The 57,671-nt window shown below is 56.6% G+C and carries 45 protein-coding genes and 1 tRNA gene (2 of these 46 only partly in view); 20 read left to right on the top strand and 26 right to left on the bottom strand.

Annotated elements, in window-relative coordinates:
- A protein-coding gene (locus EDB95_RS25890) for a hypothetical protein (RefSeq protein ID WP_133999547.1) crosses the window boundary here: on the bottom strand, positions 1-1,125 show its 5' end (the start). Its footprint begins 1,416 nt before the window's first position; 1,125 of the gene's 2,541 nt are visible here — the first part of the coding sequence; its start codon is at positions 1,123-1,125; its stop codon lies off the left edge, out of view.
- A 153-nt stretch (positions 1,126-1,278) separates the two neighbouring features.
- Between EDB95_RS25890 and EDB95_RS25885 the strand changes: the two genes are divergently transcribed.
- A complete protein-coding gene (locus EDB95_RS25885) occupies positions 1,279-1,494 on the top strand; it encodes a DUF1801 domain-containing protein (RefSeq protein ID WP_133999544.1) in 216 nt (71 codons plus the stop codon).
- Positions 1,495-1,574: 80 nt separating this feature from the next.
- Here the strand turns inward: EDB95_RS25885 and EDB95_RS25880 are convergent, their stop codons facing one another.
- A complete protein-coding gene (locus tag EDB95_RS25880; RefSeq protein ID WP_162852798.1) occupies positions 1,575-2,555 on the bottom strand; it encodes a TolB family protein in 981 nt (326 codons plus the stop codon).
- A gap of 87 nt (positions 2,556-2,642) precedes the next feature.
- Positions 2,643-4,064 (bottom strand): carboxylesterase/lipase family protein, encoded by a 1,422-nt coding sequence (locus EDB95_RS25875; RefSeq protein WP_162852797.1) that lies wholly within the window; start codon positions 4,062-4,064, stop codon positions 2,643-2,645.
- Between the two features lie 60 nt (positions 4,065-4,124).
- Here EDB95_RS25875 and EDB95_RS25870 point away from each other — a divergent pair, with 60 nt between their 5' ends.
- From EDB95_RS25870 to EDB95_RS25850, 5 genes are all read left to right on the top strand, one after another.
- On the top strand, positions 4,125-4,940 hold the full coding sequence (locus EDB95_RS25870) for a helix-turn-helix domain-containing protein (RefSeq protein WP_133999536.1): 816 nt from the start codon (positions 4,125-4,127) through the stop codon (positions 4,938-4,940).
- Between the two features lie 20 nt (positions 4,941-4,960).
- Complete coding sequence (locus tag EDB95_RS25865; protein WP_246073787.1) at positions 4,961-5,854, top strand: VOC family protein; 894 nt, start codon at positions 4,961-4,963, stop codon at positions 5,852-5,854.
- Positions 5,851-6,420 (top strand): dihydrofolate reductase family protein, encoded by a 570-nt coding sequence (locus EDB95_RS25860; RefSeq protein ID WP_133999533.1) that lies wholly within the window; start codon positions 5,851-5,853, stop codon positions 6,418-6,420. Before EDB95_RS25865 ends, EDB95_RS25860 begins: the two co-directional genes overlap by 4 nt.
- 9 nt (positions 6,421-6,429) lie before the next feature.
- The gene (locus EDB95_RS25855) at positions 6,430-7,116 is read left to right on the top strand and encodes a DUF1826 domain-containing protein (RefSeq protein WP_133999530.1); all 687 of its coding nucleotides are present in this window, start codon (positions 6,430-6,432) and stop codon (positions 7,114-7,116) included.
- An 82-nt stretch (positions 7,117-7,198) separates the two neighbouring features.
- Positions 7,199-8,149 (top strand): prenyltransferase/squalene oxidase repeat-containing protein, encoded by a 951-nt coding sequence (locus EDB95_RS25850; RefSeq protein WP_133999527.1) that lies wholly within the window; start codon positions 7,199-7,201, stop codon positions 8,147-8,149.
- A 16-nt stretch (positions 8,150-8,165) separates the two neighbouring features.
- On the opposite strand, the gene EDB95_RS25845 is transcribed toward EDB95_RS25850, so the two are convergent.
- Complete coding sequence (locus EDB95_RS25845) at positions 8,166-10,787, bottom strand: family 20 glycosylhydrolase (protein ID WP_133999524.1); 2,622 nt, start codon at positions 10,785-10,787, stop codon at positions 8,166-8,168.
- 76 nt (positions 10,788-10,863) lie between these two features.
- Between EDB95_RS25845 and EDB95_RS25840 the strand changes: the two genes are divergently transcribed.
- Entirely contained in the window at positions 10,864-13,203 is a 2,340-nt protein-coding gene (locus EDB95_RS25840) for a GH92 family glycosyl hydrolase (RefSeq protein ID WP_133999521.1), read from the top strand.
- 1 nt (position 13,204) lies between these two features.
- On the opposite strand, the gene EDB95_RS25835 is transcribed toward EDB95_RS25840, so the two are convergent.
- The 3 genes from EDB95_RS25835 to EDB95_RS25825 form a co-directional block, all read right to left on the bottom strand.
- Positions 13,205-15,568, bottom strand: a complete 2,364-nt coding sequence (locus EDB95_RS25835; RefSeq protein ID WP_133999518.1) for an ABC transporter permease — start codon at positions 15,566-15,568, stop codon at positions 13,205-13,207.
- Entirely contained in the window at positions 15,565-15,921 is a 357-nt protein-coding gene (locus EDB95_RS25830; RefSeq protein ID WP_133999515.1) for a hypothetical protein, read from the bottom strand. The genes EDB95_RS25835 and EDB95_RS25830 overlap by 4 nt, the downstream gene beginning before the upstream one ends.
- A gap of 137 nt (positions 15,922-16,058) precedes the next feature.
- Positions 16,059-16,889, bottom strand: a complete 831-nt coding sequence (locus EDB95_RS25825; protein WP_133999513.1) for a hypothetical protein — start codon at positions 16,887-16,889, stop codon at positions 16,059-16,061.
- Positions 16,890-17,007: 118 nt separating this feature from the next.
- Here EDB95_RS25825 and EDB95_RS25820 point away from each other — a divergent pair, with 118 nt between their 5' ends.
- Together EDB95_RS25820 and EDB95_RS25815 are read left to right on the top strand one after the other, a co-directional pair.
- On the top strand, positions 17,008-17,646 hold the full coding sequence (locus EDB95_RS25820; RefSeq protein WP_133999510.1) for a response regulator: 639 nt from the start codon (positions 17,008-17,010) through the stop codon (positions 17,644-17,646).
- A 53-nt stretch (positions 17,647-17,699) separates the two neighbouring features.
- A complete protein-coding gene (locus EDB95_RS25815) occupies positions 17,700-18,563 on the top strand; it encodes a hypothetical protein (RefSeq protein WP_133999507.1) in 864 nt (287 codons plus the stop codon).
- Here EDB95_RS25815 and EDB95_RS25810 read toward each other — a convergent pair.
- From EDB95_RS25810 to EDB95_RS25795, 4 genes are read right to left on the bottom strand one after another with little or no spacing between them, the layout of a single operon-like run.
- Positions 18,560-21,574 (bottom strand): sensor histidine kinase, encoded by a 3,015-nt coding sequence (locus EDB95_RS25810; protein ID WP_133999504.1) that lies wholly within the window; start codon positions 21,572-21,574, stop codon positions 18,560-18,562. The two genes, EDB95_RS25815 and EDB95_RS25810, sit on opposite strands and share 4 nt — an antisense overlap.
- A gap of 21 nt (positions 21,575-21,595) precedes the next feature.
- Positions 21,596-22,558 carry an aldo/keto reductase gene (locus EDB95_RS25805; RefSeq protein WP_133999501.1) on the bottom strand — a complete coding sequence of 321 codons (963 nt, stop codon included), beginning with the start codon at positions 22,556-22,558 and terminating at the stop codon, positions 21,596-21,598.
- Between the two features lie 9 nt (positions 22,559-22,567).
- A complete protein-coding gene (locus EDB95_RS25800; protein ID WP_162852796.1) occupies positions 22,568-24,031 on the bottom strand; it encodes a SusD/RagB family nutrient-binding outer membrane lipoprotein in 1,464 nt (487 codons plus the stop codon).
- Between the two features lie 23 nt (positions 24,032-24,054).
- Positions 24,055-27,624, bottom strand: coding sequence for a SusC/RagA family TonB-linked outer membrane protein (locus tag EDB95_RS25795; RefSeq protein WP_162852795.1), 3,570 nt, complete (start codon positions 27,622-27,624; stop codon positions 24,055-24,057).
- Positions 27,625-27,822: 198 nt separating this feature from the next.
- Here EDB95_RS25795 and EDB95_RS25790 point away from each other — a divergent pair, with 198 nt between their 5' ends.
- From EDB95_RS25790 to EDB95_RS25760, 7 genes are all read left to right on the top strand, one after another.
- Positions 27,823-29,472: a MiaB/RimO family radical SAM methylthiotransferase gene (locus EDB95_RS25790; protein ID WP_133999493.1), complete on the top strand. Its 1,650-nt coding sequence runs from the start codon at positions 27,823-27,825 to the stop codon at positions 29,470-29,472.
- Between the two features lie 3 nt (positions 29,473-29,475).
- Positions 29,476-30,714, top strand: a complete 1,239-nt coding sequence (locus tag EDB95_RS25785; RefSeq protein WP_133999491.1) for a sigma-54 interaction domain-containing protein — start codon at positions 29,476-29,478, stop codon at positions 30,712-30,714.
- A 10-nt stretch (positions 30,715-30,724) separates the two neighbouring features.
- Positions 30,725-31,240 (top strand): LPS assembly lipoprotein LptE, encoded by a 516-nt coding sequence (gene lptE / locus EDB95_RS25780; protein ID WP_162852794.1) that lies wholly within the window; start codon positions 30,725-30,727, stop codon positions 31,238-31,240.
- 21 nt (positions 31,241-31,261) lie between these two features.
- On the top strand, positions 31,262-32,842 hold the full coding sequence (locus tag EDB95_RS25775) for a hypothetical protein (protein ID WP_133999485.1): 1,581 nt from the start codon (positions 31,262-31,264) through the stop codon (positions 32,840-32,842).
- A gap of 1 nt (position 32,843) precedes the next feature.
- Complete coding sequence (gene secG, locus EDB95_RS25770) at positions 32,844-33,143, top strand: preprotein translocase subunit SecG (protein WP_133999482.1); 300 nt, start codon at positions 32,844-32,846, stop codon at positions 33,141-33,143.
- 94 nt (positions 33,144-33,237) lie between these two features.
- A complete protein-coding gene (gene mltG / locus EDB95_RS25765) occupies positions 33,238-34,257 on the top strand; it encodes an endolytic transglycosylase MltG (protein ID WP_162852793.1) in 1,020 nt (339 codons plus the stop codon).
- Positions 34,254-35,201, top strand: a complete 948-nt coding sequence (locus tag EDB95_RS25760; RefSeq protein WP_133999477.1) for a YihY/virulence factor BrkB family protein — start codon at positions 34,254-34,256, stop codon at positions 35,199-35,201. The genes mltG and EDB95_RS25760 overlap by 4 nt, the downstream gene beginning before the upstream one ends.
- Here the strand turns inward: EDB95_RS25760 and EDB95_RS25755 are convergent.
- From EDB95_RS25755 to EDB95_RS25745, 3 genes are all read right to left on the bottom strand, one after another.
- Positions 35,183-35,926 (bottom strand): hypothetical protein, encoded by a 744-nt coding sequence (locus EDB95_RS25755; RefSeq protein WP_133999474.1) that lies wholly within the window; start codon positions 35,924-35,926, stop codon positions 35,183-35,185. The genes EDB95_RS25760 and EDB95_RS25755 overlap by 19 nt on opposite strands.
- Positions 35,927-36,025: 99 nt before the next feature.
- On the bottom strand, positions 36,026-36,742 hold the full coding sequence (locus tag EDB95_RS25750; protein ID WP_133999471.1) for a LytR/AlgR family response regulator transcription factor: 717 nt from the start codon (positions 36,740-36,742) through the stop codon (positions 36,026-36,028).
- Positions 36,723-39,821, bottom strand: a complete 3,099-nt coding sequence (locus EDB95_RS25745) for a sensor histidine kinase (RefSeq protein WP_246073795.1) — start codon at positions 39,819-39,821, stop codon at positions 36,723-36,725. Before EDB95_RS25745 ends, EDB95_RS25750 begins: the two co-directional genes overlap by 20 nt.
- 156 nt (positions 39,822-39,977) lie before the next feature.
- Here EDB95_RS25745 and EDB95_RS27420 point away from each other — a divergent pair, with 156 nt between their 5' ends.
- Complete coding sequence (locus EDB95_RS27420) at positions 39,978-41,048, top strand: hypothetical protein (RefSeq protein ID WP_162852792.1); 1,071 nt, start codon at positions 39,978-39,980, stop codon at positions 41,046-41,048.
- Here EDB95_RS27420 and EDB95_RS25735 read toward each other — a convergent pair.
- From EDB95_RS25735 to EDB95_RS25710, 6 genes are all read right to left on the bottom strand, one after another.
- Positions 41,032-41,634 carry a TrmH family RNA methyltransferase gene (locus EDB95_RS25735; protein WP_133999465.1) on the bottom strand — a complete coding sequence of 201 codons (603 nt, stop codon included), beginning with the start codon at positions 41,632-41,634 and terminating at the stop codon, positions 41,032-41,034. The two genes, EDB95_RS27420 and EDB95_RS25735, sit on opposite strands and share 17 nt — an antisense overlap.
- Positions 41,615-42,916: a hypothetical protein gene (locus EDB95_RS25730; protein ID WP_133999462.1), complete on the bottom strand. Its 1,302-nt coding sequence runs from the start codon at positions 42,914-42,916 to the stop codon at positions 41,615-41,617. Before EDB95_RS25730 ends, EDB95_RS25735 begins: the two co-directional genes overlap by 20 nt.
- Before the next feature lie 24 nt (positions 42,917-42,940).
- Positions 42,941-45,775 carry a M16 family metallopeptidase gene (locus tag EDB95_RS25725; protein WP_133999460.1) on the bottom strand — a complete coding sequence of 945 codons (2,835 nt, stop codon included), beginning with the start codon at positions 45,773-45,775 and terminating at the stop codon, positions 42,941-42,943.
- Positions 45,776-45,902: 127 nt separating this feature from the next.
- Positions 45,903-45,978, bottom strand: a tRNA-Thr gene (locus EDB95_RS25720).
- Positions 45,979-46,055: 77 nt separating this feature from the next.
- Positions 46,056-47,123: a bZIP transcription factor gene (locus EDB95_RS25715; RefSeq protein ID WP_133999457.1), complete on the bottom strand. Its 1,068-nt coding sequence runs from the start codon at positions 47,121-47,123 to the stop codon at positions 46,056-46,058.
- A complete protein-coding gene (locus EDB95_RS25710) occupies positions 47,123-48,196 on the bottom strand; it encodes a hypothetical protein (RefSeq protein ID WP_133999454.1) in 1,074 nt (357 codons plus the stop codon). The genes EDB95_RS25715 and EDB95_RS25710 overlap by 1 nt, the downstream gene beginning before the upstream one ends.
- 121 nt (positions 48,197-48,317) lie before the next feature.
- Between EDB95_RS25710 and EDB95_RS25705 the strand changes: the two genes are divergently transcribed.
- Together EDB95_RS25705 and EDB95_RS25700 are read left to right on the top strand one after the other, a co-directional pair.
- Positions 48,318-49,457 (top strand): FIST signal transduction protein, encoded by a 1,140-nt coding sequence (locus tag EDB95_RS25705; RefSeq protein WP_133999451.1) that lies wholly within the window; start codon positions 48,318-48,320, stop codon positions 49,455-49,457.
- Positions 49,444-52,011 carry a PAS domain-containing hybrid sensor histidine kinase/response regulator gene (locus EDB95_RS25700; protein ID WP_133999448.1) on the top strand — a complete coding sequence of 856 codons (2,568 nt, stop codon included), beginning with the start codon at positions 49,444-49,446 and terminating at the stop codon, positions 52,009-52,011. The genes EDB95_RS25705 and EDB95_RS25700 overlap by 14 nt, the downstream gene beginning before the upstream one ends.
- A gap of 888 nt (positions 52,012-52,899) precedes the next feature.
- On the opposite strand, the gene EDB95_RS25695 is transcribed toward EDB95_RS25700, so the two are convergent.
- The 6 genes from EDB95_RS25695 to EDB95_RS25670 all read right to left on the bottom strand — a co-directional run bounded on the left by EDB95_RS25695 (position 52,900) and on the right by EDB95_RS25670 (position 57,463).
- Positions 52,900-53,400, bottom strand: coding sequence for an FUSC family protein (locus tag EDB95_RS25695; RefSeq protein WP_133999445.1), 501 nt, complete (start codon positions 53,398-53,400; stop codon positions 52,900-52,902).
- Positions 53,397-54,410: a glycoside hydrolase family 53 protein gene (locus EDB95_RS25690; RefSeq protein ID WP_133999442.1), complete on the bottom strand. Its 1,014-nt coding sequence runs from the start codon at positions 54,408-54,410 to the stop codon at positions 53,397-53,399. Before EDB95_RS25690 ends, EDB95_RS25695 begins: the two co-directional genes overlap by 4 nt.
- Positions 54,411-54,416: 6 nt before the next feature.
- Entirely contained in the window at positions 54,417-55,175 is a 759-nt protein-coding gene (locus EDB95_RS25685; RefSeq protein ID WP_133999439.1) for a tetratricopeptide repeat protein, read from the bottom strand.
- Positions 55,176-55,183: 8 nt separating this feature from the next.
- The gene (gene folB / locus EDB95_RS25680) at positions 55,184-55,534 is read right to left on the bottom strand and encodes a dihydroneopterin aldolase (protein WP_133999436.1); all 351 of its coding nucleotides are present in this window, start codon (positions 55,532-55,534) and stop codon (positions 55,184-55,186) included.
- Between the two features lie 36 nt (positions 55,535-55,570).
- Complete coding sequence (gene trxB / locus EDB95_RS25675) at positions 55,571-56,515, bottom strand: thioredoxin-disulfide reductase (protein ID WP_394346394.1); 945 nt, start codon at positions 56,513-56,515, stop codon at positions 55,571-55,573.
- Between the two features lie 90 nt (positions 56,516-56,605).
- Complete coding sequence (locus EDB95_RS25670) at positions 56,606-57,463, bottom strand: sigma-70 family RNA polymerase sigma factor (protein ID WP_133999430.1); 858 nt, start codon at positions 57,461-57,463, stop codon at positions 56,606-56,608.
- A gap of 193 nt (positions 57,464-57,656) precedes the next feature.
- Between EDB95_RS25670 and EDB95_RS25665 the strand changes: the two genes are divergently transcribed.
- Positions 57,657-57,671: the 5' portion of a threonine aldolase family protein gene (locus tag EDB95_RS25665; protein WP_133999427.1), read on the top strand. 1,002 nt of this gene lie beyond the right edge of the window; 15 of the gene's 1,017 nt are visible here — the first part of the coding sequence; its start codon is at positions 57,657-57,659; its stop codon lies off the right edge, out of view.

The following is a 57,671-nucleotide window of genomic DNA, read 5'->3' as shown; positions in this document are numbered from 1 at the left end:
AATGGCATACTGACGGTTCAGGGTGGAATTGGTATTGATGATGACGTGATGATTGCCGGCCAGGTAGAAGCCGCTCAGGTGATTGGCCGTAGACTGACACTGGTTGATGTTGCAGTTGTTGTTATCGGCGCCATCCGATATTTCCACGCCATGCCGGCCATTGCCGGTCGAATACACCAACGTAAGGTTGCCATTATCGGCAACGGTATTCACGCCGTTAAAAAAACTGGTCACGTGAAGACCGCTGCCGCTGAAATTGTTGATGATCAACCTTTGTACGTCATAAAACCCACGGGAAATGACCAACCCGTCGTTGGGCTGGACGCCCCAGGCGGCAATATTGTAGAGGCTCATATCATGGATAAGCGTCATACCGTTGATATCCCCCGCCAGCGCATAGGCCAGGGCCGTTACCGTATCCGTGGTGATTAACGCCGTGCCGCCATTGGCATTGGCGCCGCCTTGCGCATGTACGCCCCCAATACTCGTGCCCTGGTACAAATAGATCGTACTGTCTATATAATAGTTGCCGCTCGGGATTTGGATGATATGGTTGGCGTTTACACAACGCTGGAGCGCGATGGCATTGGCGTGGGCGCCCGTCGTATCCCCCGGAATATTGGGCGTCAACCCATACCACCACGGGTTCGATGACTGTTTGTCCCCCAGGTTGCGGATCCAGAAACCGGAACCGATACCCGTGGCCGGGAACACCTGGCCACTATCCGGCATACCGGCCGGAAACCAATTGAAGACGCCCCCTCTCAATGTATCAGAGACAATCACCGTATGGACGTTGGCATACCTCGAATAATTTTCGAGCTGCGCAATATTATCCACCGTATCGACCGGCGGCGCCGAACCCGTGGTGGTCAAAGTGTCCGCACCCACCAGATAGGTCGCAGTACTTACCTTTGTAAGGACCTTTTTGAAGACCGTCCTCCCGTTCCCTGTATTGTAGAGAAAGCCCTGTACCGCTTGGGTATGGTTCTTAATGATCAGCTCCGAGGAATCACAGCTTCCCCCTGTGAGCAAGACGCTATCCGCTTTAATGGAGTACACATACTGGGCGTGGGCGGGCAAAATCAAGGCAATGCCGCAGAGCAACAATAGAAGGTTCTTCATTATTGATATAGGATTTATGATGGATCTTTCAGGGGTGCTCTTGTAGTAAATATTCTGCCGCGTTGTAGGAATCCGCCTTGCTCGTGTTAAATGTCAGGAGTACAGCTATTTTGTGAATACGAATTTTCGTGATCGGCCAAAGGTAAAGAAAATATGAACGCATTAGAAAACTATTACGAACAACAGGAGGAGCCAGCGAGAAGTTGTTTGTTGGCCCTTCGCACCATTATCCTCCAACAGGACCACGAGATATCGGCAACATGGAAGTACGGAATGCCCTTCTTTTGCTATAAAGGAAAAATGTTTTGTTACCTATGGGTGCAGGCCTTTTGCAAAAGGCAATCAATTTGTATAAAACAGGGGTTGTGAAAATAAAGAAGCCTTAGCCTTTTTCGCACTCCTTTTTAAGCCCAGCCGTCTGGGGCTATTGTGTAGTGGGGTCATTTCGGTTAATGTCCTATCAAATGACCGATGGGGACATACCAGATATTGGAATTGCCATTATACCACCGGCTTTGTTCCAGCATCTTCCTGGAATTGTCCCGGTCATTGGGATAAGTAACCGGCGGGGCATAGCCGCTGGAAAAATACAAGGTCCGGAGGTCCGGGCTCAGCCTGGCTTCCACATTGTTCGCCGGCGGCCGGTTGATCGTATCGTTGAGCAGGACGGGTTCTCCCCATTTTCCGGCAACCCGGTAAACAATAAAAAGCTGGTTCTTGACGGCCGGCGGCCGGTTTGAGCTAAAGATGAGAAAGGATTCATCGGGAGCTACCGCGGGATCCACATCCCCAAAATTGCCTGGGGCGCTAAAGGGGACCAGTTCCGGCTTTTCGTATTGTCCATTACGCCATGCCGCCCGGTAAATATGGAACCTGCCGGTATCGCCGAGGGGGCGCATGAAGTAAAGGCTGCCATCGGCGGCGATGGCCGGGGAAAAGATCGATGAACCGCTATTGATCATATCCGGAAGCCGGTAAGGCTCTCCGAACTGACCATTTTTCCTGTCCACCCGCCAGAGGTTTCCACCACTTCTGGGGAAGGCCTGGCTTTGCCAGTATCCATCCAACGGCTTACCCCCCGGTACAGCCGGCCGGTTGGAGGAAAAGATCATATAGGATCCATCCGGGGACATAGCCGGCTCGATATCGGACCATTCCCCGGACCAGGGGGCAATTTCCGGTGTCGACCACCCGCCTTTTTGCAGGTGAGCGACAAGGATAGTCCCCTGGATGGACGGGCCGGCGCAATGGTAGTAAACCGTCTTGCCATCGGGGGTGAAAGCCGGCGCCGCCTCATGCAGGGGCCCGGAAATGATTCCGGGGGCAAAAATTTCAGGACGGCTGGCTTGGGACAGGCCGGCTATATGGCCGAACAATATTTGGACACAGATGAGCAACGGCGAAAAACGCAGACAGGCTTTTGTAATCATGGCGCTAAATAAAGGTCCCTTTGTGCCCGAAGAAAAACAATTCAACCGTTCACCCGGAATGATCAACAACCGTGTGGAGAAATACATTCACCTTGGATAAGGCTGAAAGAATCCAAAAGCGCGCATGGCCGGAAGGTCGATTGACTCCACGGTATCCCCCAACCGAATGACCTGGGTTTTTGAGGCGGAAAACGCGGGCCAGGGCGGAAGCCCTTTCTTGTTGGGATCCCCAGTAGAGGCAAAGTTGACCCAATAATCACTCATGAGGTTGCTGAGCGTGGTGTCCCAGGGCGTCCAGGGTCTGTTCTGGTACGCCAGCGTATGTAGCGCATAACAAACCTCCGCGGAATGGAAGGCGCCCAGCTTGGGTTCGCCGGGGGGAACCCGGTCGAAATAGTACATATAAGCCCTGGCCCCTTCCTCTTTTGCCCAGGTATAATGCTCCCAGCCAAAATGCAGGTCTCTACCAAGGGCTTGTTGAGACTGCTGCACACGTTCCACGGGATACAGGGTGAGGAAGTCGGCTGCCCGCGGTCCATAATTTCTTTGTGCAAAAGAGATAAATTGCGGCGCGCTCATTGTGTCCTCTATGAAATTATCCCCCTCGTTATAGCCTGTCATCAAATCAACTTTGTTGATGGTGCCTTTTTTGAAAAGCTCGTCAATGTGATCGGGTAAAAGATAGCCGTCCACGACGGGCAAACGCCTGTAATCACCTTTGAGCAAAGCCTCCGGGGATAAAGCGCGCATGGCTTCCAGGGTAAGGGCATTTTTTCCGCGCATGGTACGTACGCCATCTTCTTCCGCTTCCCGCAGCGACCTATTCCGTCCCGGTTTGAAAAAGGCCCCGCTTTCGGCGATGGCGCGCCGGAAAAGGCCCCGGGCGAGGGGCGACGCGATCAGGGTGTTTACACTACAGGAACCGGCGGACTCACCAGCGATCGTGACGTTTTCCGGATCGCCGCCAAAAGCAGTAATATTCCGTTTAACCCACTGAAGCGCGGCGATCTGGTCCAGTATCCCATAATTGCCCGAGCTATGATTCGGGGATTCCGAGGACAAGGCCGGATGAGCCAGAAAGCCCAATACGCCCACCCGATAATTAAACGTCACGAATACAACGCCCTTCCTGGCCATGGCTTCCCCGTCACACCAACTGCCGGAGCCGGATCCACCGGTAAATCCCCCTCCATAAATCCACACGATCACCGGCTTTTTCGCCGGCGGGTCTACCTTCGTGGTCCAAACATTCAGGTAAAGACAGTCCTCGCTGCATACCCCCCAGCCGTTCTCTTGTACAGGGTTGGGACCAAAGGCTATACAGCGCCGGACCCCTGTCCAGGGTGTAACGGACTGGGGTTCCCTCCACCTCAAGGGCCCTACGGGAGGGGCCGCAAACGGGATGCCCCTGAATATCCGGACAGCCCCGGCACTTGTGCCTGACACAAGACCGGCGTCCGTGGAAACGGTCAATGGTTGTGATTGACAAGCGACCAGTGTGCCCAGCAAAAGGAGAATTTTTACCCGCATCAACAAGTATACTATTATTTCTAAAAAACCGCAAGGCTTATGTTCGTATCTTGGACAACAACAGGAGCCAAAATGAAACATTGGTATCAAAGACCTGGTAAACTGCTGACAGAACTGGTGAGAACGGTTCTGATTATTGAAGGTTTCTCCGAACCGGATTCCGATAGCCTGCCCATTTTCACCAATGGAATACCGATACTTTTTTGTAAAACCGAGAAAACTCCGTCCGGCTATGAACATGTTGCACAATTGACGCTGCATGGAAATTTCATTGATCCCGGCCATTGGACAACCAATAACCATTCGACGATTATCGCGTACTTTTTTAAACCATTTGTACTTGCAGGTTTATTCAATATGCCCGCAAAAAAACTGTTAGGGACACCTGTTGACCTTTTTAATTGCAGCCCGCATAAATACAACGCACTTAGAACCCAATTGATTTATGCAGATTCAACGTCGCGGAAAGTAGAAGTGCTCGACCATCTAATCGTTCAACAATTGAATGAGAACCAAAAGATTTTGGACATTATTCAATACGCGACCGACCAGATTATGTGCAATTCCGGCACAGAAATTTTATCGGAAATACTTCAGGAATTGAAGCTTAACGAAAGGACATTTCAAAGAATTTTTAAGAAATATGTAGGCGTTACGGCCACTCAATACAGGCGCATCTGCCAATTTGATCTTTCATTCAGACAGCTTCAGTCACAACGATTTGGCAAGATATCAGATGTGGCTTTTTCCAATGGATTTGCCGACCAAAGCCATTTCATCCGTTCTTTTAAAGAATTTACACAGACCACACCGAATGATTATCTGAGAAATGGGTTAACCGACAAAAAGCCATAGTGTCGGTTTTATTCTATTCTATGGCCATTTGCTTTGATACTTTTGACGGTAAAGCGAATAAAATGAAAAAACAAATTACACCCTGCCTTTGGTTTGACAATCAGGCAAAAGAAGCCGCGGCATTGTATTGTTCCGTTTTTAAAAAGTCCAAAATCACCACACAGTCCCCCATCGTGACGGAGATGGACGTGTCGGGACAAAGACTTATCCTTTTGGATGGCGGTCCCATGTATCATCCCAATCCCTCCATTTCGTTTTATTACATCTGTGAAAATGTAGAGGAAATGGAGCACATCTGGGAGGCCTTTAGCAAAGATGGCAGCATCATGATGCCTTTGGATACATATCCATGGAGTGAAAAATATGGATGGGTAACCGACAAGTTCGGCATATCCTGGCAACTGGCGCTAGGAAAATTCAAGGATGTTGGTCAGAAAATAACGCCCTATCTCCTGTTTACCGGCAAGCAATATGGCCGGGTTGATGAAGCCATTGACCTTTATTCCTCTATTTTTGACAACGTTAAAGTGGACAAAATGCTCCGCTATGGCGCTGGTGAATTACCCGACAAAGAAGGAAAAGTAAAACATGCACAAATCGATGTAGACGGACAGAAACTCATGCTGATGGAAAGTGCGGCGAAGCACGATTTTACGTTCACGGAGGGAGTGTCGTTAACTTTATATTGCGAAACGCAGGACGAGATAGATTATTACTGGGAAAAGCTCACTGAAAATGGAGAAGAAAGCATGTGTGGCTGGCTAAAAGATAAGTTCGGTGTATCGTGGCAAATCATTCCAACAATCCTTGGAGAAATTATGAGCAACCCAGCCAAGGCGGGCAAGGCAGCACAGGCGTTTATGTCCATGCGAAAGCTAAACATTGAACAAATTGTACAATCCTCTATGTCATGAGAAAGCTACGCTACGCCATCAACCTTTCCATTGACGGCTGCTTCGGCCTATCCGATTTGGTCCCTCCCGGTGATGAAGTGGGCACATATTTTATGCGCCTTTTGCGGGACGTCGACCTGCTCATCTACGGGCGGAAAACCTATCAAATCATGGTTCCTTACTGGCCCGATATCGCAAAGAACCCTTCTGGTGAAACAGCACAAGATGTCGAATTTGCCCAGGCATTTGATTCCTGCAATAAAATTGTTTTTTCGCGGACGTTAGACAAGGCGGAAGGAAGTAACACCAGAATTGTTCGCACCGACCTCCAGGAGGAAATACTTAAATTAAAACAAGAACAAGGCAAAGATATGTTGGTGGGTGGCGTAGCGCTTCCTGCACAGCTGATTGCGCTGGGCCTGGTCGATGAATTTATTTTTGTTGTGCAACCCATCCTCTCAGGAGGAGGGAGAAGGTTGTTCGAAGACCTTGGCCTGCAGGAGAAAGTAACATTAAAACTTATCGGGTCGACGACTTTTACATCCGGGCATATTGCGCTTCATTACGTGAAAATGCCTTCTCAGTAAAATAAAAATATGAAAAGTGAGCATCAGATTCACTATGTCACAAATTTTCAAGACCTCGCAACTACGCCATTTAGTGGCGTAATGAATGCGATTTGTTGGACTCGTGAACTAATAGGTGATTTTGCCGAGATTGTAAAAAAGGTAGCGCTAACCGGGAATATAACGGTCATTGAACAAGAGGAGCTTTGTGCGCTTCAATTGAGTGAACAAGGGCAACTTGCCCGTAACATTCTTTTACATGACTTGAAGGCCTTGAAAGATCATGGCGCATCACCCATTCTTAATGTGATCAACCACTATGATCAGGATGATACCTACCCATTTTTCCCAACGGATGTTTATTCTTTTCATGTAGATCGCTCCCCCATACCAACCGATACCTTTTTATGCACTTACTATGGTGATTCGAGTGAAATATTGCCAAATGCACAAGGCAAAAAGAAAGTACTTATTCCAGAAATACGGGATGAGCTCAAAAAACTATATCATGGAACAGAGGAAGGTTTTGAGTCGTTTTTAAGTGAACATTTCTTTGATCTACACTATCAGGCTGAGCCTAATGCACGCATAATAAGCTTAGGCCTTGGTCACTTATGGAGGTTGGCGGTTGATCATCCTGAAAGTCAGGTTCCTCCTTGTCTTCACCGTGCGCCAAAGGAAAAATCGGGACAGAATAGGTTGTTGTTGATCTGTTGAACATAAGACAAAGCCCACGGCAACGGTAACCACCAATTTCGGGACAAGAAATTTAAGGAACTTACTGAATTAAACAATTTACATGGTGGTACTAGATTGGCTTCTTGACTCGGATCCCGCCATACGCTGGCAAGTGTTGCACGATCTCGCCCATGCGCCGGTCGAAGTAGCCACAGCGGAACGCTCAAGGGTAGCTACCGAGGGCTGGGGCGCCCGGCTTCTGGCATTGCAGGGCGAAGATGGCCAGTGGGCAGGAGGCGCGTGCTTCCCCGCGCGGAAGTTTCGACCGGCACAACCGGAGCCAGGCCAGCCTTGGACTGCCACGCTGCCGACGCTCCAACTGCTGCGGGATTTCGGGATAGACCCGCACGCTAGCCTGGTACGCCGAGCGGTGGCGCAGGTCAGGGACCATTGTCGTTGGGAGCACGCCGGACAGCCGTTCTTCAGCGGCGAGGTCGAACCATGTATCAATGGTAGATTAATCGCATTGGGCGTTTATTTCAATCAGAATGTCGATGGTGTGGTCTCCCGCCTTCTAGGTGAGCAGCTCGGAGATGGTGGATGGAATTGTGAAGCAGAGAACGGTTCCGTCCGTTCGTCGTTCGCGACGACGATCAACGTCCTGGAAGGATTGTTGGCGCATGAGCGCGCCACCGGCGGCTCCGCGGAATCTGTTGCGGCCCGGCGCCGGGGCGAGGAGTACCTCCTCGAACGAAGACTTTTCCGGCGTAAGAGCACGGGCGAGATCGTCAATCCTGCCTGGCTGCAATGCTCATTTCCTATCCGCTGGCAGTACGACGTGCTACGTGCACTCGAATACTTCCGCTCAGTAGGGAATGCGCCGGACCCGCGCATGGACGAAGCGATCGACTTGCTTCGATCCAAACAGCAGCCCGATGGCACCTGGCTACTGGAGAACACGCATCCCGGCATGGTTCACTTTACACTGGAGGACGTCGATGGTCAGCCCAGCAGATGGAACACGCTGCGGGCGCTGCGTGTCCTACGCTGGTACGAGCAGTCTGCCCGCTGAAGCTGACAGGATTGGGCTATTCGTTCATAACCTCAACCACCCTACTCCCCCGCCCCACCGTATTAAACACCCGCAGACGGACCTTCCCATGCACCCGAAGGGGCTGCCTATACAACGCGCTGTTAGGCCCGGGCTCCTGCCCGTTCACGGTATACCGGATCACCAAACCCGGCAGTTGGACGTTGGCCCATACCTGGCCATCCCGGACCATCACGCCCGGGGGCGGTATCCGGTAGGCATAACCCCCGTTGTAGGTATCGAGTTGGGGAAGGATGTGGCGTCCGAGTAAGGAAGCAAAAGCATACCATGCCTCCAGGCTAGCCTGTTTCGCGGCCAGCGTATCGTGCTGGGTGGCCCACACCGGATCAGGCGCCCAGGCGCGTTCGGCCATGCCCAGGAGTTTGGGGAGGAGCTTGTATTCGAGGCCGCCGGCGCCCCTAAGGGTTTCTCCCCAGAGACATCCTTCGAGCCCGACGATATTGGACTTGCCGTAGTCGGTGAGGCGTTCCTTTGACGCTTTGAGGCCCGGTGGCAAGGGGTTGCCCTGTTCGTCTTCCTGTAAGAGCCGTAGATAGTCAAAGGGAATATAGGTAAAGGGTTTATCGGCGTCCTGGAAGGTGGCCCAGTAGTAGCCGAATTCGTCAAAGGATTTGTTGTAGGACATGTCGAAGTAGAGGTGGGATGCCACCGACAGCACTACCTTGTATCCGCCATTGGCCATGCGGTAGGCGAGGTCTTCCGCCCCACCCCCATTGTTCCAGATGTGTACCTGCATACGTCCGCCCGCAAAATCAGGATTGGGCAGGATGGCGGGATGACCGTCCTGGAGGGTTTTGCGCATGCCGGCTTCTTCCCAGGCGGAAGTGTAGAGACCTTCGCCGCGAAGGATGGAGTCGACCTTGCCGAAGTAGTAGTACCAGAGGTCGCCGACCGTCTGGGGCATGGCGCCCGCCGTCGCGGAGGCCGCGGTGGCGACGCCGGATGCCGCGACGCCCGCCCTGACTAACGCCAGGCAAGCCGGCGACCGCTCCCACACCCCCGCGGGCACCTCATCCCCGCCGAGGTGGATGGTTTCCAGGGGCACACCCGCGTCGTGGTACATGGAAACGAGCTCCGAGGTCACGCGGCCGATAAAACGATACACCGAGGGAAGCGCGACGTTCATGACGTCGTCGTGGTACGCCTGAGGTGTGGAGTATACCGATTGATCCGTCGTGTCGCGGAGGAGGAATTCCAGGGCCTCGGTGGGGCGTCCTTCGGCCATCAGGCGGCGGTACCGGTTGTCCATCGACTTGATGGCGGCCCTGGCGTGGCCGGGGCTTTCGATTTCGGGGATAACGCGGATGTGTAAGCGCTGGGCGTATGTCAAAATATGGATGAACTGCGCGCGGGTGTAATACCCGCTCCCGGTGGGGCTGCTGGTGTCGGGGCCGGAGCCGTAGCAGGGGCGCAGCCAGTCTTTGTCGTCGAGGGTGTGCCCCCGTTTGGCACCTACGCTGGTGAGTTCAGGCAGCGTGGGGATTTGCAGGCGCCAGCCTTCATCGTCGGTGAGGTGGAAGTGGAAGACATTGAGTTTGCAAAAGGCCATGAGGTCGAGGACGCGCAGGATCTCGTCGTAGGTCTGGAAGTTGCGGCCTACGTCGAGCATGAGAGAGCGGTAGCTAAAACGGGGCTGGTCGGTGATGGCGAGCGCGGGGAGAAGGTACGAGGACCGGTGCGGGCCCGCGGGGAACAGGCGGAGCAGCGTCTGGATGCCGTAGAACATCCCGGCGGGCGTGGAGGCCTCGATGCGAATGACGCCGCCCAGCAAATGAAGGCGGTAGCCTTCGTCCGGGAGGGTGTCCACGGCCTTCACGAGGTAGATGCCGTCGGCGCCGGAGGAGGCGCCGGTGGCGGCGCCCGGGGCAACGGCGGCGCCGGTGGCAGCACGGACCGCCGCGGCCAGCCCCGTTTGCGCCCGCACCTGCTCCTTCAAATACGCCGCCTCGCCGGCAAAGGCATCATCCCCAAGGAAGATGGCGCCGCCTTTGTAAAATGCGCCACTATCCCCAAGGGCACGGACCGACTGGGGCGTGGGAAAAAGAGGAAGAAGATCGGGCGCCTCGCCCGGATCCGCCTGCTGGTTCCAGGTATAGACGTTCGAAGGGGTGGCCTCGGGGATGTGGTCCCCGGGATAGCGGTCGAACAGCTCGGGGCGGGTGATGGGGGTTTTTGTATAGTGCGCGACGGGGTATCCTTTGGAAGGCGCGTTGTCAAACACGAGGTACCAGCCCTCGGGGGCGTCGGAGGTATTGGCGGCGTAGTCGGACGCGATGTATTCCATCCGGACGGAGTCGCCGGCGCCAATGCCGAGAAATCCCAAAGTGGGCCGCAACCGGAAGAGACAACCGCTGAGGTTGTCGATCTGGAGGCCGGCGGGGGTGGGTCCGGCCTGGGGTGTGGAAGATCCGTTGAAATAGAGCGCCCAGCCGGAAGGGGGAAGGGCTTCCCGGCCGGTATTGGTGAGGACCAGGACGCAGTGGGCTTGCCGGCGGCCCTGGTAAAAGTTGGACAAAAGCTCCCAGCGGAGGGAAAGGTTTTGGGCCTGGAGGGACAAAACCGAAATGGTTAGCAGAAAGAGCAGCGAAAAACGTCTCATAGTCGTAAGTTACTGAAATTAGTGTCGGTACCCCGATGGCTGTAATGTTTTTCGCTAAAACGATTTACATTTGGCGATGCACGTGAGAATCCTAATGACCTGCACCCTGGGTCTGGTGACGCTGGGCGCGGGCACGCAACAGGCAGCCGCCCAGCAAAACCTCGTACAGTATGTCCACCCCATCATTGGGACCCAGCGCATGGGTCATACTTTCCCTGGCGCTACCGTGCCGTTTGGCATGGTCCAGCTGAGCCCGGAGACGGATACCATCCCGTACGAGCAAAACGGCCGGTATAATCCGGACGTGTATAAATACTGCGCGGGGTACCAATATGACGACAAAACCATCGTGGGTTTTAGCCATACGCATTTTAGCGGGACGGGGCACTCGGACCTGGGGGACTTCCTCGTGATGCCTACGGTGGGACCCCTTCGGCTGAACCCGGGGGTTGCGGGCGAGGCGCGGAGCGGGTTCCGGTCCTCCTTTTCCCACAATAATGAAACGGCCGAGGCGGACTATTATAAAGTAAAGCTGGACGACTACAATATCCTGGCGGAGCTAACGGCCACGACAAGGGTCGGTATGCACCGGTATACTTTTCCTCAGACCGATCAGGCCCATATTATCCTGGACCTGATGTATGGCATTTATAACTATGACGATAAAAACGTGTGGACGTACCTGCGCGTGGTGAACGACACGTTGGTGACGGGGTACCGGGAGACGTCGGGTTGGGCAAGGACAAGAAAATTGTTTTTTGCGGTGACCTTTTCCAAGCCGTTCATTTCGTATGGCAACCGCAACTATACGCGGCGGACGGCCTATCATGGGTTCTGGGGCAAGTTTAACCAGGGCAGCAATTTCCCGGAGATCGCGGGGCGCCAGATCAGGGCATACTTCGACTTTAAAACAACGGCGGGGGAAGCGATCGGGGTGAAGCTGGCGCTTTCGCCGGTGAGCATGGAGAACGCGCTGGCGAACCTGCGCGCGGAGATCCCGGGCTGGGACTTTGACGCGGTCAAGGCGGCGGGGCAGACGGCGTGGAACCAGCAGCTTCAGAAGATCACGATCGACGGGGCGGACTCGGACAAGGTCAATTTCTATACCTCGATGTACCATGCCTTTATCAACCCGACGATCTATATGGACGGGAACGGGCAGTATGAGGGGCTGGACAAGGAGGTGCATACGGCGGACGGGTTTACGAACTATACGACCTTTTCGCTTTGGGATACGCATCGCGCGCTGCACCCGCTCTTTAACATCATCGAGCCGACCCGGAACGGGGATATGGTGCGGTCTATGCTGGCGCACTTCGACCAAAGCCCGGAGCAGATGCTGCCGATCTGGTCGAACTCCGCCAACGAGAACTGGTGTATGACGGGGTACCATAGCGTGTCGGTGGTGTGCGACGCGATCGTGAAGGGCATCGGGCCCTTCGCGCCGGGAAGCGCACATCCTTTCGACCCGGCTGCGGCACTGGACGCCTGCGTCACCACCGCCCGTCACCGCAACTACGACGGCATCGGCGACTATATCGACCTCGGGTATATCCCCGTCGATAAGAATGGCAACGGCGTCTCCACGACCCTGGAATACGCCTATGACGACTGGTGCATCGCCCAGGCGGCACAAAAGTTGGGCAAGACCGACATTTATAACGAATTCATCAAACGTTCCCAGAACTACCGGAACGTGTGGGATCCTTCCATCAGCTTTATGCGCCCGCGCCTCAGCGACGGGACCTTCCGGACCACCTTTGACCCGCTCCGTACGATCGACGAAGGCTTTATCGAGGGCAATGCCTGGAACTACAGCCTGTACGTGCCGCACGACCCCGCAGGGCTGATCGCGCTGATGGGGGGTAACAAACGCTTTGTGCCGCACCTGGATTCCCTTTTTACGATGGACCTGCCCGACAAGTATTTTGCCGAAACCGAGGACATTACCCGGGACGGGATCATCGGCAACTATGTGCACGGGAACGAACCCTCGCACCACGACATTTATCTGTACGACTTCACCGACCAGCCCTGGAAGGCCCAGGCCCTCGTCCGCATGGTTCTTTGGCGGATGTACAAACCGACACCCGATGGCCTTGGCGGCAACGACGATACCGGGCAGATGAGCGCGTGGTATATCTTCAGCGCCCTTGGTTTTTACCCGGTATCTCCCGGCGACAATAAATACTGGCTGGGCAGCCCGGCGGTCCGTTCGGCGGTGCTGACGCTGGAGAGCGGGAAGACGTTCAAAATAAATGCGTCCAATCAAAACGCGACAAACGTCTACGTACAAAGCGCGACCCTGAATGGAGCGCCCCTACACCGTTTGTATATTACCTATGACGAAATCATGAACGGGGGGAACCTCGAATTTGTCATGGGGGCGAAACCGAATAAGAAATTCGGGAAATAAGCTACTCCGTCCTCAAGCTATCCGCCGGATTCACCCAAGCCGCCTTGACGGTTTGTACACTGACCGTCACCAGCGTAATCAGGAGGGCCGCCCCGCAGGCTTCCGCAAAAAGCCACCAGTGCAAGGGGGTGCGGTAGGTGTAGTGTTGCAGCCACCGGTCCAGGAAATACCAGGCGACCGGAACGGCCGTCCCGCAGGAAATACACACCAGGGCGAGGAACTCACCGGACAGGTGCCTCCATATACGGAAAACGGAGGCGCCAAGTACTTTGCGCACGCAGACTTCCTTTGTGCGCTGTTCCGCCATAAACGAGGCCAGGCCGAAAAGACCAAGGCAGGAAATAAAGACGGCGAGCACCGCAAATATACCGGCGAGCTGGCCAAGCCGTTGTTCGTCCGAAAACTTCGCGGCATAGGTGTCGTCTACAAATTCGTATTCGAAGGGGCTCCCGGGCTGGTATTGTTGGAATACCGGCTTGATCGCCGCCAGGGCGTCATGCACGGAGACATTGGGTTGGAGACGGATGGTCACGAAGCCCAGCCAGCTGCTGTAGTCGAGGAAAAAAACCGTTGGTTTTACGGGCATGAAGGGGGACTCCATGACGAGGTCTTTGACCACGCCGGTGATGACCCGGTCTTTGCCTTCCCAGTGCATGATTTCTCCCACCGGGTGTGTAAAACCGGTCAGTTTCGCGGCGGTTTCATTGAGGATAAAGGCACCGGTGTCCGTGGCGAAGGACCTGGAAAAATCGCGGCCTTGCCGTATTTCCCATCCGAGGGTCCGGCCGAAGTCGTGGGTCACGGCCACCATCCCGAACATGGCGCCCGTCCGGGGGTCTTTGCCGCGCCAGTCGAGGTCTCCATAGTTGTTCCAGATGTGGGTGGAGGGGCTGGAGGACTCGGTCATACCGGCGACCATGCCCGTCTTGAGCAGGGCATCCCGGAGCGCTGCATAATTCCGGAAACCGTCGTTGTCATACATTGTCAGCGTGATCAACCCCGCCCGGCTGTAGCCGACGGGTCTTTCCTCCGCGTACCGGACTTGTTTGAGCACCACCAATGTCCCCGCGATCAGGGCGACGGAGACGGTAAACTGTACCGTTACCAGGATCCTCCGCGGTATTCGGGCAGAAGGGCCCACCTTCAGTATTCCCTTCAAGACCCGGATGGGCCGGAAGCCCGAGAGGTAAAACGCGGGGTAACAACCGGAGAGCAGCCCGGTGAACAAGACGAAGACCAGGACTACGATCCAGAAAACAGGCTGATCCGCGGGCAGCTGCATTTGTTTGCCCGAAAGGTCATTGAAAAAGGGAAGGGTGAGCGCGGCCATCAGCATCGCCGCCGCGGACGCCAGCAGGGACAGGAGAACGGACTCACCAAGAAATTGCCCGACCAACTGGCCGCGCAGGGCGCCCATCGTTTTCCGGATACCGACTTCCTTGGCCCGTTTAGCGCTCCTGGCGGTGGACAAATTCATGAAATTGATACACGCCAGCAAAAGCACGAAAATGCCGGTGAGCCCAAACAACCATACATAGCGTATCCGGCCGCCGTCCGGTTTGCCGTCGGTAAAGTCGCCGTACAAATGCCAGCGGTCCATGGGATACAGGAACGTTTCATCCGTGCTCCCTTCTACGTGTTGCCCGGGCAGGTGGCGAAGGCCTTCCGATATTTTATTGGCGTCCGCGCCGGGATGCAGCAATGCGTATAAGAAAAAACTGCGGTTACCCCATTTCGTTTTGACGTCTTCCATGCCGGCTACCTTCAGGAATTTGTCCAGCGAAGCCAAAATACCCACGGTGGTAAACGTGGTGTTTGGAGGGAGGTCGTCGTATACCGCGGCCACTTTCAGGTCGATCCGGCCGCTGATGTTTACTGTTTTACCCAGCGCATCGCCGTTCCCGAAAAGCGCTTTGGCCATGGACCGGGACAACAGGACAGAGGACGGGTCTTGAAGAGCGCCGGCACTGCCTTCCAACAGACGGAGGGAAAACATGGACGGGAACCCGGGCTCTACAAACATCCCTGTCCCGGACACCTTCCTGTCACCGGTGCCCATCACAAACGGCATCTGGTGGGAGGTCAGCGCCATCTTTTCAAAACCGGCACCGGAGGCCTGCTCCAGGGCGGCACGCAATGGGATAGGGACTTCTCCGGACGTCGACCGCGCGCCATTCACGGTTTGTACATACATCGCTTCCGCAAGGCGGGCGTGGTCCTTGTGGTAGTGGTCGAACGTAAGCTCGTCCGTTATCCATAAACCGATCAACAGGGCCACCGCCATACCGGCGGCCAGCCCCAGGACATTGATCACGGTATAGACTTTACCGGCACGCAGGTGACGCCAGGCGTTTCTAAAGATCATCGTGTTATTTTTTGTGAAATGTTCGCTGTCGATAATGAAACCGTCTGCTGGTGCGCCAGGGTCAGCCCTTCCATCATCCATACCCCGATCAGCAGGCACAAAACCACGCTCACGGCCAACTCCAGGATGCCCGCGAGCGGGCGGCTTTTTCGCCCGTATGGGTGTCGCCAGGGGGGATGGATCATCGCCGTCATTTTTGCGGTTTGTTGGTCCATCCAGGCATCTAATCCTTGAGGCAATACCGGGCGGACGCCTACCTCATCGACCACCTCGCGCAGGACGTCATCCGACTCCGGGTCCTTTAAATATTCCAGCAGTGCGTCGAATTCCTCTTCCGATGCGCGATCATTCATGTATTGCTCCAGTAAGTATTGCAGGTTGTATTTATCCATTATCCGTTGGTCAGCAAGAAAGTTGCCACTTTATAACTCATTAAAAATCATACCGAACATCAGGTTTTAATCGTCCGCTGGCGATACACACCGTACGATTAAGAACGGGTAACCCTCCCCACGCGCACCCCCGCAGTGATCCCCACATAGGGTCCGCCCACGGACCCGTTTTGCGGAAGGGTAACGTGACCGGCCAGGTGGGTGGGATCGGAAGCATGGGCGCTGACTTGCTCAAAACGCAGGCGGCTGGTTTGAACGAGGGGCAGCAGCCAACCGGCCTGAAGGCTCAGGACGGCCTTTCCCCAAAAGGGCCGTGTGGACAGGGTCAGGCGGGGACCAAGGTCGAGGCTTGACCGGGAATAGTCGATGTCCAGGTGGTCCGTGGAATAGGTCTCGTCGTAGGTCGCATACTCGCCGTCGTCTATGGTGACGGTGTAATAGTCCCCGGATTGGATACCCAGCGCGCTGACGGTCTGGTTGACGTTGTCGATGGACCCCATGCGTTCCTCCCTTTTTGTAAAAAAGACAAGATCGAGACCGGGTTTTAGCATCAGGCCGTGAAAGGGGAAGGCATAGTCATACCCGAACTTGACATAACCCGCGTAGTCGTTGCCCAGTTGCCGGTTGAGGCCATACCCCAGGTAATAACCGGACCGTTTGTATACCACGTCAAGGAGAAGGACGTCGAACATGGGAACTTCGGGCCGGTAGCTACCTTTCAGGCTGCCGCTAAAGGTCTGGGTCCCTGACACCGCGGTGGTGGTGTAGGGGAAACTGATATTGAATATGTGCCCGGGATCCTGTACAAACATCTCATTAAAACCACCGAGGACAAAGAGCGACGGGTGGTCGCCGTCGGCCCAGCTGTTTTGGGCGGCAGCGGCGCTGGCAGACAGCAGCGCGGCGAGAAAGAAGCAAAGCGTTTTCATGACCCTATGAAAATACGGCGCTTACAACCGGTTGTACCCCCGCCCATAAACTTTAACGTTTCCCCTCTTTGGGGGATTGACGAAACCGGAAAAATTCCCCATCTTTTCCCTCGCAACTATGCAAGTCCACCTGCTCGTGTATGAAGATAATCCCGATTTCAGGGATGCGTTGGTACAAATGATCAACCTTACCGCGGAGTATCGCTGCGACGGCGCGTTTGAACAATGCGGCCGGGTGGAAGAGGACTTGAAAACGTATGCACCGGATGTCGTCCTGATGGACATCGACCTGCCCGGGACCGGCGGGATTGAAGGGGTGCGCCGTATCCGGGCGGTGAATGCTTCGGTGAAAATTATCATGCTGACCGTTTTTGACACCAACCGGCACGTGCTGGATGCGATTTGCGCGGGGGCGTCGGGTTATATCCTGAAGCCGCAGGCGTTCCGTAAACTTTTCGAAGCCATAGACGAAGTCCTTTCCGGGGGCGCCCCTATGAGCGCTTCGGTGGCGCGTATGGTCCTGGAGCATACGCGCAAAGGGTTGCAGACGCCATCGGACGGCTTTTCTTTGTCCGCAAAAGAACAGGAAGTACTGGGCTACCTGGTCCGGGGCAACAGCTTTAAAATGATTGCGTCGGAGACAGGTACCAGCTTTGAAACCGTCAAAACACACGTCAAGAATATCTACGAGAAGCTCCAGGTTCATTCCAAAAGCGAAGCCGTCGCGAAGGCGTTGCGGAACCGGTTGTTTGACTGAGCTCCCCTGTTTTCGGTATTGCACAGCGCGGTGCAGGCTTGTAGTTTTGGGCCATGCGATACATACACCTAATCTTAGCTTCCTTCCTTTTGCTTACCGGATGCATCAAGGGAAAAAACGGCGGAGGCGGCTCCTCCTCCTCCGGCACCACTGACCGTGTAAAACAAGTGGTGTACATCGGTTATGATACGGCGACGAACGCCCAAAATTCCGACGTTACCTCCAACTACCAGTACGACAACGACAACCGGGTGAGCACCTTGACGGAAAGCGGCACCGTTATTACGAATGGACAGACCGCTACCGAGACAGTGTCCTTTACTTATGCATACAGTTCAGGCCTTGAAGAGGTGACGGGTTCGCAATCGGTCGCTACCAGCAGCAATACATTGACGGAGCAAAGTGACGTCAAGAACTATGTCAACTCTTCGAACACCGAACTGGACAGTGTGATCACCACCACCAGCAGCAATGGTCAGGCAGCCGTTGTTCTCCGGACGGTGTATATCTACGATGGTACAGGTCTTTGTACCGGCTACACCTTCAGGGAATCCGTTTCCGGCTCGGTCACCCAAATAGGCCGTGTTGGTTATACCTATACCGGGGAGGATATCACCCTGGCCATATACGGTTCCACCACCCTTGGTGTCACTACGATCGATTCCATCTCCTATACCTACAATGGGATCATGGGTAACCAGTCTTCCGCAGGGGTCAGCTTTTTGTATACTTATTTCGACCGGGTCTTTGACCTTCCCGTCAAGGTCAGCACGGTGGGATACCTCCCGGGAAACCAGGTGTTCCGTTCTGTGGAGAATTACGCTTATTCCGTCGACAACAACCACCGGGTATTGTCCATAACGGGGACGACGGCTTCAGGGAAACTGATGTTAAAAGAAACCTTTACATATTATTAGCGTTTGGGGACGGTCAGCGTGACCACCGTCCCCAACCCAAGGCCAGTCTCCAGTTCAATCGTGGCCCGGAGCTTTTTAGCCCGGGCCCTCATGTTTGCCAGCCCATTGCCCTGTGCGACCGCGGCGGGGTCGAATCCGGAGCCGTTGTCCCGGAGGGACATGACCAGCTTGTGTTCTTCGACCCTCAGGACGATATGGACACGGGTACAACCGGCATATTTGACGGCGTTGTTTAAGGCTTCTTTATAAATCAGGTAGAATTCCTTCCGGTCGGCCATGTCCATATCCAGCCGTTCGACGGGGCCGTGGATCTCTATCGAATAATGGATGAGCTGGGGTTCGAGCATGTCGGCCGCGTATTCTTTCATGCGTGCCACGACCTGCTCCATCTGGTCGTTCCGGCTGTTGATCGACCACACAATGTCGGAGAGCGCTTCGACCATTTTCTCCGAGCGGTCGCTGATCTTGTTCAGCAGACCGGGGGCGTCCTCCAGGCGGTGAAGTGCCATCCGGCTATAGATGTTGATCCCGCTCAGGCTTGACCCGATATCGTCGTGCAGGTCGGCGGCGATCCGGTTGCGCAGGGCCTGCCGGGCTTTGATCCGGCGGATCCGGCCCAGGTACAGGAGGGAGGCAACGGTGACCAGGACGATCCCGCACAAACCCAGGAAAGGAGCCGTTTTCCAAAACGGCGGTAGGACCACCAGTTCAAAGCTGCCCACGCGTCCACCGAACAAGCCCTCCTGGTTTTGACAACGGACCCGGAAGGTATACCGGCCGGCGGGCAGGTGGTGGTACCGGGCGCTCCGGTCCATTCCCGCGGACACCCAGTCGCGGTCATAACCCGACAGCTCGTAAAAATAGGCCGAGGTCTTGAGGTAGTCGGGGGACACATAATCGATGCTGATCTCGTCCCGGTCATACGGCAGCGTTACGCTAAGGTTCCCCGGAAGCAACGCGTCCATACCCACGGTCCGGTCTTCCAGCCGCAATGCGGTAATGAATACCCCCGGGGGTGGGTCTTCCACCGGCATGCTGTCGGGGGCAAAGCTGTAAAACCCGCCCTTACAACCCAACAGCATACGCCCGTCCCTCAAACGGCAAAACCGCATCCCGGTAAGGATCTCCTGGCCCAGCCCGTCCCCTTTGTCGTACACCGTGACGCGGCGATCCGCCTCGCGGATCCGGCAGATGCCGACGGGCGTAGCGACCCAGAGGTACCCGGGGCTGCCGGCGTCCACGGCCAGGATATTGTTGGACGGCAGACCATTGCCCGCCGTCAGGTAGGTGGCCTTGCCCGTGTTTTTGTTTAGAAAATTTATCCCCCCGGTGGCGGTGCCGACGGCGAGGGTGCTGTCGTCTATGGGGGCGATGCAGGTGATCAGGGCGCTGCTCAACGCGGGGGGCTCGTATTGACGGAGGTACCGGCCGGAGGCGGGGTCGAAGCGCTGGAGGCCCATGTTGTTGGTGCCGACCCAGAGGGTGCCGCCCGGGCGGGCGCTGCGCGCATCGGCCCCGCCCGGCTCGTACCACAGCGAGGTCACCCCCGAGGTGGTAAACCCACGGTACGGCAACGCCGGCGCCACCCGCCGAAAGCGCCCCGTAAGGCCATCCCGGTAGGCGAGGCCGTCATAGAGCCCCAGCCAGGTATCGTCCGCACCTCCCCGGGTCATCGCCACCACCGTTTTCCCCTCCAGGGCGTCCGGTCGAAGCGTTTCTATATGGCCGGTGCGGGGATCGAGGACCGACATCCACGCATGCTGACAACTGATCCACAAACGGCCGTCGGCCATTTGTTCCATCGCCCACGCCCTGCTTGACGAATCGCCCATACCGGCCGGGTACAGCCATTGCCGCCTGGGCACCAGGTCGGGACCCATCTCCAGGAACCCGCCTCCATAGCTCGTGAGCCAGACCTCCCCTTCCCTGGATTGAAAGAGGGTCACGGTTTCCTTTGGATTGCCGGGGAAACGGCCAAAAGGATCGGCGGAATGAAACGTAAACGGGCTCCCCCTGGGATCGGTGATGTCAATCCCGTGCTGGGAGGCCATCCAAAAAAGACCTTCCTTATCCTCCATCACCTGGAGCGCTTCGTAGGGGACGGCGGGTTGGGGCGACCGGTCCGGGGCAAAACCCCAGACGGTGGCATTCCTGATGAGTTGAAAACTTCCCGTAAACACCCACACACGGCCTTCGTGGTCCTCCAGCACCTGCCGGACGTCGGTGGTGCCCCTGGGCAGCGCCTGGCTCGTGAGCCTGTTATGAGGGATATCGTAACACAAAAGACGCCCCCCATCCTGCGCCACCCAAAGCCTTTGTTCCCGGTCCATGTAAAAGGCCACGAGCGACAGCCGCTGATCCAGAAGGGCCAGGTGATCGGGGTTGTGTCCGTATCCAAAAAGCTGCCCCCGCTCCGGATCCAGGACAAAAACACCATCCGCGGCGCCACTGATCCAAAGCCTCCCTTTTGCATCGAAAAAAAGATCCCCCACAAAATGGTCGAGCCTGCCTTTCAACAGCGTATCGAAGGACCGGCAGCGCCCGTCGGACAAGCGATAGGATAGTAAAGCGCCTTGACCCGTCAACCAGAGATTCCCTTGCCCGTCTTCTGCCGCCCCGAAGGCATAGTCGACTTTGGCCAGCAACGGATCTTTACGCATGGGGATCACCTTGCCCGTAAAGGGATTGAACAGACAAAACCCCTGGAAGGCGGTCGCCAGCAGCAACATGCCATCCGACAAAGCCCAGACTTTGGTCACCTGGTCGGATGGAATGGTGGTGCTGTCACCGGGTATGTGGTGGTAGGTCGTGAAGCGATACCCATCGAACTGCTGTAGACCGTTATCGGTAGCGATCCAGATAAAGCCAAACTTGTCTTGCAGAATGTGCCGCGCGGCGTGGTCAGCAAGACCGTCAGCGAAGCCCAGGCGTCTGACGACGGCCAAGGGTTGCGCGATTGCCCGGTTGGCAAGCAGGCAGCAGACGAGAGCGATCCGGACGAAGCGTTTCACGGCTCCATCAAGATACAAAATCTACCCGTTGGCCACCGGTAATTTCCAGGCGCTGGCCAGGTCTAACTGTACGATGTCCTGGCTGTTCAGTTCCAGTTGCGCGCCTTTGAACAGGCTTTGCAGTTGCGCCACGCTGGTGGCACTGGCAATGGGCGCCGTAACCGTCGGCCGCGCCATAAGCCAGGCCAGGGCCACCGAAGCGAGGTCAGTCTGGTGGCGCGCGCTGACTTCGTCAAGCGCTTTTAATACCCCCAGGCCCTTGGGCGTAAGGTATTTCTTCACCCCCCCACCCCGGGTTGACTTGCCAAGGTCGGCTTCGGTCCTGTATTTGCCGGTGAGGAAACCGGCCGCGAGCGAATAATAAGGGACCACACCCAGGCCATGCTCCGCGCAGATAGGCTCCAGTTCCTTTTCAAACGCCTCGCGCTCCATCAGGTTGTACAACGGCTGGAGACTCGCGTAGTGGGGCAGGCCTTCGACAGCCAGCGCGGCGCGCAACCGCGCGGGGGTAAAGTTGGACGCCCCGATAAAGCGCACTTTGCCGGCCTTGACCAGGGCCGCATAGGCTTCCAGGGGTTCCTCGACCGGCAGGGTCGTGTCGTCGAAGTGGGACTGGTAAAGGTCGATGTGATCGGTCTGGAGGCGGCGAAGGGAGTCTTCGACTTCGCGGAGGATATAGTCCTTTTTTAGACCTTTTTTGGAGTCGTCTTTCCCCATGGGCCCACCGACCTTGGTAGCGATCACGACCTTTGACCGCTTGCCGCTCGCACGGAACCACTTGCCGATCACCGTTTCCGACTCGCCCCCGGTATGACCCGGCGCCCAGTGGGAATAGATATCGGCGGTGTCCACGAAATTATAGCCCGCATCCACAAAGGCATCGAGGATCGCAAAAGAAGTTTTCTCATCGGCCGTCCAGCCAAATACGTTGCCGCCCAGCATTAGGGGCGATACTTCCAAGGTTGTTTGCCCAAGCTTTTTCATGGAACAAATCTAGTTGAATTTGTTCCACCACAGCTTGGTGCCTTTGGTGTCTCCCCCGATGGCCGCGGCGGCCTTTTGGTAGTTGGCGGCATTGGTGCTGGCTTCGGACACGGGATAGGTCAGGCGGTAGGGGACGACCGACACGGTGGGGTCGAGGGAACCGGCTACGGGAGCGATAAACAGGGCTTGTCCACCGGGCTGGCGGAAATCCAGCCGGGTCCGTTCAAACCAGCTTTGCAACCCGTCCTGGTACAGGGCCAGCCACTTTTGTGAACCGATACAGTCCCTCCAGTCGTCGGCGTTGTAGGGAACCCGCGCCAGGTAGGCATTGACGGCGCTGTCGGACGTCACGCCCCAAAACGTCATGCTGGCCTTGATCCCGGCGGCGTAATAGGTGGCGGCGTCCAGGGGCAGACCGTATCCCCGGGCCGCGGCCTCGGCGAGGTCGAACTGGACCTCGCTATAGGTCATCAGGATGCCGGGGAAGGTGGGGCTATAGACCCCCCGGGGCGGAAAACTGTCCGGAAAAGAATACACATTGAAGTCATCCCCAAACATATTGAGCCCATACGGCTTGCCCTTGAAGGACCCGCCCCCGTCCGGATAGGCCATGTATTTCGGAAGACGGGGATCCTGGAGGGAGTCCATTAAGTTGACCAGCGTGGAACTGACCACAAACTGGTTGAGGGCCCGGAGGGCGGCGTTAAAGGGATTCTGGTAGGGCGCGGTGACCTCGTAGGGGAACAAGGCGTCGTCCGCGGTCCCCGGGCTTGTCCACGTCCCCCCGCTCTGCATGACCCCTGCAGCCACGGCCGATAAGACCAGGGTTTTGGCGGTCGCGGGATCGGCGTCGGCCATCCGGATCCCCATGCGCAGCTTTAGCGACCCGGCAAGCCTTTTCCATTGCGTCAGGTTGCCGTTGTAGAACAACTCCCCACTTTTATACCCTTCTTTGGTGGAATCCATCATAGCCACCGCCGAATCCAGTTGGGCGACAAGACCGGTATAAATGGTCCTGCTGTCGTCATAAGCGGGGGTCAGGTTCGCCACCCCCTGCTGGGCCTGGGAATAGGGGATGTTTCCATATACATCCGTCAGGAGTTCGTACATCCACGCCTTCAGGATCATGGCAATCGCCACCTGGTTGGGGTTCGGTCCCCCGGCCTGCGCCCGGTTGACCGCGATGATCTGGTTCAGGTTGATCAGGGGCCCGCTATACAGGCTCCAAAGCGTGTTGTTCGCGCCTTCGTCCAATTGGTAGCGGCTTGACGCCTCGGACTGCGTGCCCGCCCAGTATTGTGCATACTCCATGCCTACATAGCCGTTGACGGCCGCCGCCGCGTCATAGACGTCCCCCATCGAGGAGACTTCCGCGCCGGTGAGGAGGTATTCCACCGGAGCGGTATTGGGGAGCGTGGTGTCGTGGTTGACGCTCTCCAGGGTTTTTGTACAGGAGGCGAGAAGAAGCGTCATTATAAGTAAGTATTTCATAGTCGTTAGAAGCTTGCTGTGAGGTTGAGCCCAAAAGTCCGCACGGAGGGCAAGGCGCCCCCCTCCAGTCCCTGGACATTACTGTCTGAATTCACGATGTTCGATGGATCGACATTAGGCGCGTTGGAATGGATCAGCCACAGGTTCCGCCCGTAAAGCGACAACCGCAAGGCGTCCGCCTTGAGCCGTTCGGCCCATTTGGCCGGCAGGCTATACCCCAGTCGAACCTCCCGCAGGTAGACATAGGACGCGTCATATACATTCGCCTTGTTGACACGCTTTCCCTGGTCCGCGTCGAAATACGTCATAGCCGGGATGTTCGTGGTATTGGGCGATCCGTCTTTGTAAACCCCCTGGGCCACGATCCCGTTTTCCCTGATCCCATTTGCCGCCGTCACCGCCAGCGTGCCTGAGTATTCCCCATATAAATTAGTGTAGGAAAAAAAGTTGCCGCCATGCTGAAAGTCCACCAGCACGCTTAAACTCAGGTTACCCCACCGGAGGGTATTGGTGACACCCCCGGTAAAATCAGGCGCCGTATGCCCGATCACCTGACCCGGTGCGGAGGGGACGTACAACCCCGTCGAGTCGACGACCTTTTGCCCGTTCAGGTAGGTATAGTCCGTACCCGTAAGCGCAAACAACGACTGCCCCTTGATGGCCGCGTCCGAGACCGAGTGCAGCCGCCGTTCGGTCGCAATGACGATCTCGTTTTGCGACGGGTTGTTGGGGACCGTCAGTTGCGTGACCTTGTTGCTGTTTCTCGCGAAGTTGATCCCGATGTCCCACGAAAAACGCTTGAGGTCCAGCGGGCGGCCCGACAATTCCACCTCGATGCCCCGGTTGCGCACCGCCCCGGCATTGACATACACGTTCGTGTACCCGGTCGTGGGCGTGATCTGCATGGGGATGATGAGGTCCCGGGTCGTGCGGTCATACCAGGTAAAGTCCAGCCCGATACGGTCGCGAAAGAACCGCGCTTCCAACCCTTCCTCGTATTCGGTGCTGCGTTCCGGCTTCAGGTTGGGGTTGTTTTTGACGGGGTTGGTGGCCATGGTGGGTTCCGTTCCAAAAAGCCCCGGCGCACTATAGGTATCGTAAATGCTATACGGCGTAATGTCGTTCCCGATCTGGGCCCAGCTTGTGCGCAGCTTTCCAAAGGACAACCACCGCGCCTTGAGCAGGTCCGAGAACACAAAGGCCAGCGCCGCCGAGGGATAGAAATAGGCATTGTGCCCCGGCGCCAGCGCGCTCGTCCAGTCGTTCCGCCCCGTGACGTCCAGGAAAAGCAGGTCCCGGTACCCCAACGTACCCGTGGCAAAAACCGAATTGATTTGTTTACGGACAATGTCCCCGCTATAGATGACCGGTCCGTTGGCGTTGGAAAGCGTGTACAGCCCCGGGATGATCAGCCCTTCGGAAATCGGGATCGCCCCGGTATTGTACTGGTCGTTTTGCTGTTCGACGTTACCCCCCGCCGTTACATTCAGGTCCCAGTTTTTGTCCAGGTTTTTCCGGGCGGTCGCCAGCAACTGGTAGTCCAGCTCCTGAAACTGCCGGTCCGTGCGCGTATAGCTCCCGGCGAAATAATCTTTCGCCGTCCGCTCCTCCTGTAGGATATGGTACATATCCATAAAGATCCGTGCCTGTATCGTCAGCCAGGACACGGGTTTCAGGTCAAAACCCGCCTGCCCGAACAACCGGTTCCGGCTGTCCGTTTCGGGCTCCATATACCTGATCCAGTAAATGTTGTCGTCAAATGCCGGCGCCGGGTTGCTAAAGCTCGTCCGGTTCCAGCTCAACTGCGTCCCGTCCGGGAACTTGTAATACCGCAGCTTCGCGTCCTCCAACTGCCGCTGTCCGTACTCCACAAAATTCAGCATGGGGTTCGCCCCGGTAAACCCCGTCCCCGGCCGTCCCGTGGCGTTGTTCGAGACATAGTTCGCCGCGACCACGCTCGTCAGCCAGGGGTTGACCTTATAGGAAGCATTGATCGAAAGGTTGTTCCGGACTTGGTTTGAATTCGGCAGGATAAACTTCTGCGCCATGTTCCCATACGAAAACCGGTACGTCGCTTTATCGTCCGAGCCCCCAAAGGCAATGCTGTTGTTCACCGTTACCCCCGTATTGAAAAAGTCCTTGACGTTGTTGGGTTGCGGAGACCAGGGCGTGAGCTGGTCAAAAAAGGGATTCCCCTTGTCCTGGTCAAACGAATAATACGCCCGGATCAACTGCCCGTTTAGCTTCGGCCCCCAGGACTCATCCACCGAATACTGCGGCATCAGGTCATACCCACCCCGGACAGGATCGCTATAGGCAGGGCTTGTCGGACTTTTGAAGTACTGCGGGTTCTGGTTGTACCAAAGCGTGTCGAATGAGTTCCCGATCCCCGCCCCGTATTCGTTTTGGAATTTCGGCAGCACGTACACCTGTTGCGCCTCCACGTTGAGCGAATAGTCCACCCCGAACTTCCGCCCCGGCGCGCCTTTTTTGGTCGTGACCAGGATGACCCCGTTTTGCCCGCGGCTCCCGTACAAGGCCGAGGCCGCCGCGCCCTTCAGCACCGAAATCTCCTGTATGTCGTCCGGGTTGATGTCCTGGATGGGGCTCCCGTAGTCGTATCCACCACCCCCGATCTGCTGGCCAACGCTGTTAACGTTCTCGTTGTTCATAAAGACCCCGTCCACTACGTAGATAGCGTCGTTGGTCTGGGTAATCGACTTGTTCCCCCGGATCGTCACCTTCGTAGAGCCCCCCATCGACCCGTTGTTCGCATTGATGTTTACCCCCGCCAACTTTCCCTGAAGGGCGTCTACAAAGTTTGTCTCCTTGGCCACCGCCACCTCCTGGCCGCCCACCTCCTGGATCGAGTAGCCCACGGCCCGGCTTTTTTGCGAGATCCCCAGGGCGGTGACCGTCACCTCCTGGATTTCCTTCGTCGCGCTTTTGGCAAGCTTGACCATAAGGATCGCGCCCGGTGCGGTCATGACCACCTTTACCGTTTCATAACCCCGCCTGGACACCAGCAGGAACGAGCCCTTTACAAACGGGGCTTTAAACGACCCGTCTGCCGCGGCGCGAATCGCCAATCCCCCTGCCGTAGTGACATTGGCGGAATCCAGGGGATAATCGTTGGGGCCGGAGACGATGCCGTTGATCTCCGGGCCCTTAAAGGAGGGCTTTTTCGGAAGGGTGTCCGCGGCGGCGCCAGCCGCCGCTCGTGCGGGCGGTGCCACGGCGTGAGCCGCTGGTTTCGCGGGCGTCGTGTCGGCGACTACGGTCTTTACGGAATCGCTGCCGGGGAGCTTCGTGGTGTCCTTCGCGGGGGGGAGCGTGTCGGACGTCCTCGCGCTTGGGGCGGCGGCGGGTGCCGCGCTGGGGGCGATGGCGGGTGCCGCGCTGGGGGCGGCGGCGGGTGCCGCGCTTGGGGCGACGGCGGGTGCCGCGCTGGGGGCGGTGACGGGCGCCGCGCTGGGGGCGGTGACGGGCGCCGTGCTTTGCGCCGCCGTGGGGTGTGCCTGTAGGAACAAGAATAGGCCCAACACCCAGGGGAACTTTGGTTGCCTGAGTTTCATGGAATCGAATAAGGTGTTTTTCAATAAAATTTTAACAATAAGGAAGCCAGGCGGCGGAGGGTGGCGTAACTCGTTGTTTATCAGCATTTCGGGAAACGGCGACGGGAAAAGGGATGGGGAGAAGTTCCCCAGGATGCCCAGGGTTGTACGTCCTGACAAACTGTCATTGGTACCGGATTTTTCGTTAGTTTTGCAACCATGCATGAAGTATTGATGGACAAGACGCACGACGAAAGCAGACAAGGGGAAGCGTTTGCGCCTTTTGAAGGAGATCCGAATGCCTACGCAAAAAAATTCTACATAGAAAGCTATGGATGCCAGATGAATTTCAGCGACAGCGAAATCGTAGCGTCTATCTTACAGGAACAGGGGTTTGGCGCGACGCGGAATGCGGCGGAAGCAGACCTTGTCCTTCTGAACACGTGTTCGATACGGGAAAAAGCGGAGCAGACGGTGCGCAAACGGCTTACGGAATTCCGGAAGGCGAAGGACCAGAAACCGGGGTTGCTGATCGGCGTCCTTGGTTGTATGGCAGAGCGCCTGAAGGCAAAGCTGTTGGAAGAGGAACACCTGGTGGACCTGGTCGTGGGACCGGATGCGTATCGCTCGCTGCCGGGGCTGATCGAAGAAGCAGAGACGGGGCAGAAGGCGGTGAACGTATTGCTGAGCCGTGAAGAGACGTACGCGGACATTTCGCCGGTGCGGCTGGATTCGAACGGGGTGACGGCTTTCGTGAGCATCATGCGGGGCTGCAACAATATGTGCTCTTTCTGCGTGGTTCCTTTTACCCGCGGGCGGGAACGCAGCAGGGACGTGGCGTCTATCGTCGCCGAGTGCAGGGACCTGTATTCGCGGGGGTATAAGGAGGTGACGTTGCTGGGGCAGAATGTGGATTCGTACTACTGGGTCGCCGATCAGGCGCCGGGCGCCGCGGGTGTGCCGGGGGCCGCGGGTGCGCCGGGGGCCGCGGGTGCGCCGGGGGCCGCGGGTGCACCGGGGGCCGCGGGTGCGCCGGGGGCCGCGGGTGCGCCGGGGGCCGCGGGTGCACCGGGGGCCGCGGTAGCGCCAGCCACGATAACGCCGGCCGCGGTCACCACGTTCGCGGACCTGCTGGAAGCGGTCGCCTCGATCAGCCCGGACCTGCGCGTACGCTTTAGTACGTCACACCCCAAAGACATCACCGATGCGGTGCTGCACGCGATGGCGCGGCACGAAAACATCTGCAAGTACATCCACCTGCCGCTGCAAAGCGGGAGCACGCGGGTGTTGCAGATGATGAACCGGACGTATACACGAGAATGGTATATGGCCAAGGTGGACCGGATCCGCGAGCTCATACCGGATTGCGGTATTTCGAGCGACGTGATCGCGGGTTTTTGTTCGGAAGAGGAAAATGATCATGCCGATACATTGAGCCTGATGGAGTATGCACGGTATGATATGTCGTATATGTTTTTTTACAGCGAAAGACCGGGGACCCTGGCGGCCCGCCGGTATACGGACGACATCACGCTGGAGGTGAAAAAACGCAGGCTGGAGGAGATCGTCCAGGTGCAGAACCGGCTGTCGCTGGACAGCAACCGCCGCGACATCGGGCGGACGTTTACGGTGCTCATCGAAGGGGACTCGAAACGGAGCGACCAGCATTGGATGGGCCGGAATACGCAAAACAAGGTCATCGTTTTCCCAAAATCCGGAGGCGCGGCGCCCGAAAAAAGCGGGCGCGCTGCCGAAAAAGGCGAGGGCCCGGCCCAAAAAGGTGGGCGCGCGCTCGCCAAGGGCGACTACGTGCGCGTCCGGGTGGAGGATTGTACACAAGCTACCCTCATCGGTAGCATAGCGGAATAATTTATGGACATACAATCGATAAAAAACAGGTTTGGCATTATAGGGAACGCCCCTGCCCTGAACTACGCGCTGAGCGTGGCGGCGCAGGTGGCGGGGACGGATCTGAGCGTACTCATCGTGGGGGAAAGCGGTGTGGGGAAGGAGGTGTTTTCGCAGGTGATCCATACGCTGTCCGCCCGCAAGCATAACCCCTTTATTGCCGTGAACTGCGGCGCGATCCCGGAAGGGACGATAGATTCTGAATTGTTTGGTCACGAAAAGGGCGCGTTCACCGGGGCGGTGGACAGCCGTAAAGGTTATTTCGAAACGGTCAGCGGGGGTACCATTTTCCTGGACGAAATCGGGGAAATGCCGCTGGGGACCCAGGCACGTTTGTTGCGTGTCCTGGAAACGGGCGAATTCATCCGGGTGGGGTCTTCGAAGGTGCAAAAAACGGACGTGCGGGTAATCTGCGCGACCAACAAGGACCTCCTGGAGTTTACACAGTCGGGGAAGTTCCGCGAGGACCTGTATTACCGGATGAGTACCGTACCCATTCGGGTGCCCGCGCTGAGGGAGCGGCCGGAGGATATTCCTTTACTGTTCCGGAAATTCGCGACGGACTTTGCGGAGCGTTACCGGACGACCCCGGTGCTCCCGGACGATGACGCACGCCGGGCGCTGATCGCCTATAACTGGCCGGGAAATGTGCGGGAGTTGAAAAATATTGCGGAGCAGATCTCCGTTTTATCCCAGAACAAAGTGCTGACGGCGACGGAACTTCGGCAGTTTCTGCCGGAAGGAAGCAACAACCGGTTGCCGGTCCTGGCACCGCAAAGCGCTAACGGGCACGAGTTTAACAACGAGCGGGAGATCTTGTATAAGTTGTTTTTTGATATGAAAAAGGACGTGACCGAGCTGAAGAAGATGTTTTTCGACGTCCTTCAAAACCCGCAGGCGGTCAATCCGTCGAGCCTGTCGGCGCTAAAACCGGAAGGGGCGTTTAATGAGCTGGCCCCGGCGGACTACGCCCACCAGCCGGTGATCACGTCTCCGTCTACCCTACCCGTACTCCTGGACCATAACGACATCCACGAACACGTGGAGGTCGAGGAGTCGTTGAACATTATGGACAAGGAAAAAGAGCTGATCGTCAAGGCGCTCAAAAAACACAAGGGCAAGCGTAAGGACGCGGCCCTGGACCTGGGGATCAGCGAACGCACCCTGTATCGCAAGTTGAAAGAGTATGACATTGATGAGTAAAAGAAAAGATATGTATCGCTACCTATTCCTATTGCCGTTGATTGCCCTGGTGGCCGGTTGCAAGGTGTATTCCTTTAGCGGGGCCTCGATCGATCCGAAGGTAAAGACCATCAAGCTGGACAATTTCGAGAACAAAGCACAGTTTATCAACCCTTCGCTGGCGCCGCAGCTGCAGGATGCGGTGCGCAAAAAGGTGGTGGGGCAAACGCGCCTGACGCAGACCAACTCGGACAATGCGGACTATGAGGTCGGGGGCTATATCTCGTCTTATGGGGTAAGCACCTCGGGCATCAGCAACCAGCAGGCGTCCAGTTCCAGGCTGGTGGCGACTTTCCACATTGTTTTCCATAACCATCTGGACCCCACGGGCAAGAACGTGACCCCAGCGGACTTTGAGGACGACGTGACGAGCAGCATCGACTTCCCCGCAAACCAGAGCTTTTCGGCGGTGGAATCCCAGCTGCTGTCCTCGATCGTGACGAACATGTCCAACGATATTTTCAACCGGCTTTTCTCCAACTGGTAAAATTTACCTAGCTTGTAAAAGATGAACGCAGAGTTGCTATACGAAGCATTGAATGACCGTCATTCGTTGGAACAGCTAAGTGTGAATGACCTGGGAAGGCTGGTGAACAGTCATCCGTATTTTTCCATAGGGCAATTGCTGCTGGCAAAAAAACAAAGGCAGACCGGCGATAAGGATTCCTACCAGATTCAGCGGGAGCATCTGCATGCATTTTTCCGCAATCCCTGGTGGTTGTATTACCAGTTGGAGCTGGCGGATCATACGGCGACACCGGCCTATATAGCGCAGGTGCCGTACCGCTTCGAGGCGGCGCCGTTCGAGTCGATCGCGGCGAAACCTGCGCCGGCGCGGCCGGAGCGGGAAGTGCCACCGGCGCGTGAAGTGCCGCCAGCACCGGCGCCTGCCGTGCCACCTGCGCCGGAGCCTGCGCCGCCCGCGCCGACGCCTTCTTTCCCGGATGAGCCGGAGATACCCGGACCGGCGGTGCCGGAGCCGCCGCCGTCGACACCGGTGGCCGTTACGGAAGCCTTTGCGGCATCGACATTTGCGGCGCCACCGTCTGCCGAGGAGGCAACGCACCGCCACGGATTTGTCCCCTGGCCGGGAATGGAGGAGGAAGAGATTGAGATCCCTACGTTGATGGGGGCTCACGAGGAAGCGACGGTACCGGTCGCGGTGCATGAAGCGATGGTGGCGCACGAGGCGGCGGTGCCTCGCGAGTTGGCGGCGGAGCCGGAAACGGTGCACGATACCATGGCGGCACAACCGGTGCACGAACCCGTGGCAGCGCACGAGGTGGCGGCGCCCGCGGAGCCATATTTGCCGTACATGGTCGCGGCAATAGCGGAGCCGGTTGCAGAGGCAGCCGTGGCGGAGCCCGTGGCAGGGGTCGCGGAGCCTGTGACGGCAGCGGTGGGGCCGGAAACGGCGCATGAGCCGGTTGCGGAGCCTGTGGCGGCCGCGGCGCCGGAAACGGCGCACGAGCCGGTTGCGGCGCCTGTGGCGGCCGCGGCGCCGGAAACGGCGCACGAACACGTAGCGCCTGCGACGGAAGCCGAACCGGAGCTCCCCCCCTTGGAAGACTTCGAAGCCGGCGACCCCGACGACACCGACGGCCCCGAACAGGGCCCGGCGGTCCACCGGGACGATCAACCCGCGCCGCCGCCGGCGTTTCCGACGGCGGAACCCGCGCCCTTCCCGTTCAGCCTGACACCGCTGGCGCACGACTTTACGTTCGAGCCGCTGCATACGGTCGACTATTTTGCGTCACAGGGGATCAAGCTGGAGCTGGACGAGAATTCCAGCGACAACTTCACGAGGCACCTGAAGAGCTTTACGGATTGGCTGAAGACGATGAAGCGTATCCACCCGATGGATCAGCGGCACACGGACCTGGATGCGGCGACGGAGGCGGAGATCCTGCAACTGGCGTCGAGCGCCAACCAGCAGCGGGACGCCATTGTCACGGAGTCGATGGCGCACGTCTGGGTGCTGCAGGGGAAGATCCACAAGGCTGTGGAAGTATATAACAAATTAAGTTTGCAACATCCCGAAAAAAGGGCGTACTTTGCCGCCAAAATTGAACAATTAAATAAGCTGTAATATGGTTTGGTTATTTCTGGCATTGATCGTCCTGGCTTGCGTTATCCTGAGCGTTTTGGTCCTCGTGCAGAATTCGAAGGGCGGTGGGCTGGCCGGTAGCTTTTCCGGTTTTAGCAACCAAATTATGGGGGTTAAAAAGACCACGGACGTTCTGGAAAACGGGACCTGGCTTTTTGCGGTGATCATCGCCCTGCTGTGTCTCTCTTCCGGTCTTTTCATCAACAAAAAGGCCGACGCCAACGGCCGGAATGTAGGCAATATGGGCTCTAATACCCCTGCTCAACAAGCACCTGCCCGTTAAAAAAAAATACTATATTTGAACCCAACCCTGCCGTAACTGGCAGGGTTTTGGTTTTATGGCGCCTGCGGCGCCCGCAACACAACAAATCCATCTTATGCGTAAAATCCTTACTCTACTCTTCATCGCATTGCTGCTCCTCTGTGCCGCCGCTGCCTGGGTGGTTATTGGACCGGGCACGTGCTTCGCTCCCCCTAAAAAATCGCTGTACGTACATACGGGTAAAACCGACAAGGCGTCGGTGATGCAAACCTTGCATTCGGCGGCGTACATCAAATATCCCCGGATTTTTGACTGGCTGGCCACGAAGATGGGGGTTTGGAACAAGGTCAAACCGGGCCGCTACGAGATCCCACACGGGTACAGCCTGCTGCACCTGCTCCAGGATTTAAAAAACGGCAATACCACGCCGATCAAACTAGTCCTGACAAAGGTCCATACAAAAGAAGAACTGGCCGGCGCCCTGGGGACGCTGTTCGAACCGGATTCGGCGGATGTGTTGAACTACCTGGAGAACACGGATTCTGTAAAGGCTTTTGACCGGGATACGGATAACGTCCTGACGCTGGTGATCCCGGATACGTACGAGGCCGACTGGAACAGTACGATCCCCCAGCTTTTGCAACTTTTCCGGGACAATGAGATCAAATTCTGGACCGCCCAGCGCAGGGCGGAAGCGCAAAACCTGGGGATCACGCCGACCCAGGCGTATATCCTGGCATCGATCGTGGAGGAGGAAACCCGGAAGGACAGCGACAAACCGCTGATCGCAAGTGTCTACCTGAACCGCCTCGCCAAGGGCATGCGTCTGTCGGCGGATCCCACCGTGAAGTTTGCGATGCACGACTTTTCGATCAAACGGATCTACGACAAGTATACCCGTATCGAGTCTCCCTACAATACGTATATGAACCCCGGTTTGCCGCCGGGCCCGATTTGCACACCCTCGGTCAAGACCCTGGACGCGACGCTGGCGGCGCCCAAAACGGACTACCTGTTTTTCGTGGCAAAGCCGGATTTCTCGGGATATTCTACTTTTGCTTCGGATTATGCAACGCATATAAAGAATGCGAAGGCGTACCAGGAGGCTTTAGATAGCCTAATGAAATCAAAATGACCAAACTCGAAAGCCGCATACTTCGCTTCCCTCCGATCAAATACCTCGTTGGCAAAAGCAGGCGTTGGTACCTGCCGGGTTTCGAGGGGCAACCCCTTTGGGATGTCTTTGTGGCTTTTGTCCGCCAGATCCGGAAGGTGGGGTTGAACGACCGGGCCGCGGCCATCTCGTTTAACTTCATCATGACCATCCCGGCGGCGCTGATTTTTTTGCTGACCCTTGTCCCCTATCTCCCGGTGTCGACCCAGATCACGCGGGAGCTCTTCAATATCGCCAAGGATATTACGCCCACGTCGAGTACGTATACGTATGTCCATGACCTGATCACCGACTTCTTAGGCAAAACGCACAGCGGGTTGTTGTCGGTCGTTTTCCTGATCGTCGTTTTTTATTCGTCCAACGCGACGATGGGGATCATGCGGACGTTTGACCGCTCTTTCCGGGAAATCACACGGCGGAACATCCTTCGGAAGCGCTGGATGGCGATCCGTCTGACGACCATCCTTATCCTGCTGGTGCTGGGCTTCGTCCTTTTTATGGTGACGCAGAAAAACCTGTTGGGTATGTTTATGCATCACGCCGGGATCCGCAGCATCACCATCCGGTTCCTGATCCAGATCCTGCGGTGGACGGTGATCGTGTTGCTCTTCTTTTTCTCCGTGGCTTTTATCTACAAATTCGCCCCGGCCAGCCGGCGGAAGTGGAAGCTGGTCTCCCCGGGCTCCGTCCTGGCAACCTTCCTGATCGCCATGGTGACGGGCTTTTTCTCCTTTTGGGTGAACCACTTCAACAACTTCAGCCGGTTGTACGGGTCGATCGGCACGGTGATGGTGCTGATGTTCCTGGTCTACCTGAATTCGCTGTTCCTGCTCATCGGGTTTGAGTTAAATGTGGCGATCAAAGTCGTAAAGGCGCGGGCGCACGGTCACAACCCGGAGCAGTAAAACACAAAATTCACTAAGAGTGCCTGGCCCGTCGTGGTGAGTGTGGTGGTTCTGCCGCGGGGGCCCCAAAAGCCATATTGACCAGCCACCGTCCCAATGGCGCCATACGTAGCGGTGATGGGAGTGGTGTAGTTGTTGCGTGCAATGAAAGAAACCCCAGGCACCGGGGCTGCATAATACATCTCGACAATTTCGCTGGGCGCGGTATACAACGCCAGTTCATCATTTGCCGGTATCGTGACGGTCAGGGGGCTTTGAAAAAGCGAAGCGGGTATTCCACCTACCTGTACGGTATCGATCGGGGCAGAGGTCATGTCGGTTACGAGGTCGACCGGTCCCTTGATCCTATTGGCGTACAACATGCCGCCCAGCCCGACCAGCAGGAGCGGTTTGTGCGCGCCCTGGATGGCCGCGGAATCGGCGGTGGACCAGTTGGTAAACGCTGAACTGTACGGGGTGCCGGTGCCGCCAAAGTTGGAACTGCTGTCGTCGATGACGATCAGGTCGTAGGCAGCAAAGGAGGCGGTGGCGACGTTGGATTTTTCCACCAGGGTCACTGCGCAGCCGTTGGCTTGCAGCAGGGTCTTAAAGGCTTCCGCGTCGGTGGTGCCCGCCAGGTAGATATAGGCGATGTTTTTTTGGGGGGGTGTGCTACCGGATTTCTTACAAGCGGGCACGACGATCAGGAGGAGGTAAAGGGTAAGGAGTAGTGAGACTGTTCGCATGGGTTTTTGCTGCAAAGAAAAACCCCGGGGCGACACCCAGGTGCTCCGTTTAGCAGCGGGTATCCATTCCAAGACAATCCGCCGGCCCGGTTGAGCCGTTTACAAACGTTCCAGGCGGTCCAGGAACTCCTGTTTTTTTGCCCTGGACACGGGTATGCGCAAACCGGTCGCCAGGTTGATCTCACCCCCGTCCCCCCGGAAGTAGCGCTGTACATATTTCAGGTTGACGATAAAACTATGGTGGATCCTGAAAAAATCGGGGTTGTCCAACAGCAGGTCTTCCACCTTACGGAGCGTTTTGGACACATACACTGAGTCTCCGCCGGACAGGTGGAAGCGGGTGTAGTTGTTTTCGGCTTCGCAGTATATGACGTCCTTCAGGTCGAGAAGGATCAGGCCGTCGATCGTGGGTAAAGCGATCCTGGACCGGAGAGGGGGGCCTTCGGGCAACGCTTTGTTTTTCCTGGCCTCCGTGGCCCGGTTCACGGCTTCTATCAGTTCGTTTTTGCTCACCGGTTTGAGGAGATAATCTATGGCGCTACGCCGGATGGCCTGGATGGCGTATTCATTATAGGCGGTCGTAAAGATGATTTCCAGGTCGTATTCCTTGCAGCGCTCCAGCATGTCGAAGCCGTTCATGACGGGCATTTCTATGTCGAGGAAAATCAGGTCCGGCTGGTACTTGCCGATGGCTTTCAGGGCGGTCCTGGCATCCGGGCATTGCGCGAGCACTTCCACCCCGGGACAATATTTGGCGAGCATGATCGCCAGCCCTTCCCTGCAGTGTCTTTCGTCATCAACTATTAATGCCTGCATGCGTTCTATATTGAATGGTTAACAATACCTCTGTACCGGACTCGGAGGCGTCCTCCACCGACACGGCGGCGTTGACCTTGTACACTTCGTTGACCACGGCCAGCCGCTCTGCGGTGATCTTCATGCCATGCGACTTATAGGGGCTGTCCCTTTTGCTTTCGAGCCGGGCGGCCGCGGCCCTTCCGACGCCGTTGTCCGCGATCTTGATCATCAAGGCCTCCCCGTTTCTCCAAACGTCGATGACGATCCGGCCCCCTGCCCTCTTACGGTGTAAGAGTCCGTGCCAAATAGCATTTTCCACATAGGGTTGGATGATCAGCGGGGGAACGACCACGTGGGTACGGTCCACGGCCGGGTCGACATGGATCGCATACGCAAAGGGCTTGTCGAAACGGAGGGTCTCCAGTTCGATGTATAATTCCAGGGCGCGGAGCTCGTTGTCCAGCGTGACCCATTCGGTCCGGGAATTATCCAGGATCAGCCGCACCAGCCGGGAAAATTTAGTCAGGTAGTCCGACGCGTTTTCCTGGTCGTTTTTCAGAATAAAGGTATTGATCGAATTAAGGCTGTTGAACAGGAAATGCGGGTTCATTTGGGCCCGGAGGGTATTCATTTCCATGACCGCGATCTTCCGGTCGTAGGTGAGCCGGAGCATTTCCTTTTCCTTTTTCCTATTATCGATCCAGCGCGCCACGCCAAAAACGGCGGCCATGGCCAGCAGCGCCAGGCCGGTAAAAAACCACCAGGTGCGCCAGAAGGGCGGCACGATGTAGATGGGCAAAAGCGTGACACCCCGGGAGGCCACCCCGTTGCGATCGACGCATTTGACCATAAATACGTAATGGCCGCTCTCCAGTTGGTTATACCGTGCGGTTTGGTCCTTGCCCGCCGTCACCCAGCCTTTGTCGACACCCTGTAACTGGTAATAGTAGCGCATTTTGCCCGGGGTCGAATATTGTAGCGCGGAGAATTCGATGTTTAGGTTATTGTCCAGGTAGGTCAAGACAAGGGGCCGGGAATGGTCGACGAAGGTATCTATGTCCATCCCCCGGTCATAGACCGCGAAACGGGTGATGGTCACATCGGGGGGCGCTTCCTCCCGGCCGATGCTGTCGGGATGGAAAACCATAAACCCCTTCGTGGCGGCCACCATGAAGCGGCCGTCCGCGAGTTGGAGAAAGGGCCGGTATTCGAAACTGGAATACATGATCCCGTCTCCCGCGTCGTAGGCCGTGGTCTCCCCGGTGTGCACGTCGATCCTGAAAAACCCGTTGATACACGAGGCCCAAAGCCGGCCCTGCCTGTCCAGGGCAAGGGCCTGTACATAGGTGCTGGTGAGTCCTTTGACCGTCAGGGACCGGAAGGTCTTTGTTTTTTTGTCAAAAATATCGATGCCCCCCCAGGTGGCTAAGAGCAGGGTATCCCGGTTATAGGGAAGGACCTGCGTCACGGTATTGCTGCTGATGGACGCGTTGTTCTTTTGATCGAACAGGAAGGCGTCCGTAAAAACCTCTTTACGCCGGTCGAAACGCAAAAACCCCTGTGATATAGTCCCTGCCCAGATGACGCTATCCCCATCCAGGTAGAAGGTGGTCACATTCTTTACGGGACCGGACAGGTTCGCCGTGGGACGGGAAAACGCCTGGCTGCGGTGGGTGTAGGGATCGATCCGGAGAAGCCCTTTTGACCAATGCCCGATCCAGACGTTCCCCTGGCCGTCCCTTTGCAGGGTGTGGATACAACCCTTCAGGACGCTGTCGGCCTGGATAGACAGTCTGCCGGTCGAAGGATCCAGAACCCCGATCGTTCTGTCCTGGTTGGGGGCCCAGATCCTGCCGTTCTCATCCCGGTAAAGACACCACAACTGGTTGCGCAGGTCCTCCGGTTTTGCAAAAAAGTACTTCTTTTTTACCCGGAGGTTGCTGTCCAGCCGCAGGATACCGCCGTGGGTGGAATAAGAGGCCACATAGATATCCTTGTCCGCCGGTGTTTGCAAAAGCCCCTCCGTGGGGTCGGAGGAGGCGGTACCATAATAATAAAAATACCGTTTACGGAAATTCAGGACGTCGATCCCGTTGTCCGTACCCAGCCATACATTCCCTTCCCTGTCCGTCAGGGTGTGGACATTGACGAAATTGCCCGTTTCCCCGTGCAGCCCGTAGGGGTCGTTGTTGTCCAAAGGCATCCGTGAAAAAGTCCCCGACACCTCGTCAAAGATGATCAGCCCTTCGTTCGACGCCGAGACGAGGATATGCCCTTTGTGGTCCTTGCCAAAGACGTTGACGACATTGCTGTGCACTTCCAAAGGGTATGTCTGCATCTTGTTCTCCCGAAAGTCAAACCGGTAGAGGGTCGCGGTGTCCTCGGTGCTGAGCCAGGCGCCCCGGTCGTCGTCGAACAAAAGACCGGTGACCGGTTGCCTGAGATTGAAAACCTGCAGCCCGGAAGGGTTATGGGCTTTGTCATAACACCGGTGTTCCCGTATGTCGTAACAGGTCAGCCCCGCCGCCGAGATAAGCCAAAGGTTGCCCTGCGGGTCGCGCTCCAGGACGACGGGCCGGGCGGCGCCTGTCATGCCCAGCAGGGCATTGACGTTTTCAAATTGATGGGTGTCGTTGTTGAGCTTTAACAGCCCTGTCTTATCCAACATCCAGATATCACCCCGGCCGTCCTCGACAAATTTTATGACCCCTGTCGTGAGGTTGTTTTTATTGGTACAATGCGCGTTGAAGCTGTAAAACTTTCCGGTGGAGCGGTCCAGCAGGTACGCGGATTCGCTCCCCGTACCGACCCACAGGCGGCGCTTGCTGTCTTCGAAAACGGTACTGACATAATCGGTTTGGAGGGCGTCGGGGTTGTGGAGGTCTTGCCGGTAGGTAAAAAACCGGTACCCGTCGTATCGTTGCAACCCGCATAAGGTAGCGATCCAGATATATCCCTGGGCGTCCTGGCAAAACCCCTGTACCTGGTCGCAGGCGAGGCCTTTTTCCTCGGTAAAATGCGCAAAGACGTTCCCGGCCGGCTGGGCCTGGGCGGTTATGGACAAGAGGCATAGGAGGCCAAAAAGGATGTGTCGCACTTCGTACAAATAATCAAGTTACTCAAAAAACGCCGCCCGGTCACCGGTGTTTTTCGCGTTTGGCAACGGCTCGACGGGGTCCGGCAATTACCCTTTTGTCCGGCCCTGCTGATAAACGGCCGTTACCGGGCCCGGACCCGGAAATAGATTTGTCTCATGAAACATCTACAACTTATCTCACTCATCGCCGTCATGATCTTGTGCGGCTACGCCTGCACCAAAACGGGTCCTGCGGGACCGGCCGGTGCGACCGGTGCTACAGGTGCGACCGGGGCCACCGGCGCCACGGGAGCGACCGGGGCGGTTGGACCGGCCGGCGCGAATGGCTCGGTGATCCTTACCGGGTATGGTGCGCCTACCTTAGCCGATGGCAACAACGGGGACTACTACCTGGACCTGAATACAGGGATACTGTATGGCCCGAAGGTCAGTGACGGGGGTTGGGGCTCGGGGGTCTCCCTCAAGGGCGCAACCGGGGCAACGGGTGCCGCAGGGGCGACGGGCGCTACGGGTGCCACTGGTGCAACAGGGGCCACCGGCGCGACAGGTGCCGCCGGCACGGCCGGCAGCCAGATCTACTCCGGGACCACTGCGCCCGCCAGCACCTTGGGGGCGGTCGGTGACTACTACCTGGACAAAACCAATTACCTGCTGTACGGCCCCAAAACCGCCACAGGTTGGGGTATCCCCATCTCCCTGCAGGGGCCCGAGGGCAACGCCAACGTTAAGGTCGATACGTTTACGGTAACCAACAGCCAATGGACGTATAATTCGTACTACTATCTTATAACCTCTACAACAGGCCAGGTGGCGTATTTAACCCGGTATTACGACGCTGCGTTCAACTCGGTTACCGCGGGCATCATCGACAGCGGTGTGGTCATGGTTTATTTCGTTCCTGATGTATATTTTGACGCCACCCAATGGCTACCGCTGCCCTATCAACTCCTGGATGCATCCAACGCCTACACCATCAACTTTGCCTACGAGGCCAAAGTCGGGGTGGTGCGCCTGCACTTTTTCTTCGCTAATATAGCCGGGGCCACGACTGCAGCACCGGACCTGGCATCCTATGCCATCGCGACCCATGCCTTCAAGCTCGTCGCGGTGACGGGCAATTTTGCCACCCAAATGAAAAAGGCGCATGTTAATATGAATAACTACAACGAGGTCAGCCGGTTCACCGGGCTTTGGCTCTCGGAAAAGGGATCTACTCTACGCCCGTGATCTCGGGGTCGATACCCCACTGGTCATACAGCGCGGTGCGCATCTCTTCTCCCAATTTCGGGGCGGCGTAATGACCCGCCCCGCTTTTTTGCCGGAAGGCTTCGTACAGCGTAACGGCGCAGGCAACCGATATGTTCAGGGACCGGATGATCCCCACCTGCGGGATGATGAAGTTACCGTCCGCCCGGTCCCTGATCCCGTCGCTGACGCCCTCGTGTTCGTTCCCGAAAACCAGGGCGACCCTGCCCGTCAGGTCGAGCTCGTAGAGCCCTTTGGCGTCGCTGGAAAGATGCGTGGTGAGGAGGGTGTCGTAGCGCGCCCGCACCGCTTCAAAACAGGCGTTTGCATCGGTGAATTGATGGATCGTCAGCCACTTGCTCGCGCTCGACGAGCTTTTGGCGCCCCATTTTTTGTGGGGCCCGATGCGGGTATTGAGGATAAAAATCTCCTGGATGCCGACCGCGTCACAGGTCCGCATCACCGCGGAGATGTTGTGCGGATCGAAGACGTTCTCCAGGACCACGGTGAGGTCGTTCTGCCGTTTGTTCAACACCGAGGTCAGGCGGTCATAGCGTTGGGGCGTCATGGGGCGGCAAAGCTACGTAATCCTTTCTGTATGCAAAATACGTCAGGGCGTACAGTTGGAACAGCACCCCCGGGAGGACGTTCCGCTGAAGCTCGTTGGCGCCCGCCAGGCAAAGGAAAAGACAGAAGCCGACCGACGCCAGCAGGACAACAAGCGTAAAAATGGTCAGCGGGTCCTGCAACAGCGGGCCGCTTGTCAACCGCTTGAAGTTAAACACGATGAAGCCAAGTGTGGCCGCCACCAGCAGCGGGATGGCAAACGACCTCAACCCGGGGAGCTCGGGCTTGTACGTCATATTCAAACAGGCGGCGCCCAATCCAAGGTCTATCACGTACCGCTGCAGCGACAGCCTGCACAGCCCCAGCTCATCCCTGAAGTGCTCGAAGTACATGAGGTGAAACCCTTTTTTGATCGCGGGTACGTCGCCTTTGTCCCAAACGTTCAGATACTTCACCGCGTGGGCCGTGGACGCGTCCCAGGCATTCCCGTAGTATTTGTGGTTGATGGTATCGATGTCCGTGACCAGGGCCGCGATAAAGGCGGCGGAATCCGGGGTCAGTCCCTTGTCGTTCGCCAGCCGGTCCCTCAATTTCCCCTCATTCCCGGAGCTGACCATCAACATGACCAGGTTGGCGGTTTCCATGGTTTTGCTTTGGTTATACCGGAAGCTGACCGCAAAGGAGATCCCACTGACGAGCAACAGGACCGCCGACGGGACCCGCGCTGATTTGAAGGCAGGTAGTAGCAGAGCCGCCGCCAGAAGAAGCACCGCCGTGCCCGTGACCATCAGCATGATCCAGGGTTTGAGCAGGGTTCCCAGGAGACAGATGGCCACGGCGTAGAGGATCATGAACGCTATGCGTTTTTCACGGATGATTCGCACAAGTGAGATAAACATCCACAGCTCCACCGAAGGCAGGATCGTTTCCGTCAGACAGGTCCCGCAATAGCTCCAGATGCCGGTCATCAGAAAAAAAGCGCTTAGGAAAAGTGCATTTCCCGTCGACATCCAACGCCCGGACGCCATTTTCAGCAGGTACCAGAAGCTGGCCGTGTTGACCACCAGCGCGGCAATGCTGAGTTTGATATGGAGCGTGTCCACCACCCGGAGGAAAAAGGGAAACAGCACCGGCCGGATCGTATGGTAGGACGGGTCGAACAGGTTCCGGGCGTCGGCCATGTAACCGGGAGAGTCATTAAACAACGCGACGGGCTGAAGGATAAAAAGGGCCAGCCAGCAGAGGAAAAGGAAAAAGGGCAAAAACTTTATGGCTTTCGTCACAGGTGGATTTTTGCCCAAAATACGCTATTTCCGCCGCCCGTCCGCGTCAAGCTCGACGATGCTATAGCCTAAGTTGGAAAGACCTGGCAGGATCCGTTCCTTGTCCCCCACCACCACGATAGCCATCCGGTGCACGTCCAGGTATTGTTTGGCCAGGTCGTTGACGTCATCCGCCGTAAGGGCTTTCAGGATGCGGTTTTGTTCATCGACAAAACCGTGCGGAAGACCATACAGTTGTATGCGGGACAGGAACGACGCCTTCTGGGCATTGGTTTCGTATTTCAGGGCGTCGCTTTGGCCGATGGAACTTTTTATAAAAGCCAGCTCGGTGGGTGTGACGCCGCCGTCCGTATATCCGCTGATGTCTTTTACGAATTCGGCCACCGCGCTGTCCGTCGAAGCGGCACGGACCCCCGCCCCTGCGGAAAAGGTACCCCCGTATTTACCCGACGCGAACTGGGAGCTTGCGCCATACGTCCACCCCTTTTCCTCCCGGAGGTCCAGGTTCAGACGGCTGTCAAAACCACCGCCCAGGGGATAGTTGGCCAACAGCAACCGGTAATAGGTGCCGGTGGCGTCATAATTCACGCCTGTAACATAGCCCACGCGGATTTCCGACTGGGCGGCGTGGGGCACGTCGACGAGATAAATGGTATTCGGCGTTCTTTCAGCAACGGTCGTATCCGCGCCCGGTACGTTGATGTCTTTTTGTGTCCAGGTGTCTAAGAAGGACAGCTTGCGGCGGATCTCTTTTTCCGAAACATCCCCCACCACGGTCACCGACGTAAGGTTGGGCGCAAAATAACGATCATAAAACGCCTGCACATCCTCGACGCCGATCCTCGGCACCGTCCTTTCGTTCCCCGCCAGACCGTACGTACGGATATTGTCCGGCCCATACAGCACCTTCCCAAACACAGAGGTCGCCACCCCGGCGGGTTGTGTCTTGGCAATCTGGAAGCCCTGCAGGGTCATTTTCCGGATGCGTTCCAGCGATTCGGCACTAAACCGCGGATGGAACAGGCGTTCCTTGAGCAAGTCCAGCGTCGCGTCCAGGTTTTTGGTCAGGGAGGACACCGAGAACACCGTGGCATCGGCCGTCGCGGATACCTGGATCGTGCTCCCCAGTTTCTCCAGTTCGGCGTTGAACTGCTCCGCCGTAAAGTGTTCCGTTTCGTCGTTGAGCATTTGCGCGGTGATATTCGGCAGCCCGGCCTTGGCCGTATCCAATGCAGCGAGCAATCCCCCACCCTTTATGCTTAGGTTGACCGTTACCGTGGGGATCTCGTCGGTATACGTGCCGATCAAATGGATGCCGTTGTCTGTCGTGCCCGTCCAATAAGCGGGTACTTTCACGACGGGATTCGGACCGGTGGATGGTTCTACGCTCCGGTCGAAGTTGTCCTTGGCTTTATGATACACCAGACCGGCATACCCATAGTCCGGCGCCTGGTAATGGGTGTTGTCCACGGTATAGTTATCCGCGGCCACCGGCTGCGCCGCGCCGCCTTTGGGCAGTACGCTCAGGATGACCGCGGGTTTGCCCTTGATGTACTGGTTATACACGCGCAACACGTCCTCTTTGGTCACCCGGCGGATGTCCGACAGTTCGCGGCCGATCTGGTCGGGGTTGCCGGTGAACGTCTGGGCCGCTGCAAGTTCCCTGACCTTCCCGTTGATGCTCGCCAGCGAGTTGATATAATCCGCTTCCGCGCTCCCCTTGAACCTGGCCAGGTCATCGTCCGTGACACCCCGTTGTTCGAATTCGGCAAACACAGAATCCACCTTGTGCTTCATATCCGCCAGGCTCGCCCCGGGATACGGGATCACCTGGATACCGATCGTACCGGCAAGCTCGGAATTGTCGGAGCTCATGCTGGCCTGAGCCGCCTTACGGGTTTTGATAAAGTCCTTATAGAGCAGCGAGTTCTTCCCCTGCCCGATGATCAACGACAGGGCATCCAGGGCCGCCTGGTCTTTGTCATACATCTTCACGCCCGGGTACTCTATATACAGAAGCGGCAACCGTGCATAGTTGTCTACGTAAGAAATATACCTGTCGGCGTCCAGCACCGGCGCCGGCAAATCCATCTTCTGAACATCCGGGCAGCGCGGAATGGCGCCGAAATATTTTTGGACCCACGCTAGCGTTTGTTTGACGTCAATATCACCACCGATCGTCAGCGTCGCATTATTAGGCCCGTACCACCGCAGAAAGAAACGTTTCAGGTCGTTCACATCCACCTTGTTCAGGTCCTCGATGTACCCGATCGTCAGCCACGAATAAGGATGGCCATAGGGATACAAGGCCTTCGACGCCGCTTCGGACGCCAACCCATACGGCCGGTTGTCGTAGTTCTGCCCCCTTTCGTTCTTCACCGTGGACCGCTGGATCTCGAACTTCGGCTGCGTTACCGCATCCATCAGAAAACCCATCCGGTCCGACTCCAGCCAAAGCATTTTCTCCAGCTGGTTGCTCGGCACCGTTTCGAAATAGTTTGTCCGGTCCTGGTTGGTGGAGCCGTTGAGCTGCCCGCCGGCCGCACTGATGATCTTAAAGTGATCCCCGCTTTTCACATGGTCCGACCCTTCGAACATCATGTGCTCAAAAAAGTGCGCAAAACCCGACTTGCCGATCTCTTCCCTCGCCGATCCCACATGATACGTCACGTCCACGTGTACGATCGGGTCCGAATGGTCCTCCGTCAGGATGACCGTAAGGCCGTTGTCCAGGGTGTATTTCTGGAAGGGGATGACGACTTCGTCGCCTTTTTTGGAGACGGTTTGGACCAGCTTGGGCTGGGCTTGGGCATAGACAATGGAGGTCAGGGAAAAGAGTAGTAAAGCAGTCTGTTTCATGCGCTATATTTCTAAGGCTTCAAATGTCGGGGGATTGTCCTTAGCATGCAACGATATTCCGAAAATCCAGATTTTTTCCGGCGATGGAGGGATTTTGTTTTACTTTTTTCGGAAAAGAGGGGGAAAATGGAGCCGTTTACCAGACTTGAACTGGTGACCTGTTCATTACGAGTGAACCGCTCTACCAACTGAGCTAAAACGGCTTATAAAGAGCGACTTACGGCGGGGCGGCCCGCCAATGAGGGTGCAAAAATAAGGGGATTATGTCAATCCACCAATATCAATTCTTCGCCGCTTCCAGCCTTTGTACCGCGGCCTTTAGCCCGGCGAGTTCGGCTTTGAGGTCTGCGTTTTCCTGTTGGAGTTTGCTGATCTTTTTATCGGCGTCTTCCTGGTAAAGGGTGAGCTCTTCGATCTTTTGCATCTGGACTTTAGCCATGGCGCCCAGGTTGATACCGGTTTTGTCGAGGTCGGCCTGGCTGGGGACGCCGGGCAGGTGGTGGAAGCGGGCGGAAAAGGCGGCGACGCTGTCGAGCGAGGGCAGATGATACCCGGGGTCGAAAACGAAGTCGGACCAGCCGGTTTGCGTGACGGTGACCTGCTGGCAGGTGATCGTGCCTTTTACGGCCAGGAGGCTTTGGGGGTTGGTTGTCCCGATACCGATATAACCATTCGATTTGATCCGCATCCGTTCAAGCAACGAGGCCTGGCTGCCTCCATCGGAGGTGGAGAAGGCGAGGTCCATGGACTGGATGAGCCCGTTGTTGGCTCCATAGTTATTCAGGCGCTCCGCCCTGATCCGGGCGCCGATCTGGTTGGGTTGAACATCCCTCCAGGTATTGAAGTCGATGTTGTATCCCCCGGTCACCGCGCCGACGGCCACATTCGTGTTTCCCTGGTCATTGGGATACCCGAAGGTTAAGGTGGAGTTGGCCGTGCTGGCGCCATTTGCGGGCATCTTTAGTTGGAGGAAGGAAACCGGGGTGGATATACCGGTCCCAAAACCCATGGCCGTAAAGTCAGTGTTTCGTTGGATATACAAAGCGGTGCCGATATAAGCGCCGGTATTGTCATAACCAAAGACGGCAAAATCGCTCCCCACGAGGTTGGTTCCATTTTCCGCCTGAAATGTCCCTATCCCCCAACGGGTGACACCGGCTTCAGTAAGACCAAAGTGGGTATTCCCGGCATTGGTTGTGGTCTGGCTGCCCCAAAAGGAGCCTGCGGTATGCGTCCCCGTGATATTCGTGCTGCCCGATTGGGCGGCGCTTGGATTGAGCTGGACATAGGTCTGGGCCTGTGCGGCCAGGGACAGGACGCAGGCGGTGGCAAGAAGGAGGCTACGCATTAGTGGGATTTTTTCAGTTTGTTTATTTCATTCCTCAACGCCTTGTTCTCCCTGGCCAACTGGGCACAATACAGGGTGAGCTCTTCGATTTTTTGCATTTGCAGCTTTTGCATGGCGCCCAGGTCAAGACCGTTTTTGTCCAGCTCGGTTTCGCTGGGGACGCCGGGCAGGTGGTGGTGGAGGGTGGCATAGGCGGCGACACTGTCCAGGGAAGGCAGATGATATGCCGGTGAGAATACGAAGTCGGACCAGCCGGTTTGGGTGACGGTGACCTGTTTGGCGGTAATGGTGCCGGCAACGGCCAGAAGGCTTTGGGGCGTCACCGTCCCGATACCGACATTGCCCAGGGAATCGATGGTAAACCGGGCATTGTTGCCTTTATAATTGGCATAGTTGATGATCATTTTGCCCGCCCATGCGGTGCCTGAAAAGCTGCCGCCCGCGACAAACTGGTAACCGGCATTGAGGTCCGAATAGATGTCCATTTGCCCATAAGAACCACCCCCATTGATCATGAGGTTGCTGGTGAGCTCCAGGTTCCCCGCGGAAGACCTTCCCTGGGTGCTCACATAACTGTCGGCCGCTGTTTTATAGGTCAGGGCGCTTCCACCGGAGGGCGTAAAAGGCAGCGCATTGGCGACGCCGTCATAAACGACCGGGTTGACCGCGGCGTTCGCATTATAGTAGTAAGTAGTCGTCCCGCCCTTGAGCCAGATGACGATTTGCGTTGATGCATTGGTAAAGCTGACGTCCTGCCATCCACCAACGAAGCTGGTGATCGTCCCGGTAGTCGCCGTCCGGACGTCAGCATCGATGAAATTGGCGGCGTTGCCCCAGTTGTTCGAATGAAAGCGGAATTTGGCAATGACGGCGCCCCGCCAGTTGACGTCTTGGTGGATGTAGGAACGGCCGATCTGGAGCTCGGTAGCGATATTGCCGGACCAGGCGCCATCCTGGAAAGCCACAGGGTAGTAGTTATTGATGCTGCCCCCGACGACAAAGGAGCCGCTGGATTGGGCCCGGGCAACAGTACATGAAAGGAGGATAAGGCAGAACGATAATAGGCGTGTCATGATGTGTGGTTAAGGTTGGGCAGCATTCCGAATGAGTGCGGGCGAAAAATCCGTGCCGAATATAGAAAAAAATATCGGCCCATTATATATTATAATTCAGTATATTGTAAAACCACCGACTATGCAAAGCGCGCTTTATAGGTACACCCATGGGGATTTTGACCGGTACAAGACGAGCGGGGCCTTTGAAGAGCAGAACGCTGCCCTCGTGTTGTGTTTTTCCTCCCGGGCAGTGCTCGACGACACGGATCTTTATGGTCTTCTTCACCGGAAATTCCCTCAAGCGGCGATTTTGGTCTGTTCCACGGCCGGAGAGATCTGCCATACCGAGGTTACGGATGGCAGCGCCTCGGTGACGGCCTTTTGTTTCAAACACACCCCCCTCGTTCTGAAATCGGTGGATATTGCGGATTACCCGGACAGTTTTGAGGCCGGCAGGGCCTTGATGACAAGTTTTGACCCGAAGGGGCTCCGGTATGTCCTGGTGTTGTCGGATGGGGGAAAGGTCAACGGCAGCAGTCTATCCGAAGGCATGAATTCGGTGGCGGGGGATGTCCTTCTGACGGGCGGCCTCGCGGGGGACGGGGACCGGTTTCAGTCTACGCTCATCGGCGCGGGCGGTACACCCAGGGAAGGGTTGATTGCCGCGGTTGGTTTTTACGGCGATCACCTGCAGGTGGGGCATGGATCACAGGGAGGATGGGAAACCTTTGGGTTGGAAAAAGCCGTGACACGGTCGGAGGTCAACGTCCTTTACGAGATCGACGGCAAAAACGCGCTGGATATCTACAAACACTACCTGGGACCGGAGGCCGATGGGCTACCGGGGGCTGCTTTACTTTTTCCCCTGGCCGTCATACTCCCCGGGGCAACGGAACCCGTTGTGCGTACCATCCTGTCCATAGACGAACCTACGGCTTCGATGACTTTTGCGGGGAACATACCGGTGGGGTCCAAGGTCCGTTTTATGCGGGCCAATTTCGACCGGCTGACGCATGCCGCCTCCAACGCCGCTTCGGGGGCCGTGGCGGGACCGGACTTTCCGCCGCAGTTTGCGTTGCTCATCAGTTGCGTGGGCCGGAAACTGATCCTCCGGTCGCGCATAGACGAAGAAGTGGAAGCGGTCGACCGGGTCTTTGACCACCGGACGTTGCTGGCGGGCTTTTACTCGTATGGGGAGCTTTCCCCGCTTACGTCTGGCGGCGCCTGTCAGCTGCACAACCAGACGATGACGATAACAACCTTTTATGAAGTGGAATAAGTTGTTGGAACGGCAAATGCAAAAACATTTGCGGGAAGGCACCTTGCCCGCGGAACTGATTCCATTCCTGGAGGCTATCAATAATTCCTACAACGCTTATGAACGCGACCGGGAGCTCTCCGAACGCGCCTTCAAAATCAGCGAAGAGGAGTACATCGAGGTTACCCGGCAACTCAAGGAAGAGCTGGCGCAAAAAAAACTGTCCATCGAGCAGTTGAAAGAGGCCGCCGTCTCGTTGGGAGAAGGGGGGATTGTCCTCGAATCCGAAAACCTGGCGGACATTGCCGGGTTTCTGTCGGAACAAGTCAACAAAAGAAAGGTCGCCGCCAACCGTCTGTCGGCACTCATACGCAATATGCAGACGGGGATCCTGCTGGAGGATGAGCACGGACTGGTCGCCCTGACAAACCAGACTTTTTGCGACATCTTTGGCATTCCCCGCTCCCCCGAGGCCCTGGTCGGTCAGGACTTTTCGCGCATGACCGCCAGGCACAACAGCCTTTTCCTGGAGCCGGAGCGCTTTACCCGGCGCATCGCCCGGCTTCTGGAGGACAAAAAGGTTGCGGTCGACGAAGAAATCCACTTAGCAGACGGCCGGATCGTCGAGCGGGACTATATTCCCATATTTATCGACGGGATCTATTCCGGGCAACTTTGGAACTACAAGGACATCACCAAACGCAAACGGGACGAAGCCCGTCTGAAAGCCTCCGAAGAGTTGTGGCACTTTGCGCTCGAAGGGGCGGGTGAAGGCGTTTGGCAATATTATCTTCCGGAAAAAGACGTCTTTATCTCCCCCCGTCACCACGCCATGCTGGGCTTCGACGACGAGGACACCGTCATCAGTCCCGGCAAATGGCTGAGCCTTGTCCATCCGGAGGACAAACACATCCTGTTCGAGGTCGACGAGGCCTACTCCCGCGACGCCATCTCGTGGCACGAAAGGGAATACCGGGTCCTCCACCGCGACGGACATTTTATCTGGATCCTGGAACGGGGCATGGTCATCCGCCGGCATCCGGACGGTATGCCGGCGAGGATTGTGGGTACCCATTCGGACATCACGGAGCGGAAACTGGCGGAACAAAACATCCGTCTCCGGGAGGAGAAATACCGGAACATCATCGATAACATGAACCTGGGGCTGGTGGAGGCCGACAACGAAGGGCTGATCCAATACGTCAACCAGCGTTTTTGCGACATGTCCGGCTATACGCCGGAGGAGCTGACCGGGCAGAATTTTTTGCCCGGCCTGTCAGACGCCTCTGAAGTGGCAGTCCAAAACAAAAAGGGGGATACCCGTTGGTGGTTCGTCAGCCGCGCCGCCAATTATAACGACTCCGGCGTGGCCCGTGGCTCGGTGCTGATCGCGCTGGACATCACGGACCGGAAGAAGCTGGAAGTAGAGCTCCAGGAAGCCCGGGAATCCGCCGAACAGTCCGCCAAAGCCAAGGAAAGTTTCCTGGCCAATATGAGCCACGAGATCCGGACCCCGATGAATGCGATCAAGGGCATGAGCATCCAGTTGAAAAAGACGCCCCTCGACGCCAAACAACAACAATACCTGGACACCATACACACCGCGACCAACCACCTGATGGTCGTCATCAACGACATCCTGGACATGTCCAAGATACAGGCGGGTATGCTGAGCATCGAATCGATCGGGATGAACCTCGACAATGTGATCCGCCATGCCATCCACGTCATGGAACCGGATGCCACGGAAAAAGGGCTCGCACTGGGCATACACCTCCCCGCGGGGCTTTATCCCATCCTGATGGGAGACCCCCACCGGCTAAACCAGGTCCTGTTAAACCTCCTCAGCAATTCCATAAAATTCAGCGAGAAAGGGGGCGTGGACGTGACCTGCTCTGTGCTGAATGCCACACCGTCCTCCCAATTGGTCCGCATCGTCGTCAAGGATACCGGTATCGGCATGGACGCCAATTTCCTGTCCACCATTTTCGAACAATTCAGCCAGGAAGACCGCAGCATTGCGCGGAAATACGGTGGAACCGGTCTCGGCATGGCCATCACCCGCCAGCTCATCAAGCTGATGAACGGAGACATCGAGGTCTTTAGCGAAAAAGGCAAAGGGACCGAAGTCTGCCTCACCCTGCCCTTCCAACGCGGCAAGAAGGCCGACCTCCCGTCCGACGCCGACAACCTCCCCGGAAAGGCGTTGCTCAAAGGCAAACACATCCTCATCGTCGAAGACAACGAACTCAACCGCTTTGTCGTCAAAACCCTCCTGAAAGGATACGGCGTCGTGATCGCCGAAGCCGTCAACGGCGCGGAAGCCGTCCGCCTGCTCCGGGAGCAAACCTTCGACCTTGTCCTGATGGATGTGCAAATGCCCGTCATGAGCGGCCTGGAAGCGATCGCCATCATCCGCAACGACCTGAAGCTGGGCGTTCCGGTCATCGCCCTGACGGCCAACGCCATCAGAGAAGAAATCGACCGGTACCGGCTGGCCGGGATGAACGATCATGTGTCGAAACCGTTTGAGGAGGCGACCTTGATTAGGGCGATGACGCAGTATCTCGGCTAGTAAGCACAAAAAAATAGCCCCACTGTGTGCCAGTGGGGTATTTTTCTATCGGCTTCGGAGGAGTAAGGCTCCCCAACCTCCATCAGGAGGCGGGCGTGGGAATAATTATGTAGAATTCGTTGTTTTCTGAGTAAGGGCCCGCTTGGAAAAGCGGGCCGAAAAGCTAACCTATGAATAACACCTAATCGTTGTGATAACAAAGTTACAGTACGTTTCCCCATTGTGGTGTTATCTGAAAGCTAACCGCCTATTAATGAGCCGTTAATAACTGGCATAAAAAACCCTCTCGTTTTGGAGAGGGAATTTTATTTTGGGATTTTTCAAGAATACAGAATCGCCCGTTTCCCGGGCAGGAACACCTTTATGTCGACATAGACGGTAGTAAAAAAATTGGTTTTTCTCTGGGGCCCCATGCCCCGCAGCACAACAAAAACACGTAAAGGATATTGGAATAGCGCACTCTCTCATGTCTCTTGCGGGCGCAAAAGTAAGCTGTATCCTGAGTAATTCGGTTTCCAAATAAAGTGGCGGGAGGAGGTAAGGTTTTTTAAAGTTGGCCCGCTTGGAAAAGCGGGCCGTTTGCTAACCTATGAATAACACCTAATCGTTGTGAGAACAAAGATAGGACGACAAACGGGGACTACGTGTTATCCGTACGCAAAGGGGGTGCTAAACAATAGTTAATCAGTGGTCCGAAGGATATTCCCTACAGGAATGAGCGTTCTGAATGAGGAAGTTATGATTGATTGTGCGGACGCGCGATTCGGTGTAGTGCAGCATTACGTGGCGATGTAGTGTAGCATGGCGTGGCGGTGTAGTGCGCGGCGCGGCGTTCGGGGCGGCGCGCGGCGATTGGTGCGCCAGGCGGCGTTTGGTGCGGCGCGCGGGTTAGCGCCGCCGGAACGGCATCCGCAAGCGGTGCAGCCGCGCAAAGATCAGCCCCAGGAGAAAGGCCACCACACAGCCGACAAGCACCTCCCCCGCCCTGGTGAGCGCCACGACGATCGCATTAGACAAGGAGGCCTGCGACATGACGGAAGGCACCATGACGATGACCACGGTAACGGGTGCAAGTTTCCAACTGCTTGGATACCTGGGATATGAAGTGCTGATAAGGATGGACGCGGTCACGCCCAGGATCATCGACAAAAAGGTCACGCCCGTCAACAGCAGGAAAATCAGGCCCACCGCACAGCCGGCGAGGGTATTGATGACCCGCGAAATGGTGTTGTTGCGGAGGTTTTCAAAGTCGGGTTCGGAGACGATGATCACGGTGATCAGCGCCCACTCGCGCCGGTCGATGTGCAGCAAGGCCAGCGCCCACCAGGAGATGAGACAGCCCAGGATGATCCGGAAAACGTAAAGGAAGGAATTGCGGGTGAATTTCAAGGGATATGATAAGTTTTCTTAACGGTTGGATAGATGTCGATAAGGGAATCTACGGTCCGTCCATTACGATCGATAAACTGTTCCCAGGTGTTCAGGGGTTCCCAGATAAAGGTACCCAGCTCGTGTTTGCCGTTCAGGGCAAATTCAATGTCGTTGACCTCTTTTTTGCGCTGGGTATATTCCACGACGATGACATCCTGGTGGTAACGCGTCTCCAGGTCGGTGAGGTTGTTCCGGAGGTCGTCCAGGCTTCCATGCCATTGGGGGTAGTACGACTCTCCAATCACGTCGAAAACAACGCCCCGGCGGATCATATTGTCGAGGAAATACCGGGATTCGGCGTTTTGACCGCCACAAGCGATGTGCAGCATGACCTTTGCCTTGGGGGCCACTTCCCGGACCGCGGCGATACCGGCCCTGAGGTATTCCGCAAGGGTGTCCAGGTGGGCGCTCCCGCCTTCCGGCCACAGCAGTCCATGGTTGATCTCGTTCCCCACCTGCACCATGTCGGGAAGGGTACCCTGGGCCTTGAGCGCCTCCAGGACGGCCCGCGTATAGGCGCCCACGGAGTCGGCCACGGCGGTTACGGGCAATCCCCTCCAGGCGTGGGGTTTGTATTGCTTGCCTGGGTCGGCCCAGGTATCGCTGTAGTGGAAATCCAGGAGAAACTTGAGGTGGGCGGCTTTTATCCGAAGGGCCATCTTTTTTGTGTCGTGCAGCCCACAATATCCCTTCGGGGAATAACCGCTGTCCGCGGCCGGGTGTACAAAAATCCGGAGCCGGATGTAATTGAAGCCGTTGTCCTTCAGAAGGCGGATGGCGTCCTTTTGGACGCCATGATCATAAAAATGCATGCCTTCGGCTTCCAACTGGGGGAGGAAAGAAATGTCGGCGCCCAATACCTTCTCTACCCGGGGATGGGGATCGAGCGTTGGGTGGGCGCCGGGCGCCTTCGGGGTGGTTCCGGCTGCCAGCAGGCAGGCGGCCACCACACAGCAAAGCTTTATCATAAGCGGTTATTGCATCGCATCCAGCATCTTCCTCCCCTCCGCCTTGATCGCGGGATCGTCCTCGGTCTGCACGGGGAGGCGCACAAGGGTCTGGAGGGCGCCCAGGGCCTTTTCGTTCTGGTCGTCTTCCTTGTAGGCCTTGGCCATGTCCAGGTAATTCAGGAGAAAGCCGGGATAAATGGACCGGCACTTCTCAAAACAGCGGAGGCCTTCCTTGACCGTTGCGTCCGGAATGCCGCCGTACAGGACTTTGGCGCTCGTCCGTTCCAGGCCGGTCATGTGGGCGGCCTCCACGTTCCAGACGCCCAGCAGGTGGTACGCCCGGTAGTTGCCGGGATCCAGCTTTATCGCCTTGTCGCAATAGTTCTTGACGTCCCGGCCGTATTCCACCTTTTTCCTGGCCCCTTCGGTCTGTGCCAACCGGCCTTCAGCGATGGCCATCATCAGATACGCCTCGGAAGAGGTGCTGTCCACCTTTAAGGCGCGGCCGGCAAGGTCCTGGGCCTCGGTAAAGAATTCTCGCGCCTTGTTTTTGTCGGCTTGCCGGTTCCCGATGCGGCTGGCCATATAGCTACACTGGATCAGCGCGTGGAGGTTGTCCGGCTGAATGACGAGGGCGTCCTTGTATTTTTTGTACGCGTCCTCCTCTTTCAGGCTTTTGACGAGCTGATCGCCTTCGGCGGTGATGTCACTGGCGGTTTGGGCATGCAGGGCGCTCCCCACGAAAAGGAGGCCGATCCATAGGTATTTGGAAAATGATCGCATGCCCCAATTTAGAAACTTTTGCGGTATTCAACCGCAACCGTCCCCTGAAAGTTGAGCAAAGGCGGATTGATCTTCGTCACGCGTATACCGACGCCGGACAATTGCGGAAAATGATCCTTGAGCAGGTGCGCCATCTCCATGGCCAGCGTTTCCAGGAGCTCTTCAGGGAGCGCCATCCTGGCCTTGACCAGGTCATAGACGGCAACGTAGTTGACGGTCTCGTGGAGGTGGCGGATGGGGCGGTCCGGATCGGGCCATTCCAGGCTGACGTCCAGCTCGAACCAGGCCCCCAGTTTTTGCTCATGGACGTACAAGCCGTGATAGCCGTAGAAGCGCAGGTTTTCGAGGTGGATCGTCATCTGTCGAAGTTTTAGAGGGCGGCGGGCGGCCGCATTCTAGTGCAGACCCGCCGCGGACAGGTACCGCTCCGCGTCCAGCGCAGCCATACACCCGCTGCCCGCAGCCGTTACCGCCTGGCGGTAGATTTTATCCTGAACGTCACCGGCGGCAAAAATCCCTTCCAGGTTCGTTTTGCTGGTACCCGGGACCGTTTGGATATATCCCTGGCCGTCCATGTCCAGCCAGCTTTTGAATATATTGGAATTCGGCTCGTGGCCGATGGCTACGAAAAAGGCACTGACCGGAACGGTTTCTTCCTTGCCGGTCTGGGTGTTGCGGATGCGTACGGCCTCGACCTTGTTGCCCCCCACCACTTCGGCGGTTTCGGAATGCCAATAGACCATGATGTTTGACGTCTTCTGGACACGTTCCTGCATGACCTTGGAGGCGCGCATTTCACCCTTGCGGACGATCATGTGCACGTTGGTGCACAGCTTGGACAGGTAGAGCGCTTCCTCACAGGCGGTGTCCCCCGCGCCTACGATGGCGACTTCTTTGCCCTTGAAGAAAAAGCCGTCGCAAACCGCGCAGGCGCTTACCCCAAAACCGTTGAGCCGCTGTTCGCTTTCCAGGCCCAGCCACTTGGCGCTGGCGCCGGTCGAGACGATGACGGCGTCTGCGCTGATCCACTTTTCCTCGTCAATTTCCACCTTATACGGTTTGCCGGAAAAGTCCACTTTCGTGGCCATCCCAAAGCGTATATCCGCGCCCATGCGCGATGCCTGCTTTTCAAAGTCAATCATCATTTCCGGACCCTGGATACCGGAGGGGTAGCCGGGATAATTCTCGACCTCCGTGGTAATGGTCAACTGCCCTCCGGGCTGTATACCCTGGTACAAAACGGGCTTGAGGTTTGCCCGGGCCGCATAGATCGCGGCGGTATAACCGGCGGGGCCGGAGCCTATGATCAGACAATGTACGTGCTCTATCTCTTGTGCCATGTGCATGGAATTGAAGGGGCAAATGTACGGCGGCGGCGTACAAAAACAAAAAGCCGCCCCTGGGGGCGGCTTTTTGACGTATCGTAGAGACTACCCTAAGTATGCTTTCAGCGAGCTGCTGTAGCGGGCCTTTTGGAGGCGTTTGATCGCGCGCTCTTTGATCTGGCGGATGCGTTCCTTGGTGAGGTCGTACTTCTGACCGATCTGTTCGATGGTCACACCGTTTTCACCGTCCAGGCCAAAGTAAGCGTTGACGATCTCTGCTTCCCGGGGGCTGAGGGATTTCAGTACCCGGCGGATCTCGGCGCGGAGAGAATCGTGCATGACGTCCTCATCGGTCGAGTCCCCACCTTCCAGCAGGTCACCCATGGCTACATCCTCGGCCTCGTGCACGGGGGCATCGAGAGAGGTGTGGCGGGTGTTGCTTTGGAAGATGTTGTTGATCTCCGTTTCGCTCATTTCGAGGATCTCGGCCAACTCTTCCGTACTTGGCTCGCGCTCGTGCTCTTGCTCGAAGGCCATGTAGGCTTTGTTGGCTTTGTTATACGTGCCAATTTTGTTTTGAGGCAGGCGGACAAGCCGTCCTTGCTCTGCCAACGCCTGCAGGATGGACTGGCGGATCCACCATACCGCGTATGAAATGAACTTGAAACCTTTGGTTTCGTCAAAACGCTGGGCTGCTTTAATCAGACCCAGATTACCTTCATTGATGAGGTCACTAAGTGATAGCCCCTGGTGTTGGTACTGCTTCGCTACGGAGACGACGAAACGCAGGTTAGCCTGCACCAGCTTGTCCAACGCTCTCTGATCGCTCATTTTGATGCGTTGTGCCAGCACTGTTTCTTCTTCCGGAGTGATCATCGGGATCTTGGAAATCTCCTGCAAGTACTTCTCAACCGCCTGGGAATCACGATTGGTAATTTGTGTTGCAATCTTCAGTTGCCTCATATGATAAAATTAGCCTTACAATGCAATGGTTTTCACAAAATGATTGGAATCAAAAAAAACTATCTGCAAAGATACGTCGCAACACCGGAATTTCATAGCCGTGATCGGTAGTTTTACCAAAACTTTCACTAACAGCTGTTTGGGATAGCCTGAAAGACCCGTATTCGCTACATTGCGTACTAAAACGATTTTTATGCCGATCGACCTT

This window comes from Dinghuibacter silviterrae, from assembly GCF_004366355.1.
Taxonomy (GTDB): domain Bacteria; phylum Bacteroidota; class Bacteroidia; order Chitinophagales; family Chitinophagaceae; genus Dinghuibacter; species Dinghuibacter silviterrae.
Note: the sequence above shows the minus strand (reverse complement) of the source record. Positions and strands in the feature narration are given on the sequence as shown.

Excerpts from the sequence above, each read along its gene's own strand:
- EDB95_RS25755 (WP_133999474.1), bottom strand. The coding sequence starts at position 35,926 with ATGCGAACAGTCTCACTACTCCTTACCCTTTACCTCCTCCTGATCGTC.
- EDB95_RS25715 (WP_133999457.1), bottom strand. The coding sequence starts at position 47,123 with ATGCGTAGCCTCCTTCTTGCCACCGCCTGCGTCCTGTCCCTGGCCGCA.
- EDB95_RS25750 (WP_133999471.1), bottom strand. The coding sequence starts at position 36,742 with ATGCAGGCATTAATAGTTGATGACGAAAGACACTGCAGGGAAGGGCTG.
- EDB95_RS25690 (WP_133999442.1), bottom strand. The coding sequence starts at position 54,410 with ATGATAAAGCTTTGCTGTGTGGTGGCCGCCTGCCTGCTGGCAGCCGGA.
- EDB95_RS25850 (WP_133999527.1), top strand. The coding sequence starts at position 7,199 with ATGGTGGTACTAGATTGGCTTCTTGACTCGGATCCCGCCATACGCTGG.
- EDB95_RS25835 (WP_133999518.1), bottom strand. The coding sequence starts at position 15,568 with ATGATCTTTAGAAACGCCTGGCGTCACCTGCGTGCCGGTAAAGTCTAT.
- EDB95_RS25805 (WP_133999501.1), bottom strand. The coding sequence starts at position 22,558 with ATGAAAAAGCTTGGGCAAACAACCTTGGAAGTATCGCCCCTAATGCTG.
- EDB95_RS25710 (WP_133999454.1), bottom strand. The coding sequence starts at position 48,196 with ATGACACGCCTATTATCGTTCTGCCTTATCCTCCTTTCATGTACTGTT.
- EDB95_RS25845 (WP_133999524.1), bottom strand. The coding sequence starts at position 10,787 with ATGAGACGTTTTTCGCTGCTCTTTCTGCTAACCATTTCGGTTTTGTCC.
- EDB95_RS25800 (WP_162852796.1), bottom strand. The coding sequence starts at position 24,031 with ATGACGCTTCTTCTCGCCTCCTGTACAAAAACCCTGGAGAGCGTCAAC.
- secG (WP_133999482.1), top strand. The coding sequence starts at position 32,844 with ATGGTTTGGTTATTTCTGGCATTGATCGTCCTGGCTTGCGTTATCCTG.
- trxB (WP_394346394.1), bottom strand. The coding sequence starts at position 56,515 with ATGGCACAAGAGATAGAGCACGTACATTGTCTGATCATAGGCTCCGGC.
- EDB95_RS25870 (WP_133999536.1), top strand. The coding sequence starts at position 4,125 with ATGTTCGTATCTTGGACAACAACAGGAGCCAAAATGAAACATTGGTAT.
- EDB95_RS25795 (WP_162852795.1), bottom strand. The coding sequence starts at position 27,624 with ATGAAACTCAGGCAACCAAAGTTCCCCTGGGTGTTGGGCCTATTCTTG.
- EDB95_RS27420 (WP_162852792.1), top strand. The coding sequence starts at position 39,978 with ATGAAACATCTACAACTTATCTCACTCATCGCCGTCATGATCTTGTGC.
- lptE (WP_162852794.1), top strand. The coding sequence starts at position 30,725 with ATGTATCGCTACCTATTCCTATTGCCGTTGATTGCCCTGGTGGCCGGT.
- EDB95_RS25880 (WP_162852798.1), bottom strand. The coding sequence starts at position 2,555 with ATGATTACAAAAGCCTGTCTGCGTTTTTCGCCGTTGCTCATCTGTGTC.
- EDB95_RS25760 (WP_133999477.1), top strand. The coding sequence starts at position 34,254 with ATGACCAAACTCGAAAGCCGCATACTTCGCTTCCCTCCGATCAAATAC.
- EDB95_RS25790 (WP_133999493.1), top strand. The coding sequence starts at position 27,823 with ATGCATGAAGTATTGATGGACAAGACGCACGACGAAAGCAGACAAGGG.
- EDB95_RS25735 (WP_133999465.1), bottom strand. The coding sequence starts at position 41,634 with ATGACGCCCCAACGCTATGACCGCCTGACCTCGGTGTTGAACAAACGG.
- EDB95_RS25725 (WP_133999460.1), bottom strand. The coding sequence starts at position 45,775 with ATGAAACAGACTGCTTTACTACTCTTTTCCCTGACCTCCATTGTCTAT.
- EDB95_RS25775 (WP_133999485.1), top strand. The coding sequence starts at position 31,262 with ATGAACGCAGAGTTGCTATACGAAGCATTGAATGACCGTCATTCGTTG.
- EDB95_RS25700 (WP_133999448.1), top strand. The coding sequence starts at position 49,444 with ATGAAGTGGAATAAGTTGTTGGAACGGCAAATGCAAAAACATTTGCGG.
- EDB95_RS25840 (WP_133999521.1), top strand. The coding sequence starts at position 10,864 with ATGCACGTGAGAATCCTAATGACCTGCACCCTGGGTCTGGTGACGCTG.
- EDB95_RS25785 (WP_133999491.1), top strand. The coding sequence starts at position 29,476 with ATGGACATACAATCGATAAAAAACAGGTTTGGCATTATAGGGAACGCC.
- EDB95_RS25825 (WP_133999513.1), bottom strand. The coding sequence starts at position 16,889 with ATGAAAACGCTTTGCTTCTTTCTCGCCGCGCTGCTGTCTGCCAGCGCC.
- EDB95_RS25705 (WP_133999451.1), top strand. The coding sequence starts at position 48,318 with ATGCAAAGCGCGCTTTATAGGTACACCCATGGGGATTTTGACCGGTAC.
- EDB95_RS25860 (WP_133999533.1), top strand. The coding sequence starts at position 5,851 with ATGAGAAAGCTACGCTACGCCATCAACCTTTCCATTGACGGCTGCTTC.
- mltG (WP_162852793.1), top strand. The coding sequence starts at position 33,238 with ATGCGTAAAATCCTTACTCTACTCTTCATCGCATTGCTGCTCCTCTGT.
- folB (WP_133999436.1), bottom strand. The coding sequence starts at position 55,534 with ATGACGATCCACCTCGAAAACCTGCGCTTCTACGGCTATCACGGCTTG.
- EDB95_RS25685 (WP_133999439.1), bottom strand. The coding sequence starts at position 55,175 with ATGCGATCATTTTCCAAATACCTATGGATCGGCCTCCTTTTCGTGGGG.
- EDB95_RS25815 (WP_133999507.1), top strand. The coding sequence starts at position 17,700 with ATGCGATACATACACCTAATCTTAGCTTCCTTCCTTTTGCTTACCGGA.
- EDB95_RS25865 (WP_246073787.1), top strand. The coding sequence starts at position 4,961 with ATGGCCATTTGCTTTGATACTTTTGACGGTAAAGCGAATAAAATGAAA.
- EDB95_RS25830 (WP_133999515.1), bottom strand. The coding sequence starts at position 15,921 with ATGAATGATCGCGCATCGGAAGAGGAATTCGACGCACTGCTGGAATAT.
- EDB95_RS25820 (WP_133999510.1), top strand. The coding sequence starts at position 17,008 with ATGCAAGTCCACCTGCTCGTGTATGAAGATAATCCCGATTTCAGGGAT.
- EDB95_RS25855 (WP_133999530.1), top strand. The coding sequence starts at position 6,430 with ATGAAAAGTGAGCATCAGATTCACTATGTCACAAATTTTCAAGACCTC.
- EDB95_RS25670 (WP_133999430.1), bottom strand. The coding sequence starts at position 57,463 with ATGAGGCAACTGAAGATTGCAACACAAATTACCAATCGTGATTCCCAG.
- EDB95_RS25885 (WP_133999544.1), top strand. The coding sequence starts at position 1,279 with ATGAACGCATTAGAAAACTATTACGAACAACAGGAGGAGCCAGCGAGA.